The organism is Marinigracilibium pacificum (genome assembly GCF_012926615.1).
GTDB classification, from domain to species: domain Bacteria; phylum Bacteroidota; class Bacteroidia; order Cytophagales; family Cyclobacteriaceae; genus Mangrovivirga; species Mangrovivirga pacifica.
The window spans coordinates 1-57,671 of the sequence record NZ_JABBNU010000009.1; the positions used below are offsets into that span (position 1 = coordinate 1).

Genomic DNA, 57,671 nt, shown 5'->3' on the forward strand with positions numbered 1-57,671 from the left:
TTAAGCGGTTTGCTATCTTGCCTACATCTATTCAAAGAACTTTGTTTCTTCCACAACGCTTCTCGCTGTTTCCAAACTTGTGAACACTAATCTTTCTTAGCATCCTTCCCCGTTTTGGGAGTGCAAAATTGAAACATATTTTTTAATTCCGCACAACTTTTTTGAAGTTTATTTTTTCTTTTCTTTTTCAAGCGCTAAACCAAGCTCTTACACCCGGTCCCCAACCCAATAAACTCCTTCTCATTACCTCAATTTCTAGCTTTCTTTCACCGTCTGTTTCCGAAAGGGATTGCAAAGGTAAACACATTTTTCGTAAATGCAACACACCCAAAAAGAAAAAGTTACGCAACCGTTTTAACTACCTATTCCTCAACGGTATATTTTCTCAACTTCCATGAAAATAAAAAAACCGGCCCTTCCCGAGGCCGGTTTCAATATTATATTTGAAGAATTTATTCTTCTTGCTTCTCAATTTTTAAATTTAATTCTTCAAGTTGTGATTGGTCAATTGTTGCAGGACTATCAATCATAACATCTCTTCCAGAATTATTTTTAGGGAACGCAATAAAATCACGGATAGATTCTGCGCCTCCAAACAATGCACAAAGCCTGTCAAATCCAAAAGCAATCCCTCCATGTGGTGGTGCACCATATTCAAATGCCTCCATTAGGAATCCAAACTGCTTCTTAGCTTCCTCTTTTGTAAATCCTAAATGATCAAACATTAAAGACTGGGTTACCTGATCATGGATACGAATTGACCCACCTCCAATCTCAACACCATTTATTACAAGGTCATAGGCATTTGCTCTGACAGCCCCAGGGTCAGTATCAAGCTTTGATATATCCTCAGGTTTAGGCGATGTAAACGGATGGTGCATGGCATGATACCTTCCTGATTCTTCATCCCACTCTAACAAAGGAAAATCAACTACCCATAATGGGGCGAAAACTGAATTATCTCTTAAGCCTAAACGCTTACCCATCTCAAGCCTTAATTCACAAAGCTGTTTTCTTACCACATCTGTATCTCCTGAAAGAACCAACATCAAGTCACCTTTTTCAGCTCCCATTTTTTCAGCCCATGCTTGAAGTGCATCGTGGTCAAAGAATTTATCTACTGAAGATTTAAATGTTCCATCTTCATTATACTTAACATAGACTAATCCTTTAGCACCAATTTGCGGTCTTTGAACCCATTTGGTCAACTCATCGACCTGCTTTCTTGAATAATCACCACAACCAATAGCGACGATTCCAACTACTAGTTCAGCATCATCAAAAACTTTGAAGCCTTTATTCTGAGCAACATCATTTAATTCAATAAATTTCATGTCAAACCTGATATCCGGTTTGTCAGAACCATAAAATTTCATGGCTTCAGAATATGGCATTCTTTTAAAGTCTTCAACTTCTATTCCTTTAACCTCTTTAAAAAGGAATTTAGTCATTCCCTCGAAAGTATTTAGAATATCCTCCTGCTCAACAAAAGCCATTTCGCAGTCTATCTGTGTGAATTCTGGCTGTCTGTCAGCTCTAAGGTCTTCGTCTCTGAAACACTTAACAATCTGAAAGTATCTATCATACCCTGACACCATCAACAACTGCTTAAAAGTTTGAGGCGACTGTGGAAGGGCATAAAACTCTCCGGGATTCATCCTTGAAGGCACAACAAAGTCTCTAGCTCCTTCAGGAGTAGATTTTATCAAAACCGGGGTTTCAACCTCAATGAATTCTTGTGAGTCCAGATATCTTCTTACTGCCTGAGCCAGCTTATGTCTCAACACAAGATTATTACGAACAATATTTCTTCTTAGATCAAGGTATCTGTATTTCATTCTTAATTCTTCTCCTCCATCAGTATCGTCTTCGATAGTAAAAGGAGGGACTTTTGAAGAATTTAAAATTTCAATCTCATCTACAAACACTTCTACATCACCTGTTGGGATCTTGTCATTTTTAGAAAAACGTTCTTTTACTTCGCCTTTTGCTTTAATAACAAATTCTCTTCCCATTTCGCGAACCTTACTAATTACCTCTGTGTTAGTTTCACCTTCCTGAAAGATAAGCTGGGTAATTCCATAACGATCTCGAAGGTCTATCCAGATCATTCCTCCTTTATCACGAATTCTTTGTACCCATCCTGAAAGTTCAACACGTTGTCCGGTATTATCAATGCGCAATTCGCCGCAAGTATGTGTTCGTAACATTTGTACTTATATTTTAAATTGGCTACAAATTTATAAAAGGATTCGACAAAATCTTTAATGCTTTTCAAAATCAGGCTGAAACAATTAAAATAAATCATAGATTTGCATAGTATTTTTGCTTAATACAAGAAATTCCACAAAATTTCGTTAAATGCGAGACTAACTTTTACGAGAATGAATAAACTATTTTTAGCTATACTATTAATCACCCTGCCAGCAACAATTAGTTTTGCACAGGAAGGTCTAAGTCTTGAAAAGGCGACAGTAAGCAGTAACTTTGAAGTTAAGATTCCTGAAGGATTCACGAAAATGACAGATGAGGAACTTTATTCAAAGTACAGATCAGCAAACCCGGCTGAATTCTCATACATTAGTCCTGATAAGCAATCTGAATTTATTATTAATAAGGCTGAAACACCTTGGCCTGAAGAAGATCTTGAATTACTTTTTGGCTTTTATAAGGCCACCATTTACGATCTATTTGATGAAATTAATATTCTAAGAGAAGAAATCATTGAAATTGATGGCAAAAGAGTAGCTGTTTTGGAAATGGAAACCGTTATTTATCCTGCAGAAAATTCAATGATACCACGTCCAACAGTAAGAAAGTACAATTACATACAATATCTCATTCACGATGGCAAAGTCTGGATAATGAGTTTTACTTCTCCTCTTGGTGCAAAGCAAGACTGGAAAGAAATAATAGAGATAAGTATGGAAAGTATCCGATTAAAAACTCCAAAGCAAAAGTAATAATGGGCTTGAGTGTGCATTCTGATGAACATTTCATGAAAGAAGCCTTGAAACAGGCACAGATTGGATATGAAAATGGGGAAATTCCAGTTGGAGCAGTTGTCGTTTGCGAAAACAGAATTATTGCCAGAGCCTATAATCAGACGGAGTTACTTAATGATGTAACCGCACATGCAGAAATGATTGCCATAACCTCTGCTGCTGATTATCTAGGTGGAAAATACCTTGTAGATTGTAAATTATATGTAACACTTGAGCCTTGCTCTATGTGTGCCGGTGCGCTTGCATGGGCACAGATAAGTGAAATCATTTATGGCGCTCATGACCCGCAAAGAGGATTTAGAAGATTATCTCCTTCTCCTTTGCACCCTAAAACAGAAGTGAAATCCGGAATATTGGAAAATGAATGCAAATCATTAATCCAGGATTTTTTTAAAGATCTGAGAAAATAGGCCTTCCGAAACAAGATTGATTTATAAAAATCGGTTAATTTTATAAATAATGGTTGTCACGCAACTAATGCATTGAACTTGACTTCAAATCAATGTAACATTACATTAAATAAATAGTTATTATATATAAACACATTATTTGTTTAACCAAAAATAAATCTATTAATATGTCTTTTGAATTACCAAAGTTACCGTATGCATATGACGCATTAGAACCACACATTGATGCTCAAACAATGGAAATACACCATTCAAAGCACCATGCGGGATACACTGATAAATTAAACGCAGCCATTGCAGGAACTGACATGGCTGGAAAAAGCATTGAAGATCTACTTAAAAACAATGTAGATAATGGTGCTGTAAGAAATAATGGTGGTGGATTTTACAACCACTCTTTATTTTGGGAAATCATGAGTCCAAATGGTGGTGGTGAGCCTTCAGGTGAATTAGCTGATGCTATCAATGCTGCTTATGGTTCTTTTGATAAATTTAAAGAAGAGTTTTCAAATGCAGCTGCAACAAGATTTGGTTCAGGATGGGCTTGGCTTTGTGTACACCCAGGTGGTAAAGTAGAAGTTTGTTCTTCTCCTAACCAGGACAATCCATTGATGCCAGGTGTTGGTTGTGGTGGATTCCCAATTTTAGGGCTTGATGTTTGGGAGCACGCATACTACTTAAAATATCAGAACAAACGTCCGGATTACATTTCAGCATTCTTTAATGTAATCAACTGGGATAAAGTGGCAGAACTATACGCTGCTAATAAATAATATTATTTTAAACAGGTGAGCAAAGAAAAAGGTCGGGAGTTCCCGACCTTTTTCAATTCATAGCATTTTTATTTAGTCAATATCTACATCAAAATCAAAATCTGTATCTGTCATTTTGTCCATGATTTTCTTATATTTTTTGTGATGTTCAGGCTTAACCTTTTTACCATTGACTTTTATTTCATTATTCTTTTCTTTCTGAATTACTATTTGTTCGTCCTTGGAAGAAATATACCCATCTTTAAGCAATTCTGACTTAAGCATTTCATCCCTAAGCTCCATTTCCTTTTCAAATCTGGCCATATCAACCTTTAGTTTAGCCATCTCTCTTTCTAATTCAAGGTTTGCACGTTCCAATTCTCTTTTTACCTCCTCTTGAATTTTGACCTCATCGAATTCCCTTCTTGCCCTTTCTACCTCTCTTTCGATCTCGGCCTTAGCTCTTTCCATATCTCTCTTAGCTCTCTCTACCTCTCGTTCAATTCTTCTCTTTTCTTCAGGACTTAAAGTAGTATCACTTTTATATTTATAATTAAATCTAAAATCTTCCCTTTCCAGAGCCTCCAAAGCACTATTCAAACTTTCTTCAATTTGGAGACTTTCAATATTTACACTCTCCATGATTTCTTTAAAATCGATAGCCTGAATACTTTCCATTGCAGTTTGAACAGAATTTTGAACCTTCTCAGCAAGATTAGCACTCTCTATTACAATTACATCATCAGAATTATTAAATACATATTTGATGCCATTGTTTTTTTCAGGGACAGTATCCAAATTGATCACTCTATATTTTGAGCTTCCCGGAAACACGCGGTATTCAAAACCATTTGAGTTAGTTACATTGATTGGTTTTGGGGTCTCTTCCGGAGCTAATTCATCAAGAACAGGAACTGGGGCTTTAGGTAACTCTTCACGAACATTTTCGAGCAATTCCTCTGGCTCTGGCTGCAATTCATAAATCATTGGCTGGGCCTCTGCCTCGTGAGGTGGTTCTGGTACTTTCACCTTCTGATTTTCACTGTTAGTAGGCACTTCATTCTGGCTTGACTGGAAAAATTTCTTTTTTCCAACATCCATAAAGCTCATTGCTACAACTGCAACAATAAGGATTATCAAGGGTAATACTTTATCTTTCATCGTCTTCTTTTGCATTTTAGGTTGAACAATTCGTTGAATACGAAGTAGCAAACTGTGTTTCGACTGCCCACCTAACTGCATTGCAGGACTGTGACTATTTAAAGCATATTCTTCTAATTTGGTTAATAATTTAGCGTACTGTATTGAAGATGGCTGATAATTGAGAGCGACAGTATCACAACAAATCTCTCTTTCGTGACGAAGCACATCGCTCAAATACCAAACCATCGGGTGGTAAAAGAATAATATTTCTATGGTTGATTGAATAAAATTAATCAGGTAATCACTTCTCTTTATATGTGCCAACTCATGAGCAAGTATAGCTTCAATCTGATTGACAGGCAAACCTGTAACCAACCCAACGGGGATCAAAATAACAGGCTTAAAATGCCCCATTACCATCGGACCGTAAACCGCTGCTGATTTTAATATTTTAATATCTTTATCGATATTTAAGGAAACCTTTAACTTTTCAAGAAGTTCATTCCAATGAGAATCTACAATTTCAGTTGCTTTACTCCTTAACATGCGTAAATAAGCATATGACCCTAGTAGTTTTAATCCTAAAAGAATTGTCCCTATCATCCAAACAAACACCAACTCGGGTATATAAGGCTTGATTAATAAAGAGATTTTATCCAACAATCCTACAATACCCGAATCCTGAACTGTTAAAATCTGCTCTACCTGCTCATTAAGCATTGTAAAAGTGAACGCTCTTGCTGATTCAAGCTTATTCCAATGAACCCAGAACGTTTGAACACTCCATGTAAAACCACCTATCAATGCACCAAATGATAACCAATACATTACATTCGGTTTGTTTTTGACAAAGGGCTTAATCATTAAAAACAAGACCCCTACCAATAAAAATTGCCAAAAAGCATGAACCAAGGTCCATCCTAATGATTCAATAATTCGATTATAAATGTCGGGCATTATCATGGAATTCAGTTTTGAGAATCTTCTAGTTCATCTAAATATTTCTTAATCTTTTCAAGTTCTGATTTATTAGTATGTTTATTTCCTAACAAATGCATTACCAATTTTGAAGCCGATCCTTGAAAGGTCGTTTCGAGCAAACGGTCAATTAATCGGTCACTCGTTTGTTTGCGGTCTATTTCAGCTGTATATATATGTGTTTTACCGTGTTTCTCTCTAGAAAGATATTCTTTTTCATACATTAGTTGCATGATTTTTAAAGTAGTTGTGTACCCGGTATCTTTTTCTTTGGAAAGTTCATCATGTACTTCACGCACAGTGGATGGTCCTCGTTCCCATAGAACACGTAAAACATCTAATTCAGATTCGGTGGGCTTTGAAACACTCATAATTTTGCTACTACGATTATTTTCGTAATACAATTATATACGATTTTATTCGTAGTTAAAAATTATCTACGAAATAATTCGTAAAAAAGTGTTAAATGGCAAAGGTTATTGATGAATGGCTAATAGTAATCACCTCTTTTTCAAAAGTTTATTAATTCTAATTGCTTCATCAAAATAAAATGGTAGGTGTTCAAAAATATCAATTCCTTCATTAACTATGTAGTGTCTGATGTTTTTTTGGTCTCCTACAAGCATGTTAAAAGGATCTTCCATGTAAATCCCTTTAGTGAAACCGATGATCAAGTGATCTCTTTTTGGATTAAAATAAATCAATGGACCGAGATAGTCATAGAAAGGCACTTTATACTTTATAGCTTCTGAGACACCCGGTGTTTCTATTAACCATTGTCTTATCTGTTCTGACAATTGGTAAACAGTATCATTAAGGTTTTGGGAAAGGTAATCAGTGACCCTGGCATCCGGTTGATTAGGAATCGCCTTCATAATCGCTATCAGGTTGAATTATTGGTAGGCCTAACTGATACTTAATTGCAATGGTTCTCACAATAATCACGCTAGCAACACAGGCTACATCTGCCCAGTTTCTTGTCAGAGGAAAATAATCAAACAATGCAAACAAAGCTCCTCCAATAATACAAGCACCAGCATAAATCTCTTTTCTGAAAATCAATGGAATTTCATTTATTAATATGTCTCTGGTAATACCTCCTGCTATTCCGGTTATCATACCCAAAAACATAGCAACCCAATAAGGGTGCCCATATAAAATTGTTTTTTCTATTCCTACGAGAGTAAACATTCCTAAACCGATGGTATCGAAAATAAAGAATGTATTTTCAAGCCTTACTAACCTGTTTCTGAAAATCACAACAAATATCAGAGCTATAAATATTGTAATAAAAAACTTCGGATCTTGCATCCAGAAAGGAGTTGCATTTAATAACAAATCACGGATTGTTCCTCCTCCTACAGCTGTAACAATACCAATAACAAAAGATCCAAAAAGGTCAACTTTTGCAGCGGCTGCAAGTCGGATTCCACTAATTGCAAATACAAACGTCCCTGCGTAATCTATAAATTCAGGAAAAGTAAGCATCATCGAGATTATATTAATTCCACCACCAAAGTAACAAAAAAAAACCGCTGCCAAATGGCAGCGGTAACATTATTTAAAACTGAATATATTAATCTTCTATTTTGACATGATCGAGATTCTTAAATACAATGTGATCTCCTTCCACATCAATTCCTACCACGGAATCTTTATGAATATTGCCAGCGAGTATTTCCTTAGATAATTCATTAAGTACTTCTCTCTGAATTATTCTTTTCAATGGACGCGCACCAAATGTTGGATCGTATCCTGTTCGACCCAGATAATCAAGTGCCGCATCTGTTGCTTCAAGCTTGATGCCATTATGAGCCAGCCTGTCTTTTATTAGGTTAAACTGAATCCCAACAATCTTTCTGATATCTTCCCTGGAAAGAGGTCTGAACATTATCAGCTCATCGATTCTATTTAAGAATTCTGGTCTGACAGACTTCTTCATTAATTCGAAAACTTCATTTTTGGTTTTATCAATGACTTCATCATGATTAAATTCATCCATCATCTCAAAATTACTTTGAATGATATTTGAACCAATATTAGTTGTCATGATAATTATCGTATTCTTGAAGTTTGCAATACGACCCTTATTATCAGTTAATCGTCCATCATCTAGCACCTGAAGTAGAATGTTGAATACATCAGGATGCGCTTTCTCAATCTCATCCAATAAAACAACACTGTACGGCTTTCTTCTTACTGCTTCTGTCAGCTGGCCACCTTCATCATAACCTACATAACCCGGAGGCGCTCCAACCAGCCTACTTACTGCATGACGCTCTTGATATTCTGACATATCGATCCTTACCATGGCATTTTCATCATTGAACAGATAATCAGCCAATGCTTTTGCAAGTTCAGTCTTACCAACACCGGTTGTACCCATAAAAATGAAACTACCAATTGGCCTTTTAGGGTCTTGTAATCCTGCACGACTTCTTCTAACAGCATCCGAAAGTGCCTGTATTGCCTCTTGCTGACCGGCTACACGCTTACCTAATTCTTCTTCAAGATGAAGCAATTTCTCTCTTTCACTTTCGAGCATTTTACTTACCGGAATACCTGTCCATCTAGCAACTACTTCAGCAATATCTTCAGAATCTACTTCTTCCTTTAGCAGACTTTCTTCACCCTGCATATCGGCAACTTGTTTTTGTAATTCATCAAGTTTATTCTGAGTTTCAACAAGCTTACCGTATCTAATTTCCGCTACCTTTTCATACTCACCTGAACGCTCAGCTTTTTCAGCTTCAAGTTTCAGTTTGTCTATTTCTTCTTTAGTATGCTGGATACCCTGGATAACACTTTTTTCATTTTCCCATTTAGCCTTAAGACTGTCTCGTTGTTCACTTAGCTCAGCAATATCCTTATTTAAGATAGATTCTTTTTCCTTATCTTTTTCACGCCTGATCGCTTCACGCTCAATCTCAAGCTGCATAATTTTCCTGTTAAGTTCATCAAGTTCCTCAGGAAGAGAATCAATTTCGATTCTCAATTTAGATGCTGCTTCATCCATCAGGTCAATAGCCTTATCAGGAAGAAAACGATCTGAAATATATCTACTTGAAAGCTCAACAGCTGCAATCACGGCATCATCTTTTATTCTAACTCCGTGATGAAGTTCATATTTATCTTTGATACCTCGAAGTATTGAAATTGCATCTTCTTCACTTGGTTCGTCAACAATTACAGACTGAAACCTTCTTTCCAGAGCTTTATCCTTTTCAATATACTTCTGATATTCTTTTAAAGTTGTTGCTCCAATTGCATGCAGCTCACCTCTGGCCAGGGCCGGTTTTAATAAGTTAGCAGCATCCATGGCTCCTTCACCACCACCTCCGGCACCGATAAGAGTATGAATTTCATCAATAAATAAGATAATCTCTCCATCAGAATCTTTCACTTCTTTGATTACTGACTTCAAACGCTCCTCAAACTCACCTTTATATTTGGCTCCAGCAACCAAAAGCCCCATATCAAGCGATATTAAAGTTTTTGATTTCAAGTTTTCAGGTACATCACCATCAACAATACGCTGAGCCATACCTTCAACAATGGCCGTTTTACCTACACCAGGCTCACCGAGTAAAATCGGATTGTTCTTAGTTCTACGAGAAAGAATCTGCAAAACCCTTCTTATCTCTTCATCTCTACCAATTACAGGGTCAATCTTTCCTTGTCTTGCCAGCTCATTTAGATTTATAGAATACCTTGAAAGAGCCTGGTACTTATTTTCAGCATTTTGATCAGTTACTTTTGACCCACCTCTCAGCTCTTTAATCGCTTTAACAGCATCAGCCTCATTAAACCCATGATTTTTTAATAGTCCGGCAGTCTTATCCTTACCCTTTAATAAACCAAGAATAATATGTTCTACTGCTACAAACTCATCTCCAAAGGTCTTTAGCGATTTGTTAGCTTCAGAAAGAGTCTGATGTGCATCATTAGATAAATATGGTTTACCTCCAGTTACTTTTGGATAAGAACGAATTAAGTCATCTAATTCACCATTAAGTACCGGAGTATTTACATTCAGCTTTTTAGCCAGATACGAAAACACATTCTCGTCGGTCGATATAATCCCCTTTAGCAAATGACCAGTTTCAACAGCTTGCTGATCATTAGCCATTGCTATTTCAGTAGCCTTTTGAATGGCCTCCTGAGACTTTAATGTATAATTGTCAAATGTCATATTAGTATAATTTCTTGTTCCTTTTAGCTATGAGGGTTGAACAAGAACTCTACCAATTGATATTTTTATATTAAATGAAGAAAAAACGTCAGGTTTTTAAGTTTGAATAGCATTATTTAAAGACAAAATGGCTTATTACAGTTCTTTTTTAGAGAATTCAATGCCTTAATGACAGGTTTGAAATAAATAATTGTACAGAAAAAAGCTATTGCTAAGCATTAATATGATGTTTATCAATAAATATTAGCAAGAATTATCTTTATCATTCTAAATCATCTCAACACGATTCTTGGTAAAAGATTTTCATGTTTAATCTGACCATCTTCAGTAGTAACATAAAGATAGTAGCCGGCCAAATCATCATTTAAATTCAAGTCGATTTTTAATTCAACAAATTTAAACCCTTCATTTTCTACTGTCAACTTATATCGTAAAGAGCGCACAACGTGTGTTTGTTCAGCACCAAAAAGTCTATATGATTTAATATCACCTAATAGTGATTGAATCAGAAGATAAGATTCATTGAATGCATAACTATTTCTTATTCCCTGATAAATCTTTGGTGTGATATATTTTTTATCCAAAAGGTAATCTGGTCCTTCATCAGATTTAAACGAATACAAAATATCTTGAACAATATGAGAACCATATGATCTCTGCCCTTCATCTATATTCTCTAATGGTATTTTAACAGGACCATCATTCATACAGCCAGTTATGAAAAACAGAATTAGAAAAGCTATTTGAAAAATAATATTCTTAAAAGACTTCATTTAATACAGTTAAAAAAATCAGGAATTAATCTCTATATACCTGCAATAATCTTATCCCAGAAGGATTATTTGTTGAGGCAGAAAAAGAATTGTTTTTCCTAAACCTTATAATATTTTCATGAGAAACTCTTATTACGTTTTTAGAGAACATTTCTTCATTCTCATCAAACCCTTTAGCTTTAGAATACATATCTCTATCAAGGTTGGGATGTAAAGGCCAATATATTATAGGCTTATAAAAATAAATGTATTCCTCATCTATATCTTTGATTTTATAAAAGTTGCTGCCTGTTTGACCTTCATTTCTCATTAAATTTTCAAATACATAATAATCTCCAATTTGAGGTGACGCAAACTTTTCTTCAGTATCCTTTGTATTTACATGACGCATGAAGGTAGCAAAAAGAATAAATAACAAAAAACCTAACCCTATTTTAGCGTATTTCTTCATTGTTTCTCCAGTTAAAAAAAAATCCCTATATCATATATCTATGTACCTTTGATTTGGTAACCAAAAAAAATTATGTTTTATAAAAATTAGATAAAGCTCTATTTATTCTTTAAAAATGGGCTTTTCATAAATGACCTTGGTATGGGTGTCTCAAGCATATCATCAATTTCCTTCACACTTTTAACTCCCTCAATTGTCATAAAGGCTTTTGGATTGTTCTCTCTTATAAGGACTTCCAAATCGTGCAATTGTTTTCTACTCGCTATAACGAAAATAACACTCACTTCTCCTTTGCTTCCATGCGCCTCTACTTCTGTGAATTTATACCCTTCAGTTTTGAGAGCCTTCAATAATTTTGAAGCATTTCTTTGTGTAATAATTCTAACAACTGCATTACCAATCGCCAGCTTTTCTTCAATAGCCATCCCAATATAAATCCCGGTAGCAAACCCTCCTGCATAGGCGATATATGAAATTGGATTTGAAAGGTGCTGCATAATCTGACCAATTGCAATCAACCAGATCAGGGCCTCAAGAAACCCAAGAGCTGTTGACAAGGCACGTTTCCCTTGCAACATGTAAATCACTCTCAATGTATTCAGGGGTACATCAATTATTCTAGCAAGAAAGATAATTAACGGTAAAACTACATACTCAAATAATTCCTGACTGAGTCCAAATACAGTAGCAAAATCCATAAGATAAAAGTTTCAATTCTAGATATCAATTATTTTTGATTTAATCAAATTTCCCTTATTTCCTTTAGTATAAAAACAATTTTTTAAAACTCTATCAGCAATTCTACGTACATTTGCATCATGGCAGCAATAGTGAAGAAAAAGAATATCAGGAGTTTAAAACCTGAAGAGTTAAAGCAAATTTTTATAGAGAATGGTGAAAAAGCATTCAGAGCCAAGCAGGTTCAGGAATGGCTATGGAAAAAATCTGCCCGTTCTTTTGATGATATGACCAATCTCTCTAAAGAACTTCGTGAATGGTTAAAAGAGAATTTTGTAATAAATGCTGTTACTATTGCTGACCAACAAAAAAGTAGTGACGGCACAATTAAGCTGGGATTTAAACTCCATGATGGACATTTGGTTGAAGGAGTTCTAATACCTACATCTAAAAGAATTACAGCTTGTATTTCCTCACAAGTGGGCTGTTCTTTAACATGTGCTTTTTGTGCTACTGGCTTTCTTGATAGAAAGAGAAACATAGAAGCTGCCGAAATTTATGATCAGGTAGTTTTAATAAAAGAATTAGCTGAAGAATTATATGGACGCCCATTAACAAATATTGTTTATATGGGCATGGGGGAACCACTTTTAAATTATAGCCACGTTTTTAAATCTGCTGAACTTATTACGGGTGAAGACGGATTAAACATGGCTTCGAAAAGAATCACTGTTTCAACAGCCGGCATTTCAAAAATGATCAAAAAATTGGCTGATGATGACGCTAAGTTCAACCTTGCTCTTTCACTTCATGCTGCAAATGATGAAAAGCGGGATAAAATCATGCCTATTAATGAATCTAATACACTAGAGGCTCTTGCTGACTCATTGAAGTATTATTACGAAAAGACCAAAATGCAGGTCACTTACGAATATATTGTTTTCAATAATTTCAATGATGGTATTCAAGATGCTGAAGAATTATATCAATTCACAAAGCATGTTCCTTCCAAGGTTAACATCATTGAATACAATCCAATTGACCAGGCTGATTTTGTAAACACAGCAGAAGACAAATTAGAAAAATTTGCTGCCTACCTTGAGAATAAAGGAGTTGTTGTCAATGTAAGACGAAGCAGAGGTAAAGATATTGATGCTGCTTGCGGACAACTTGCAAATAAAGGGCATAAGGAAACTGCTTAACAGTTCCTTACCCCTTATAATTATCCAATAAGTATTTCAAACCAGTTTTGTAGCTATACCTTTCAGCAAAGCTAGCGCCGAATTGTGTGGCTATTTTCTTTGAAATCTTAGGGAACTTGGATGAATCTACCTGCTCCGGAAAAAACATCGGGTGTCTTTCAGGTTCATAATCAACCCAGTAAAAGTAATCTGCACCCTGCACAATATGGTTTTCACCACCAAGCTTGATTCCATGTTCGATATGCTCCAGATAATAATCCGGTTCTTCCTGATTCATGTAATCGCGCAGGTAGGTAATACCGATTATTCCATCATTGTGAATTACATACTTGGCATGCTCATCGGTTAAATTCCTGTCATGTTCATATACCTCCCTGAAATTTGAATGCGAGGCTATAACTTTCAACTTTAAGCCTTTCTTTTCCTTGTATTCAATTATATCATCAGCAAGTTTATAACTTGTATGTGAAAGATCTACTGCTATTCCATGCTTATCAAGTAGATCTAGCAAAATTTCACCATCTTCTTTGAGCCCTACCTCTTGAGCTTTATTACCTCCTCCAAACCTGTTTTCGCCATGATGAGTCATCGAAACATACAACGGCTTACCAATCCAACTACTCATTGCAAGCAAATTCATTTCTGTCTGCACTTCAGCATCACCTTCCTCAAGACATAGCCCGGATGCTCCTTCAATTGCCGGAATAAGAGTAATGTTCTTTTTTCTCATTTTTCCTTTCCATTTTTTGAAAGGAAAATCACGCTGATAAAGTTCGAAAAGAATTTTAGCCTGCCTAAATGCATTGATTACACTATTCTCCCCAGGTGCAGTAAAAATTGCACAAGTCTGAACCTTAACCTTTCCTGACTCAAGTGCTGGTAATGAACACCCAATATCATCAGTTTGCTCAAGGGCATCATAGGATAAAGCCGGTAGATTCTGAACATTAGAAAGGTAACTTAACAGATCACAATGGAAATCGACTACAGGTAATTTTTGCATATCAATAAGGTTTTCCTAAAAATAAAAAAAGCAGTCGAAATTTCGACTGCTTTGAATTTTATTTATGTAGGTTTTAAGATATCCACTTAATATCCTTAAAGTCAGGTTTTCTTTTTTCAAGAAATGCGTTACGCCCCTCTTTTGCTTCGTCAGTCATATATGCAAGTCTGGTAGCTTCTCCAGCAAATACTTGCTGCCCAACCATACCATCATCGGTCAGGTTAAATGCAAACTTCAACATTTTAATTGAAGTAGGAGATTTAGCCAGAATTTCCTGAGCCCATTCATAAGCTGTGTCTTCAAGTTCATCATGAGGAATCACAGCGTTAACCATACCCATTTCATATGCATCTTGAGCAGAATAATTTCTACCTAAAAAGAAAATTTCACGAGCACGCTTCTGTCCAACCATTTTAGCGAGATAAGCAGAACCATAACCACCATCAAAAGAAGTTACATCTGCATCTGTTTGCTTGAATATAGCATGTTCTTTACTTGCTAACGTCAAATCACAAGTTACATGAAGACTATGACCGCCTCCAACTGCCCAACCCGGAACAACAGCGATAACAACCTTAGGCATAAAGCGCATCAAACGCTGAACTTCAAGAATATTCAATCGAGGAACACCATCATCATCGACATAGCCCTGATGACCACGTGCATTTTGATCGCCCCCACTACAAAATGCCCAGCCACCATCTTTTGGTGATGGACCTTCTCCAGAAAGCAGAACAACTCCAATGGAAGGATCTTCTCTTGCATCAAGAAAAGCTTCAAATAATTCACCTACTGTCTTAGGACGGAATGCATTTCTTACTTCAGGACGGTTAAATGCGATACGTGCTACGCCACCACATTTTTTATAAGTTATATCTTCGTATTCCTTTACGGTTTTCCAGTTAATCTTACTCATTTGAATATATTTTCTATTATCAAATCGATTTAGTATTGTAAAAATACTTTTTGTAGGTGAAAATCAGATAAATATTTCAGAAACTATATTCCAAAAGCTGAATTTTATATTCTTACTGCATCAGTTAAAGAGAAATCATTAATTTAGCTGCGCAACATAAAACTCAAAAAATGAATTACGAATCTAGTCTGGAATTCGCTCAGAAAATGGATCGTGAAGATAGTCTTTCACGATTCAGAGATGAATACCACATTCCAAAAGTCAATGGAAAACCCTCCATTTATTTTTGCGGAAACAGCCTTGGACTCCAACCAAAAAGAACAGCTGAGTACCTTGAGCATGAAATGAAACAATGGCGAGAGATGGGAGTTGAAGGTCATTTTGACGGCGAAACCCCTTGGTATGAAAGTCACGCCCGTTCAAAACCAGCATTGAGCAAAATTCTCGGTGCCAAAGAACATGAAATCGTAGCCATGAATAATCTGACTACGAATCTTCATTTGATGATGGTTTCATTTTATAAGCCTGAAGGTAACAGAACAAAGATTATTATGGAAGGAGGAGCCTTTCCTTCAGATATGTATGCAGTCGAAAGTCAGGTTAAATTCCATGGATTAAACCCTGCAGATCATGTCATTGAGGTTAATCCCCGTGAAGGTGAATATTTGATCCATCATGAGGATATAATAAAAGCGATAGAAGATAATGCCGACAATATAGCTTTGGTACTGTTTCCGGGAATCCAATATTATACCGGTCAGGTATTTGACATGAAGTCTATATCAGAAGCAGGACATAAAGCAGGAGCTAAAGTTGGATTTGACCTTGCCCATGCTGCAGGAAACATCCCTATGCAACTACATGACTGGGGAGTTGACTGTGCTACCTGGTGCTCATATAAATACATCAACAGTGGTCCCGGAAATGTTTCAGGATTATATGTTCATGAAAAATATGCTAACGATAACGACTTACCGAGATTTGCCGGTTGGTGGGGGCATGATCAGGACGAGCGGTTCAAAATGCTTAAAGGTTTTAAACCTATGTATGGCGCTGACGGTTGGCAATTAGCAAACCAGAATGTTTTGGCACTTGCTGCTCATCAGGCTGCATTGAGTCTATTTGAAGAGGCAGGTATCGAAAACCTCAGAGAGAAAAGTATTAAGCTAACTGGGTTTCTTGAATTTATGCTTAATGGACTTAATTCTTCAACGGATGAAAAGATAGTGGAAATCATCACTTCTTCTAACCCTGAAGAAAGAGGCTGTCAGTTATCTTTATTTGTGCATAAAGGTGGTAAAGCATTATTTAAGAGGCTACAAGAAGGAGGACTAATTGCAGACTGGCGTGAGCCCAATGTAATCAGGCTCGCACCAACTCCAATGTATAATTCTTTTGAAGATGTTTACAGACTTGTAAAATTAATGGAAGACGTCTTTAAAGAGTTCTAATCAAGACGGGCTACTCTTTGCAGCTTACTTGAATCATTATAGATTAACTGATACTGTTCGTATAATTTCATGATTTCACGAACATAGGCTACTGTCTCAGTTCCGCGGCAGTAGCCATATTTCACTACTTTATCCTGATAATAATCTTGCTGAGACTTTAACAATAAGTATTTCTCGACATTATCTTCCCACTTTTGAGGATCTGCTCCATACTTTCTAGCCAACCTTCTGGCATCAAGAATATGCCCCTGACCAATATTATAGGAAGCTAAGACAAACTTTTTCCTTTCGGTACTATCAGAAACTCTTTCAGCCCAATATTCATCGAGCCATTTTAGATGTGAGGCGCCGGCTTTAATATTTTGTTCCGGATCAAAAGTATTTGTTACCCCATATTCCTTAGCCGTCTCAGGTAAAAGCTGAAACAAACCATGAGCCCCAGCCCATGAAGTTACATTGGGGTCAAACCTGGATTCCTGATATGCCACAGAAGCTAAGAGCAACCAATCCCATCCCATCTTAACAGCATTTTCTTTAAATGATTGATCAAAAGGAGATAATTTCTCACTAGAAAATGAAGCATAATCACTTTTAACCCATTTACGATTATACTTAGGGTTTTCGAAATACTTACGGTAAATAACATGATAGTCATTTGTCTTACGCATCTTTCGAACCCATTGATTTATTGAAGACTCTAATGAATCGGCATTTTTTCTAACAGCCCATGAAATTCTTTGAGGAAAACTAACTGCAGTTTCAACATCTATATCAGGGTAATAAGTAGCATTAACCTTTGCCATGTTTTCATCGGCTACAGTATAATCTATTTCTCCTTCGGCAACTTTCCTGATTAGATCTTCAGTAGTCATATCTTTATCAGCTTCAACAATAAAGATATCATCGCCCAGTTCCTCAGACAGGTTTTGCAATCTCGATAAATAGGCACTACTATTCCTGACATAAACTTCCTTACCAATCAGATCTAAAGGGTCTCTGACCAGGATATTTTCAGTCTGATGCCATTTTAGTTTGCGCCAGTTATCAGGTTTTCTCTGAACTAATACTTGACGCTCTATAGAGTGATATTCCGTAAAGGTGGCATACTTCTTTCTTTCCTTTGTAATAGAAAGGTTATATGCTATGATATCCACCTTTCCTGAATTAAGCATTTTAAACGCTTCTTCAATACTTGGAGAAATCTTTATTTCAAGATGAATATCAAGGTCATCAGCTAGTCTTTGAAGAAGTTCATACTCGTAACCCATAGGCTTTCCTCTATAAATAAAGTATCCAGTCGAACTATTATCTACAACAGCTCTAAGGACTCCTCGTCTTTTAATAGTTGGAAGGTCAAGGTTGACTACCTGAATAGTATTGGCGCTATCTTTAGCTACATCCTTCTGCTCTATTCCCGACTGTCGACAAGAGCTAAAGGTGATAAATAAAAATAATACTGGTAAAAATAGTACATACTTTCCCAAAACATTATTGGTTGGTGATAGGGTAAAGTACGTAATTTATTGCTCTTGGTTTAAAACTTTTTCGAGAAGAAAGTCATTTCCATCGATAAAATCATATTGTTTCAGGGATAAAATATTAACTAACAAAGAATAAATATGAATATTTTGAAATGAATTAATTTTAGCACCATGTTTGAAAGAAGGCCCATTTGCATAAAAAATACCATGCATTGACCTCATTTCAGGAGAAAAACCATGATTTCCACCTTCTTTAATTCCAGACTCATGTTTTTCGCGATGCTCTTCCCCTAAAATAATTTTTCCTTTTGGTGCAGAAAGTATCAAATCGGGAGTCCAGGGCTGTTTTACTCCTGAAAAAGACTTAAATCTCTCCGGAGAATTATAATTTACAGAGTTCCCCAATACTTTTTTAAAGTCTTCAACAGCTTTAAGAAACTCAGTATTCTTATTTCTGAAATAAACATATACAAAAGGTCCGGCATTAAACATAAGATACTTAGATCTTAATGCTCTATTATCATTGTCCAGGAATATGGGCTCATACCCTGCCATATCTTCCATCCCATGATCAGAAACAAGAATTAAGTTAACGGGGACTTCACTTTTCTTGATCTCGCTCAGGAAGTAACCCAATTCATCATCAATTATCTTTGCAGCTTCCTTTACTTCGTTTGAGTTTGGTCCGAATTTATGACCTAAGTCATCGAAAGTACTAAAGTATCCAAGTATTAGTGATGGTCTTTCCTCCTTAGGCAGATTAAGCCATTCGATCATTCCATCGATACGAGACCTATTAGAAATCTTTGCATTATAAGGAACTACATAATCAGGCTTACAACCATTTATTGAAGCTTCGGTTCCAACCCAAAAGTAAGAAGCTGTTTTCAACCCGTTTTGTTGAGCGTAACACCATATTGGAAGCCCATGATAAAACCGTCCATCTTGTACCGCTTCACGGTCTCTGATAACATATATTTTTTTTAGTTCGCGATTATAAAATGAATTGGCAGGTAAACCATGATGTCCTGGTTCCAGCCCGGTTACTATTGAATAGTGGTTGGCAAAAGTTTTAGATGGAAATGAGGGGATCAATCCATCTGCGGCTACTCCTTCAGAAAGAAAGTCCTTAAAATTCTTCATGTCAAATTTTTCGACATAGTCATGTCGAAAGCCATCATAAGATATAAGAATGGTGACAGTATCTAATTGCGCAAATATTCCCCCCGGAATAAGCAGCAATAAAAATATTAAGCGCATAAATGATTAAATGTTAGCCCTATAAAAATAAAAAAGGCTGTCAATATTGACAGCCTTTTCACTTATTTATTTTCTAAACAATTAAAATCTCATTTTTATACCAGTATTCCAAGAACGTCCCCAACCGAAAAACACTTCATTTGAAACATCGGCATTGTCTGTCCCAGGTATTATACTATTAGGATCATCAGTTAATTCGTTAGTAAATGCCTCAGAAATATATTCCTCGTCAAGTAAATTGTTAACATTCAATGTCCAAGTAAAATCTAGCTTATTAATATTAAAATTATATGAAAAACCAGCATCCATCAACCCGTATGAAGGTAGTTCCCAAACTTGATTTCCTGGAGTTTGGAAATTATCCAGATCAAATTGTGCATATACATTATCTGCATGGAAGTAATTAACATATATTTTACCTCCTCTAATCACTTCATAATTTGCGCCCAAAGAAAAAGTAACTTGAGCTGCATCAGCAACCTTTACACCATCTGTATATAGAACCACATCATTATCTAAAAGTTCATTGTTGTCATTAAAGACTTGGGAGGCATTAAAATCATTAGAGTAAACCCAGTCGCCAAATGATGCCATTCCATTTATTGACAGTCCTTTCATAGGAGTTAAAACAAAATCAAATTCAATACCTTGGTGTAATTGAGCAACATCATCAAAAATAGCTCTATCATTATTATCACCATTGTTATCAGCATCAATTCTTGATAAAGTAAATTGTCTATTACCCCAAGAAGTTCTGTAAAGATTTAAGTTTGCCGCAAGAATACCGCTTCTATATCCGTAACCAACTTCTATTGCATTTACTGTTTGATTCTCTGCATCTTCATTAATATCATTCACAAAATTGACGAAGACATTATCAAATATTGGCTGTCTACTAAAGTATCCTCCATTCACATAAACATTGTGATGATCATTAATCAAGTAATTAACTCCAGCTTTAATAGTCCCACCTAAGAAATTTTGCCAATCAGTTTCTTGCTCCGGATCACTATCCAGGTAATTGAAATAATCAATTCGTTTAAAACCTTGATTCGACCCAGAGAGGGAAACGAAAGCTGAAACCTTATCATTGGTATATTCTATTTGAGTATAAAGCCCTAACCAATTAACCAATCCATCATTATTGTAGGCAATAATATTATTATCATCTCTTCCTTCCTCAGTAACATAATGATTAACATTATTAACATCATTATCATCATATAACGCTGCTAAACCAAGAAGATCCTGTACTCTAGTATAGTGAAGCCCTTTGTAATACCTAAAATCAACCCCACCTACAAAACTCCAATTATCATTTATTTTCTTAGATAAGTTTGAAATAACTCCAAACCAGTTATGTTCATTCATTGAAGCTCTTTTAACTATACCTTGACCAGGGCCACTCCAACCTAATACATATTCACCAGCAAATTGTCCATCATAATTTGGATCTTCATTAGGCCCTAACCATGTTGTATTGTCAGCACCAAAATCTGCAACAGTTTGTCCAGAATTCCAGGCTTTTATGTCGTCAAATCTCAATAAACCATCTTGAGTTTTAGGTAAAGCTCTATATCTAGTTCTATTAATACTTCCTCTGTCTCCAGAACCTCCCCCACGACCAAATGAGGCATATACTGATGTCGATAATTCAGTATCATTATTAATATTCCAGTAATGGTTCAATGATATTTGTGGTTTGTGATAAAAATTATCCTCCATAGCAAACTCTTCTCCATCTAAATATCCCCAGTTTGCATTATACTTTATCCCATATTGCTCGAATGTAGTATATGATTGAGCATCTTGTCTTTGATTATGTCTCTGTGGTGCACCGAAAGCTGTAAAATGAATTGAATGTTGATCATTAAATACTTTGGCTAATGATAAAAAATAGGAATACCCTCTAAACATTGTTCCATCTACATATCCATTTCCTCTAGTATGAGTACCTTGTACTGTTAAGGCAAGACCATTGTCCATCAAACCAGTTGAATACATTAATCCGTATTTCTGATATCCATCATTACCAAAAGAAGCTGAAACACTACCTCCTTTATCCATCTCAGCTGCATTTGTAATTATATTGATTGACCCACCAACGGATGGAACTGCTAATTTTGAAGCTCCTAGTCCTCTTTGTACCTGCATAGATGAAGTTACATCTGCTAACCCAGCCCAATTGGACCAATAAACAGCCCCATTCTCCATATCATTAACAGGAATACCATTTATCATTACAGCTACATTCCGCTGATCAAAACCACGAACATTAATTCTTGAATCACCAAATCCACCACCCTGCTTGGTAACATAAATTGATGGTGTGTTTCTTAGCATTTCCGGAAACTCTTGATTTCCAACCTTCTCTTGAATCTCTTTTGATTTAATCGTAGATACTGCTACCGGGGTTTTTCTATCAATTGCCACCGAAGCAATAACCTGTACTTCACTTAATCCTACAGCAGCAGAATTTAATTTCAAAGTCCCTGTATTTACAGTACCTCCATTAGGAACATTCACTTCTACTTTTCTTGTTTCATATCCAATATAAGATATATCAAGAGTCTGATTTCCAGAAGGAGCTCCACTAATGGTGAATGCCCCATTTAAATCGACAATTGCACCAATTGTTGTTCCTTCGATAACAACATTAGCTCCTAACAAGCCTTCACCAGTCTCACTGTCAACCAGCTTTCCGGTGACTGTTCCGGTTTGTCCAAATGCTGTGATCGAGACAAACACGAGTGCTAAAACGAGTAAACGTTTAATCATAACAAGTTTATAGTTTGGTTTAAATATTTCGGCGACAAAGGTAACCTTTCGACAGAATCTGTCATGTAAGATGAGATTAACTTTATTTAAAAACTTCACTAGGTTTTTAACAATTATTTAACATTAATAATGACTCTTATTTTGCCTGCCTGAAGATGAGAGTTTAGAAAAATCTTCCAAAACCACATCATTATTAGTATTATGACAGCAAATATGAAAAAATTATTCTGGAAATCTTAGTTAATTTAAAATTGTTTTTAACAATTATTAACTAAAATAAGCCCAAAAACTTAAGCATTACATATGTTAGAGAATCAATAAATAATCAAACATTCATATTAATCCAAAAATTAGTTTCCAACTGAAACCTGTAATATAAAACGCTGGTTAAATTAGTATAAAGCCTTTAATCTATATACTTATGCCAACTAGCAATCTATCCACCTTATTTATACCTGATATTTCCGGCTTTACCAGATATATTAAAGAAACCGAAAAGCAACACAGCAATCATATCATTAGAGAACTGATCTCAATCATAATATCAGAAGGCAAACAACATTTTGAAATTGCTGAAGTTGAGGGTGACGCTGTATTCTTTTATGCTCAAAATAAACTATACTCTGATTCTCATTTAATAACAATTGCAAAAAACATTTACAAGCAATTCCATCATCATTTAGAAAATTATGAACACAAAAGAATTTGTAATTGCGGGGCATGCTCAAGTGCTAATAATTTGAAGCTTAAATTCATTGTTCATGCCGGAGAAATTGATTTTATTGAAATTGAAGGTCAAAAAAAACCTTTTGGCTCACCCGTTATTGAGATTCATCGGCTTTTAAAAAATAGTATCAAACAAGAAGAATACATTCTATTTTCCAATCAATTAGTATTATCACCGGAAACTGTAATTAATGGAGAGGATTCCTTTATTGATGATGTTTTAGGAAATATTGAATTCCGATATCAGTTAATTGATAACTGGTATTCTCCACAAGATGAAATTTCAATGGATCTTCACACCCACCATGACCTTAACATTTCTGGCATACACGACTATCCAATGAAAATTGAAGACCTCCACAACTTCCTAATCAATTTCGACCTTCGTAAATACTGGAATCAGGATGCAGATCAATTGATTTACAATCATGACGAAATAAATCATGTCGGCACTGAACATAGGTGTATTGTAAAAGGCAAAGATCTTTATTTCGACTCAATAAAGCCTGCAGACGGCGGGAATTACAGTTATGGCGAGGTATTAAAAAACCCCAAGCCATTTAAATATTTTGAATCTGACTTCTACCTTGAGCCAATTGATAAAGCAAATACCCGTTTGAGTTTAAATTTAAAGGTTGATTTAGACTCATGGTATCAAAAACTTTTTAAACCTGTATTCAAAATCGCAATCAAACAAAAGGTTGAAAGTATCTTAGACCAAATTGATAAAGGCATAATTGAATTTAATCAAGAGGAAGCAAGAGAAAGGATAAAAGATTAGGCTACTTATATAAGTATCATATTTTACCAAAATACTCTAAAAGTCAAGTTTGGAGTAATACCCAGACCATAAATACGGTTATCAATAAGCTCATTATTTACTCCTGGAGTGGTTCTAAATTCTCTGTTTAACAAATTCTGATGATCATAGACATTCAAAATAGACACTCCAAATCTATACCGAATATCTTTATCGGGATTAGGCTTAAAATCATATATAACAGATAAATCCATCCGGTGATAAACGGGTAGATTATTCGCATTTAATTCCCCATACTCAATTTTCAGAGGGCCATTAGTTGTATCAATTACTTTCACATTTGTGAAGGTTTTTCCTGTATGCCAGGTCCAGCCCAGCGAAAACTGCAACGACTTAAACTTATAGTATGCAATCCATTTTAATGTATGTTCAATATTCCAATTACCCGGAAATGGCTTGTTGTCATTTAAACCTTTGAATTTATTTTCACTAAATAAATATGAATAACTTGCCCAGGAACGAAAATTACCAACCTGTTTTTTCAATAAGAAATCTGCACCTTTCACAACGCTATTCCCGATCCTGAAATTATTATCAACAGGATTCAGAAAACCGAAAGTTAGGGTAGTAACATTTTTAATATCCCGATAATATCCTTCAACATCCAATAACCAACCATTATCATCATAAGCAAGTCCCAAAGAATATTGATACGATTCAATCACCGGAAAACCTTCATTTGAAGCCATCGACCATACCTTATTTTCCAGAGACAAATCGCTAACAACAGACTCTCTAATCTGACTTACGGTTTGAGTTCGGTATTCTGCTGTTCCGCTTAAAAATAGATCACCGATAAGATTATGTTCGGCTGATAGCCTGGGTTCAAAGTACGTTTTACCCATTTCAGAATAGTAATTAATTCTTAATCCTGCAGATAAAGTTGATTTATTTGCTTTAAGTTGGTAATCACTAAAAAGGGAATGGGTATTTAGTTTTTCATCTGACTGATCAAGAATCAAGGTATATCCCGGGCCAGAGTTTTTGAATTCATACTGTACTTGTTTATTTGAATACTGATAGCCAGTTTTAATTTGACTCCTTTTATTGATATCAAATAACACAAATGAGTTCAATCCAAAATCATCTACTGAATTGTCTTTAAATGAAGTTTCAGATGAAGATGCTAAAGTTCGTTCAAACTTGTAGTTTAATAAATACCCTGTATAATAGGCTTCTATTTCTAATTCAAGATCACTTCCCTTATAATTCCAGTTAATATTGTATCCTTCATTTTCAGTTTTTAACAGATCTGAATAATCTATATTTTGATTGGAAGAACGATACAAAAGATCATTTTTAGTGTAAAGAGAATTAAAATTGATTTTATTCCTATCATCTAACTGGTAATTAATTCCTGTTGTAAAGTCAGTAAAATAAAAATCATTATCGAAGTCCTGTACACCCTGTGAAGGGTCTTCATTTATCTTTGTATTTTGAAAAACCCTGTCGGAATAGCTTTTATAAGTAAAAGTCTCCAGTTGGTCATTAAAAGAGCGTCTTCCTGAAATATTTACCGAGATTTTATCCTTTATGATCGGTATTTTTAAATAGGCATCACCATATAACATATTAAATCCTGCTCCTCCATCAAATTCATTGTTTACTTCCTCTCCCGATCTTATATCCACAACTCCGGAAATTCTGTCACCATATTCCGGAGATACACCATTTTTAACAAATTCAACTCTGTCAATAACAAATGGATTAAAAGCTGAAAGCATTCCGAAAAAATGGCTTTGATTATAAGTTTTAATTCCATTCCAGGTAACGAGATTCATATCAGGGGAAGTTCCATGAACGTATACTCCGGAGGCTGTTTCAAAAGGACCCGATACACCCGGTAATTGTTGTATACCTTTCAAAATATCCGGTTCAATCAAACCAGGCAAAATCCCAAGTTCAGATGGCTTCAATTTTGTTTTGGTATTTACCTTTGACATCCCTCCGACTAAAAAATCACTCAAAACAACTTCGGGCAACTCCTTTATTTTTTCAGATAGTTTTACATTAGGACAAGACGTTCCTAATAATTCAGAGGCTAATATTTTCCTGGTTGCAAAACCTATATGACTAATTTCTAAATATTCCCCATAGCGGACTCTATTTATAAAATAACCTTGATTATCACTTTGGATAGCACTCTGTGAAGAATTAACACTTACAGTTGCATTTGAAACCGCCCTACCATGTTCATCAATGAGATATCCACACACATTAACCTTGTCATACGGTTTAAAATGCCTGATTATTACGTTCTCAGTGTTTATCAACACGAATTTCAGGTTAGTCATCCTTTCTAGATTTGACAAAACATCTGGCAATGATGACTCACTAATATCAAACCGTGATATTGATTTGTTAACCACTACTGAATCAATAAATGAAAAACGAACCTGATAATTTACTTCAAGTTCGGCAAGGAATTGCTTCAACTCTAAATCATGGGATATTTTAGAGTTTTCGGACTGACCAAAAACAAACCAAAATGAAAAAATAAAGGTAGTAATTGCAAAAACAGCCTTCATTAATTGGTTTTAAAGATGATCCTTTCCCCTTCTTGACTATAACTCAACCCAATAGACTCAGCTATAATTTGAAGAGCTGTATTAAGATCGTTATTAGGAAAACGACCAGTAAAAGTTAATTCTTCATTAATTAATTTATAATCCACAGCAACTCCATATTGATTTTCCAGAGTTAAAATCACTACTTTGATCGGAGCATTCACAAATTCACTATTATTTGACATCCAGGCAGGAGATCTCTCTGTTGTTTCAGAGTTTTCGACTTTATTATTATTAATCTGTAGCACCATTCCCGGCAATAATTCTTTTTTATAATCCCCAGACTTAACCAGTACCTTACCTTCATAACATGCTACTCTGAAATAATTATCTAACTGTGTAACGTTAAACTCTGTTCCTAAAACCGTGACACTCCCTATAATAGTATTAACTGTAAACTGATTCCCTTTTTCAACATCAAAAAAAGCCTCGCCGCTTAGTTCAATATTTCTGTTTTCATTCCAGTTTGATTTATTAAATACCACTTTGGATTTGGCATTAAGCTTAACAACAGACCCATCAGGCAATGAAACTTTAGATATCTGACCATACTCAGTCTCATAAATTGAAACAGGTTTATACAAGAACAAAAATGTTGTTATTAAAAGTACTATTGCTGCAGCTACACCAAACCAATATTTAGGTAAAGATTTTGATTGACTTGCAGTTTGTCCGTGAGTTTTTTGTTTAATATTTTGATAAACACTTTCGGCATCAAAGTCTTGATGCTCAATATTTTCAGTTGCAGCAATAATCTTTTGATATTTTTTAAATTCCTCACTAGCTTCAAATAGCGCCCTTTCCTCATCAGAGAGATCACCGTTTAGCCAGCGGCCTAAAAATGTATCATCATTACCTTCTTTCATTTCTTGATTGCTTAAATAAACAACGAACAACGTTTAATTTACCCTACCCCTTCGTCAATAATTTTTTGAATTTTAATTAGTGCCTTATGCATCAGTTTTTCAACTCCTTTTACTGATATCTCCATTACTTCTGCTATTTCCCTATAAGTTTTTTTATCTACTCTATTCAATAAATAAGCGGTACGTTGTCTTTCCGGAAGTTCATTAATTGCCTGAGTTAACCGTTCCATAAATTCTTTCTCTATAATAAGATATTCAGGAGACTCATTATTTGCCTTCCCTGAATTTATTTGAACGGCTCTTTCTGAATATTTCAATTTTACCTGTTCGTGTCTTTTTACACTCGTCATTAAATTTGTAGCAACCGTGTATAAAAAACCTTTAGCTTTTTCAAACTGAACTTCAGCACAATTCTGCCATAGTTTGACAAAGGCTTCCTGAACAGCATCATTTGCTTGCTCACTATTCCCAAACCGATAGCTCAAATAAGAAAATAGTGATTTCGCTTCCTTCTTAAAAAAGGAATCAAAATTCTGTTCTTCACAAATAGATTTTTTTTCGTCGGGCATAATTGATGCTTAAAGCTATGCCAATTTCCCTTTTTCTCAAATCATTTATTTTTTTTTAACCAGAGGGGGGTGGGGTAAAGTATACCTTCAGTCGTCTTACTATCAAACGGGGACACCCATGTTAATCAACCAATTTTTAAAAAAGAAAGAAGATGAAAACAACTTTTAAATTTCCGGCATTCTTCATAATCATAGCAGTAATTTTTGTTACTGCCTGTTTCGAAGATGGTAATCCTTTTGATAAAAATGATTCCAAAGGTACTGGCAAAGTAGGAAAAGATGATATAACAGAAAATGACTCATCATCAACAGATAGTTTAAGCTGCCCTATATTACACTTCTCTGTTGAAAACGACTCCTTTGGCGTGTATTATTTCACAGCTGATTTTGAAGGAAGAGATGAAACACCCTATTTCTGGCACGTTGATGGGGAACCCATTGGCCAGATTGCCGTGGAAGACTCAACTAATCACACACTTGTATGGCAGTTTAATCCCGGAGACCATCGGGTTTGCATCAAATCAAGCACTGATGAATGCGGCGAGTTATTTTACTGTGAATCAATTTCATACGACCCCTATCAAAGTCAATGCCCTGAACTTTCATTTACAACAAACATTCTCAGTGCCAGAAACTATGAGTTTTTTGCAGACACGAGTAAGCTTGATTCCGTTGAGTGGTATGGCTGGATGGTTAACGGACAAATTGTCGAAAATGAAGGTAATTACTATAACGGTGATGGATATCTCAATTATATTTTCGAATCTGAAGGATACTATGAAGTTTGTCTGGTCACTGAAACACCAAACTGTCCTCAGGGTAGTACTTTTTGTGCAGATTATTTTATTCAATTTGATAGTATTCCTGATGATTCAACGGGAACCATAGCAGAATGCAGAGAGTTAGGGTTTAATTATGCGCTAGACAATAATGATTCAACTTATACTTTTACTGCAGATTTTGAAGATATGGATTCGATAAGCTATTCATGGTCCGTATTTACAAATGGAGATTACCTGGGTGGAAAAACCAGACAGGCAGGTAGTAACAGCTCTCATAATTTTCAATGGTATTTTGAACCAAATCAGAATTATGTCATCTGTTTAAAACAAATTGATGGCGACTGCGAAAACTACCAGATATGTGAGGAAATTCGTTTATAGATCCCCTTCTTGTTCATAATTTGAAGGCCGTAAAAATTATGGCGGCCTTCTTTTTCTATCTCATGACATGATAGTATAAACAATAAATATTATCTTGGTGATTTGAAATTACATGTATAAATCTGTTCTAAATATTATCCTTTTAATTGCGTCTAGCACATTGATATGGTCGTGTGTGGATAATGACCTGGACATTCCTGACACAAATGACATACAAACATCTGAGAGTTCAGCTCTGATAAGTTTTTTAAATTCTTACGATGATCCATCAGGAAGTATTGCAACCAATTCTGTAAGTTTTATTTTCCCAATTTATATAGCATATACTAACGGGCTTATTGTTGAAGTCACAAATGAAGAAGGACTGAATTCCATCATTCAAAGTCAATCATCTAGCTTTTATATAAATGAAATTAAGTTTCCTGTCGAAGTATCTATATCAGGAAACATTGAAATAATAAATAATGAATCTGATTTCAACTTATTACTAGATGAGTTGAGTATAAACTCATTTGAAGATGATTTCATAGCAGGATTTCTAAGATGTTATGATTTTGACTATCCTTCTAAAGTTAATAATAACACATTCTCAAATTCAGATGACTTTTTAATCTACATTTCAAGCAAACCAGATAGCTCAGGATTTAAATTAACATATCCTCTCCAGCTTATAGTATACAATGCTGACTCAATTATTATCTATAATAATGAGTACGAAGTTTTAGAACTAGCAACAAGCTGTGAAGAATGTCCACAATTAGGATATACCATAAGATCTGATAGTACCTCAAACTATACGTTTATAGCCGACACTTCTTTATCAAATTTTGCTACCGCATATCAATGGTTCATCAATGGTGAATTTATTGAAAATGATGGGCCTGATTATCAAGGCGATGGACAGTTGAGTTGGGTATTTCAGCCAGGTCAACATGAAATTTGCATGATAGGAGTATCCGAAGCAAGCGAATGTAACGGCATTGATTTTTGTCAAACAATTTTCGTAGAAGATCTATGTCCGCAGTTACATTTCACTCGTGACTCAACCGAAAACAGTTTTACCTTTAGAGCTGACTTTTTTGAAATGGATAGTATTTCCTACAATTGGGAGTTATATCAAAATGGTGATTTAATAGCTTCTGAACTAGAAGATGAAAATGGAGACAACCAGTTTTTCTATCAATTTTCAAGAGGTAATTATAGTATTTGCCTAACTGCTGAAACCCCTGAATGTCCACAGGGAAGTTCATACTGTGAGGAAGTAATCATTCAATAGGCTATTAGATTAGGCATAAAAAAAGCCCCGAATAACTATATCCGGGACCCAATTACTTAAATATAATAAATTTTATTCAATTTTCCCATATTTTTCTGCCCACATTCCTTCAAGTTCTTCCAAAGATCTTCCTTTTGTTTCAATTATATATTTTTTAGTAAATAATATCAAGAGAAAAATACATACACCGAAAATGAAATATGGCAGTGATTTGTTCCACACTCCATCAACATTGGTTTCACTGTTAGCAATTATCGGGAATGATTGAGATACCAAGTAATTGCCCGCCCATTGTACCGCTACTGCTATTGACATAGCAATACTTCGAATTTTGTTAGGAAACATCTCAGATAATAGCACCCAGGTTACAGGCCCCATACTCATAGCAAAAGACCCAATAAACATTAATACCCCGATTAAAGAGACCATACCAACCTTGTCAAGGTATAGAGAGCCTCCAAGTAGAATAAACCCTAAAAGCATTCCAAAACTACCAATAATGATTAGTGGCTTACGTCCGAGTTTATCAACAGTAAACATTGCAATAAATGTAAATACAAAATTAACTGCAGCTAATAATATCTGCTGAGCTAACACATCTTCTTGTTTGAAGCCTAAAGCCTTTTCAAAAATATCACTACCATAATATAATACAGCATTGATTCCAGTCAGCTGTTGAAATAATGACAATAATGAACCAATTATGATTATCGCTAATGCAGACTTCTGAAATACAGATACTTCAGATTTTTGCATTGAATTCTCCTGTTCAAGTGAACTTTTAATTTCATTAATTTCTTTTTGAGCAGCTGCAGGTTCATGTAACTTATTTAATACTTTAAGAGCGTCTTTTTCACGACCAACAAGAACTAACCATCTTGGACTCTGCGGAATAAAAAAAGTAAGACCTAAAAATAGAAGACAAGGAACTAGCTCAGACCAGAACATCCATCTCCATCCTTCGCTGATATTTTGTTCAGGAGTAAAGTTTTGCCCAATAAAATAGGTCACCAAAAACACCACGAAAAAACCAGTAACAATTGCTAGTTGATAAAATGTCACCAGAATTCCCCTTCTGTCTTTTGGAGCAATCTCAGCAATATAAGTAGGTGCTGCCATCGAGGCCAGACCTATACCCAATCCCCCAAGTATTCTAAAGGTAACAAGTAACGAGATCGATTCTGGAAGCATGGAAGGCAAACCAGAACCCCATGCAGATATAGTAAATAAAAAGGCAGAAATTATTAAGCTGTATTTTCTTCCGATAACTCTGGTTGCGACCCCGGCAGAAAGAGCTCCAATAAAACAACCAATTAATGCACTCGAAACTACCCAACCCTGCATTGCGTCAGATAATTCAAAATACTTTGTAAAGTAAAACTGTGATCCGTTAATCACCCCGGTATCGTAACCAAAAAGCAGCCCACCTAATGCAGCGACTGAGGTTACCAGTATTAGTAATCCGTTTTTTGACATGTTTATTTGTAGTTCGTTGTATTTGGTTTTTTTATTACAATGCTGAATATAAGAAATAAAACATTAAAGAATAAAACTATCTTAAATGGCACTCCCCTCTTAATTTAATTCTTTTAAGGATTTGATACATATACCATTTCGAAATGAAATAAATATCCACTAAAAAAAATCATATCTAATAAACATTAATCCAAACAAGGATATTTTTATTACATCGCAATACTTAGATAAATATTCAAACCTTTCAATATTCGTTTTTTTCATATATATTGACCCTGTTTTAGTGTGTGTTTGTATGATTTTTTCAAGATATGATGGATGCTAATCCTTCATATTTATTTTTTTATGTTAAATAATAAGCTTATATACTTCTTATTCAAGATTACATTTCTGTTTTCTTTAACAACTATTCCTTTAATAGTTAATGGGAATTGTATTGTTGACTTTCCTGGAAATAGCAATTTAAATTATTCATCAGTATGCAATTCAACAAATGGAAATGTTGAAATAGGAAGAAACATACCCCTTAGCGATGGAGATTCATTTACATTTGATTCACCCTCAACTATTAGCATTGGAGGAATTATTAAAATATTTGCAGCAGGAAATGGTAAAATAATAATCCCGGAAGGAGTCACAGTTGTTGTACAGGGCAATTTACAAATAGAAACAGCTGGTGGGGGATGTGAAAGTGGCGCTGCATGCAATTTTGAATTTATAGTGGATGGTTTTCTAATTGTTGATGGAAACCTACAGAATAAAGCTACTTCTTTAATTTGGACAGGCACCGGCATAGTGGATATCCTGTCAAATTTTGACAATACCAACAGTGGTTGTATGGAATGTGGTGCTACCTGTCCAGAATTTATTAACCATAATAGATGTAATGACATTAATAGTACTTGTTCAAATAACTTTTGCGAGTTACAATATGGCAAATCAGCTTTTAAAGGAGTTGACAACCTAGCTCCAAAATTCGATTATTGTCCTTCTGATTTAATTTTTTATACCGACGACAACAGTTGTACTGCTTTAGCAACATGGCCTGACCCACAAGCTTCAGACAATAGCGGAACAGTTACAATTTCTGACCCAAGTATTCCGAAAGGTCAAAATCTGGCTCCGGGCACATATACAGTTAATTACACAGCTACTGATGGTTCCGGAAATAAAGCCACTTGCTCATTCAACTTTGAAGTAATTGACAATGTATCTCCATCAACCACCTTTTGTCCGGAAGATATTATAAGATATGGAGCTCAAACAGTCCAATGGACGGAGCCTAAATTTTCTGATAATTGTGAAATTACAACAATCCAAAAATCACATACTCCCGGATCATTATTTGATATTGGCAGTACAACGGTCACTTATACAGCTAAAGATAAAAATGGAAATCAGACAACTTGCTCTTTTAAGGTTGTAGTACAAGAAGAAAATGGGCCAGAAATAACTTTCTGTCCTGATAATATAATATTAGATGCTGATCAAAATTGTGAATCATTCGCATCTTGGGATTTACCTACCGCTAATATGATTGAAGGTATTCCTCCCAAATCAAACTATACACCCGGTCAGTTATTTCAACTTGGGTCAACTAATGTTGTGTATGAATTCATTGATATAACAGGAAAAAGCTACTGCAGTTTTGATGTTATCATAATTGATAACGATCCTCCTGTTTATTCAAATATCCCTAAAGACACACTTATTAAAACAACAAAATCAACGTTAGCCTATAGTTGGGAAGAACCAATTGCTACAGACAACTGTGAATTCAATGAGTACTCTACACATAAGCCTGGTGATATATTTCCAGAAGGAATTACAACAGTATCTTATACAGCAACAGATAATTCGGGTAATGAAACTACTGTCTCATTTAATGTAACAATTAAAACCAATCATCCTCCTGTAATTAAAAAAGACACCATTGAGTTAGAGTATTCAGAAAGGCTTGAAGTTTGTCCTACTATTAATGATCCTGATGGAGATATTATTAATATTAAATCTTCTAAAATTTTATTAGGAGAAGGCTCTTTGGGAGATTTACTACAGGATGGTACCTGTTTAGAGTTCTACCCTAATTCAGATGCTGCTGCATTATACGAAATTCTAATTGAGGTGTGTGATAACGGAACACCTCAAACATGTTCTCAAGGTGTATTTTTTGTAAAAATACCTGAACAAGTTAAGTTTAAAGAAGCAGTTATACCCTATAAAATATTTACTCCTGATAATGATTCATATAATGATGTATGGGTCATTGAAAACATAGAATCTTATCCAAATAACCATGTGACTATTTATGATAGATGGGGACGAGTAATTTATGATGCCAACGGTTATAATAATGTAGATGTTGTTTTCGATGGTTCGAATATCAACTCTTCACTTGGAGGAAGTGAAATTCCTACGGGCACATATTTTTTCAATATAGTATTAAACGGAAACCAAAAATTACAAGGTTATGTTGAACTACTTAGGTAATATTTTTGTGTCCGTCGTATTCTGTATAACTCTTGTATTTCTATCAGGAAAGGTATCAATGTGTATTGCTCAAAATGGGCCATTCACTCAATATCTCAATAATGAGTTTATATTAAATCCTGCTTATGCAGGTGCTGATGACGCACTTAGTTTGACAGCAATTTACAGAAGTCAATGGTCTAATATTGAAGGCATGCCAGTTACTCAAACTTTAAGCGGGCATTCCTTAATTAAAAATAATAACAGTGGTGTAGGTGCAACTATTACGCATGACCAAATAGGAATTCATAGAAACATAACTGCTGTTGGGGCCTATTCTTACAGAATCAATTTATCTAATGATAGATATTTAGCTCTTGGTTTTCAGGCTGGAATTAAAAACATCCAATCAAATTATACTCAATTAAGCCAGTATGCTCAAAATCCATTAGACCCTAAAATTGCAAATGCTGATTTTAACTATACTCGTTTTGACTTAGGTCTTGGTCTTTTATATACCAGTGAAAAATTCAAACTTGGAATATCACTACCATCATATAACACATCAAAAGATAAAGAGTCTGATAGCCTTACTTACAACTTTGACGAATCAAAATATTTCCTTTTGACAAGTTATAAAATCGAAATGTCAAGTAGCCTGAATATCTACCCCGGAATATTAATTAATTATACGGCAGGGCTACCAATAACCTATGACGTTAATATTCAGGGCGAACTAAGAGAAGTTTTAACTATTGGGTTTTCATACCGGCACCAAACTTCTCTCAACTTTTTGTTACAAGCAGTAATATTGCCTCAGTTGCGAATAGGATATGCATATGACTATCCGTCGGGTAAAAATGCATTATTTGACAAAGAATCTAATGAATTAATGCTTAATTATATATTTAAACATAAAAAATCCAAGGTAATAAACCCAAGATAATGAATATCCGATCTTTAACATATTGCCTTTTACTTTTTACTACTTTCCAAAGTGTTTCCTCACAGACACTATTTAGTGAGTTAAAAAATGGCGAAAAAAGAGCTGACATGCATTATGCCAACCAAGAATACATGTTGGCGCTTGAACTCTACCTTAACAAATTTGAAAAAAAGAAAAAGGGTGAATTAGCATTAAAAATCGGCAAAACATTTTTGGAATTAAATAATCCCAAACAAGCTGTAAAGTATCTTTCTGTTTACACAGAAAACAACAACAACCTTAATAAAACAGACTACAAATTTCTTGCAGAGTCATTTGAAAACGCAGGAAATTATGAAGAAGCAATTCATTGGTATAATCAGTATCTGAAGACCGACCCTAACAATGAAGCAATTGCCGAAATAGTATGGCAATTGAATAATAGACATACTCTTTATGAAGACTCAACTCTTTTTGAAGTCAGTTCTATTAATATTAATACCGAATACAATGAATTCGCACCTTGCCTTTATAAAGATGGAATAATATATATTTCTGATGCTCCTTCTCATGGAGGCATAAAACTGATAGATAACTATTCTTCAAGATCATTCACCAGATGGTTAAAAACTGAAAAAAAGTATGACTCATTAATAGGATATACTTTTCACAGCAAACCAAAAGAATTTGGAAATAATATTGAATCTCGTTTTAATAAAGGAACATTATATATTTCCGGGGACAGCCTGATTTTTTATTCTTCTAACGGGTCCCCTTCAAAAATAACAGGCAAATCAAATCTTCAGTTATTTATCTCACATAAGGTAAATGGAAATTGGACTGATCCGGAAAGCTTTCCATACAATAATTTAGAGTATTCTATATCACAACCAACTTATAACGAAGAAACTCAAACATTATATTTTGCTTCCGACATGCCGGGAGGACATGGTGGCTTAGATCTATATCTTTCGAAATCAATAAATGGCACATGGACTAAACCCATAAACCTCGGGGCAGACATTAATACAGAAAAAGATGAATGCTACCCATTTATCATTGGTACAACCTTGTACTTTGCTTCTAATGGGCACCCAGGTCTAGGTGGTCTGGATATTTTCAGATCTTATTTTATCAATGAGAAACCAGGTCAAATAAAAAATATTGGATTTCCAATAAATACAAACTTCGATGACTTCGGATTGGTAATATCTTCAAAAAATGACGAAGGCTATTTCACTTCTAATAGAAATGGAGGCACACTCAATGACGATATATTCTCTGTAAAAATTGGCCTTCAGACTTATCCGATAAAGATTTCAGGATCAATACAAGCTAAAGAACTTCATGATGAGGTAGAAAGCATTTCAACACTTAAAAACTCTACCCTTGCATTGATTGATAAACATAGAGGTGAAGCAGTTAGTCATGCCTTAAGTAACGAATACGGTGAATTTAGCATTACAATTCCATATGATGGCGAATTCTATATCAAAATAAATGATGATAATTTGGGTGAGGCCTTGGTTAACCTTGACATTCCAAAAGAAAAAGAAAAGCAATCAACTTATAAGATAGTAATTGTAAAAGAATTATTTAATACAAACAACAAGGCTAATTAGGATGGGTAGTGTAGATAAAAAATTCTTTTCAAGTAAATTGTACTTACAATGGATGGCAATCTGTGTAGTCTATTTCTTATTTAATACAAATGCATTTTGCCAATCTACCAGTGTTCAAATTAGAACCTTGGACACTAACCTAAAACCTGTCTCGAATATTTCTCTTTCATTAGAAGGTAAAGAATATATTGAAACTAATAGCAATGGTAAAGCATTTTTAAATACTGATGCTAAAAACCTGCCTCCAAATAAAATCTGGATTGATCATGAATCTTATGAAGCTGAATCTTGGAATTATTCTAAGGGTATATTAGAAATAATTTTAAGGGAAAAAAATTATGAAGAACTAACTTTCAGACTAGTAAACGTAGATCAATCCCCTTTAAAAAACAACCCTGTTATATTAGAAGGGCCTCAAACTATAAAAAGGCGAACTAACAGTGATGGCTACGTAACAATTCCATACCCTAAAAATGAAGAACTACAACAGCAATACAAATTAATTATTCCTGGATTTGAAATTAAAATCAATAAGATTAAAGCAAATCCTCCTGTAGTTGTAGTTAATTCCTTAGATGAAAACTTACTGAGCAACACTTTAGAGATAGAAGAAAAAGTAAGTATAATTAACACAAGGCTTTCTTTTCTAGATACAGTCACTTCAATCGAAGGATTATATCTTGCTTTGCATTATTTTGATCTTACGGGCTTTACAAATGAAGAAAGATCATTAATTGACAATAAGTTCTATGAACTATATATTTTACCCGATTCTTCAGTTATTAATAATACTCCAATTACTGTAAATCTTGATGGAGTAGAAGCAATAGAAAAAGATCTGGCAATCTTAAGAGATCAGGCAGAAAACAATCAGCAATCAATAATTGAAAATAGGCAGGCATTTGAAGATCGATTAAATAGAGTAAACCAACAGCTTACAGAACAAAAAGAGAATCTTTCTGAAGAACAAAAGAAACAAATAACTGCTGATGTAAATGCGATTGAGATTGCAATATTAGCTAATAAGGACATTATTGGAGATTATCAGGCTGAATACCTTCAACTTATCACTGAACTAAGACGTAAATTAGAAAACCTTCAGGGAATTGAATCTGAGCTTAAGAAAACTCAAGCAGAAAGAGAAAGAGAGCAAAAGCTATTCAGGCAAAAAATAATCCGTATTACTCTTATTATAGTAGCCCTGATTGTTTTTATTTTCATCTTAGTTATGCTTGTAAGAATATTCTTCAAGCAAAAGAAAGAACTTAAAGAGGCTAATAATAAAATTGCTAAAATTAATACCCATTTAGAAAAACTTGTCGATCAGAAAACGGAGTCATTAGTAAAAATCAACAATGAGTTAGATCAATTTCTCTATCGCTCTGCTCATAATTTAAGAAGACCACTGTCATCAATTTTAGGTTTGCATAATATTGCCAAGCTTACTTTACAAGGAGATTCATTAGTGCTATTTGAAAAAGCTGCTGATACTGCTTATGAAATGGATGAGCTTTTACAAAAGCTACAAATGATAAGTCACATTAATCTTCCTGCAGAACCAAAAATCATAAATTTTAATAGCGAGATAGAGTCAGTTCTAGAATCAAACAAAGCTATTATTCAAAACGAAAACATCTCAATATCAAAAGAAATTCAACAAGGACTTGAATTCACCATTTCACCAATTCTTGTTTCTATCATCATTTCAAACTTGATTGAAAATGCTATTAGATTTTGTGTTTATAGCAAAAAGCCTGATAAGAAAATAGAAATCACTGTTTCTGAATTAAACAAGCAAGTAAAATTATCCATTAAAGATAATGGCATAGGAATTTCTGAGGAGGTTAGAGATAAAATCTGGGATATGTTTTTTGTGGGATTTGAATTTGGAACCGGCAATGGGTTAGGTTTATATATTACAAAAAAGGCAATTGAAGTTCTGGGTGGAAGCATATCTTTAGAAACTGAAGAATATAAATTTACAGAATTCACTGTACTACTACCTAATGCTGATCGAAATAGTAAATTTGGAAATAACCAAGTTGAGGTAGAAAGCCAAAACAACAATTAAGCCGGGGATTATTTTCCCCAAACCATTCATTTATTCAACATTCTCTATCACACTTCAATTAAATTTTATCATTAAAAAATGTGATTATTTCTGCACAAAAAATTAATTATCTGCTTATTGACAGATAATTCACTCTTTTATCATAACTGGCAAGTTTGTTGTTGTTTATTAGCTAAACAACAAATAATCATATGTTACTAAGAAAGATTTCCAGTTATCTAATAGTTACTTCTCTATTAATATTTTCAGGTTGTAAAGCAAACAAAACTCAGAAAGGCGCAGTAATTGGTGCTGGTGGAGGAGCCGTTATAGGAGGAGTTATTGGGAAGCAATCTGATAACACTGCGATAGGAGCAATAATAGGAGCGACTGTCGGTGGGGCAGCTGGTGCTTTAATTGGACGTCAAATGGACAAACAAGCTGAAGAATTGCGTAAAGATTTAGAAGGCGCAGAAGTTGAAAGGGTTGGTGAAGGAATAAAAATCACTTTTGATTCCGGTCTAATGTTCCCTTTGGATTCATACCAGTTAACAAGTGAGACTAAAGATAATTTAAACGAGTTATCGGAAACATTAAATAAGTACGACGACACGAATATTCTAATAGAGGGACATACTGATGCCACTGGATCAGATGAGTATAATGAAGAACTATCTGAAAAGAGAGCTAATAGTGTAGCCAACTACCTTGTTGCTAACAATGTAGATCTATCAAGACTTAAAACAATGGGGTATGGAGAAGATCAACCTATAGCTTCTAATGACACTAAAACAGGAAGACAACAAAACCGTCGAGTTGAAGTAGCAATATATGCGAATGAAAAAATGAAAAAGGCAGCCGAAAACGGTACTCTATAATAACGATTATCAACATATTTTTAGAAAACTAAATTTCAATAATTATGAATTATAAAATCATTTTATCTACAATATTTTTAATAGGTTCAATATCATTTTCAAATGCACAGATAATTGGTGTTAAAGGAGGTTTAAATGCATCAAACTTTTATTCCGATGAAGTTGATGATAAAAATGCCCGATATGGATTTCATGCAGGTCTTTTTAGCCAATGGGAAATTTCTGAAGGCCTTGGGTTACAAACTGAGATTTTATATAGTGGAAAAGGGAACAGATCAATGTATGATGGAATAATAGATCAGGAAGTGAAATTTAATATGCATTATATTGATGTTCCGGTAATGGCAGTTTTTAAATTAGGTGATGCAGCAGAAATCCACACCGGTGTTTATGGAGGTTATCTGCTTAGTACAGATATAACATCAGATGGAGACCTTGGAGAATATTCAGATTCTGTAGATAAAGATAATTTCAAATCATTTGATTGGGGATTTTTAGGTGGTATTGGAATTAACTTTGGTAACCTTCAAGTTGGAGCACGTTATAACTTGGGGATGATGAAAATAGCGGATAGCGATGGAGCCAAGTCATTAATTGGAGATGCAAAAAATAGTTACGGTCAGATTTATGGGGCACTACGAATTAAATAAATGGAGTAAGCATATAAAAGGGACATATTAATTTATGTCCCTTTTTTTATTCTTTTAACAGTTTTTAGGAGGAAAAACTAAAAGCTGGAATTTATATTGCGGTCATAAAAAAAGTCCTGACGAAATGGTATTTCATCAGGACAATTTATAAGTGAACTCGGAGGGAGTCGAACCCCCAACCTCCTGGGCCGTAACCAGGTGCTCTATCCAATTAAGCTACGAGTCCGTTGGTTATTAGTCAACATCTAAAATAGTGTTGAACTAAATGGGAGTGCAAATGTAATTAAATATTTCACTTATTTAAAAATAATGCTCAAGAATTTTACAATTATACTATCTTTGTGACCGTTTAAAAGCAAAAAAATACAGCAATATGCGATTTAATATTTTTACTTTCATTTTTATCTTCATCAGTACAGTAGCCTTCGGACAGGATGACAACGAAAAGACTTCACCATGGAATGATATACCAGGAAATTTATGGGGTGAAGTTGGTTTTACTTTTGTATTAGATAAACCTGATTCAGTTGATTCGAATTGGTGGGCATCAAAAAGAGCACAATTCAACTATCAAATTGAGTTACCATTAGGCAAAAACAGTGGAATAACTTTCCACCCAGGTATTGGTGTTGCTGTTGAAAAACATTCATATAAAAACAATCAGGTATTTTTAGATACCGGAGACGAAACAATCTTCACCTCTGCTGCAGACTATGTAGGTGGGGGAGTAAAAAAATCAGGGTTTTACACAACCTACATTGATGTTCCTCTTGAGTTTATGTGGCATTTAAATAAGTCAGATTACAGAAGAAGCTTTAAAGTAGGTCTTGGTGGGTACTTTGGTTACGCTCTTGAAAGTAAAACTAAAATCAAGTATGAAACTGCTGGTGACACTAGAAAATTCCAGGAAAAATCTGATTACGGCATTGAATCATTTAGATATGGTGGAGTAGTAAAAATTGGATTTGGCGGAGTGATGGCTTATTACAGACATAACTTCTCTAAAATTTTCAAAGAAAGCGAAGCTCCTGAACAATTTATTAATGCAACACAATCATCTGCAGGAGTAGCATTTAGAATTTTCTAACAAGGATATAAGCATTGATAATATTAAACCGGTATGATAAACTTCATTCCGGTTTTTTTTATTAATGAAAGACCATTGCCAAAAATCCGGTTACATAACCTAGAGCTAGCCCCAGAGTAACTTCAGATAGCTTATGAGATTTTAATGCCAGCCTTGCTGAAGATGTCACCCCACATATAACAACAAGCCCTACAATGTACCAGAAATAATTAGTGGCAACCGGATAATAAATACCATAACCAAAGGCAATACCTACCGCTGCAGACAGAGTGGTAGAATGAACTGAAATTTTAAAAAAGGAAGTGATAGCAGTTACCACAACAACCAAAATTGTCATGGCAATAAAAATTGAATTTAAAACTGAATTAATACTAAACCTATAAACAAACAAATAGGTGGACATCATATAAATGATACTTATCATTACAAAAGGAAAAACCCTTTCATTTCTTTCCGGAATAGTAAAAGCCTCCCCTTTTCGATTTTTCTTCAAATAAAATAATAGAGGCTTATTTTGAAGTAAAAATGAAGTAACAGATTGATTTTTCACGACCTTGTGAAAAAATAATCTGGACATAGAGACGATATAGGTAATCCTCAACAACAATAGAAGAATTAAAGGGAATAACCCTGTCATTAAGAATACAACCTTCAAATACACATAAAAACTCTCTCCTGTTAATGGAGTCACAATCATCGGACTCATTAAATAAAGGCTCCAGATTAACAAACCAGGAACCAAAAGAGGATGAAATACAGTTGAAAAAATTAAGGCTAATCTACTATTCAAATCAAACAATCTCCTTTCTTAATCGGGCTACCGGAATATTCATTTGTTCTCTATATTTAGCTACGGTACGTCTAGCAATATTATACCCTTTAGCTTTCAAAAGCTTTTCTAACTTATCGTCAGACAAAGGCTTTCGCTTATCTTCTTTTTCAATAAGCTCTTTAAGATCATGTTTAACCTGTCTGCTTGACACATCCTCACCACTTTCTGTAGAAATACCCTCTGAGAAAAAATATTTAAGAGGAAAAATCCCAAACTCAGTTTGTACAGCTTTACTATTAGCAACCCTTGATACTGTAGAAATATCCATCCCTATTCTATCAGCGATATCTTTAAGAATCATTGGTCTCAACTTTGATTCATCTCCTTCCAGAAAATAATCATATTGATATTTTAGAATAGCATTCATTGTAGAAAGCAAGGTGTTTTGCCTTTGCTTAATAGCATCTATAAACCATTTTGCTGAATCTAACTTCTGCTTTACAAAAGTTACAGTTTCTTTAAGCTTCTTATCCTTTTTATTACTCTTATCATAAGCATCAAGCATATCAGAGTATGATCTGCTAATCCTTAAATCTGGTGCATTCTTACTGTTAAGTGTAAGCTCAAGATTACCATTGTTATTTGTAACAATAAAGTCAGGCATAAGATACTGCGTACGAGCAATTCCAGACGAGGCTCCACCCGGCTTAGGATTAAGCTTAGTAATTAAGTTTACAGATTCCTTAAAAACCTCTTCATCCTCAACATTAAGCTTCTTCATAATCTTGCTATAATGCTTCTTGGTAAACTCATCAAAGCAAACAAGTATGATTTTCTTAGCTAATTTCACTTCAGGCAGATCTTCGTTTCTCCTTTCCAACTGGATCATCAAGCATTCCTGTAGGTCACGGGCAGCTATTCCCGGAGGATCAAACTCCTGAACTATCTTTAATATCGCTTCAAGCTCCTCAACAGTAGTTTCTATATTTTGACTAAAAGCAAGATCATTTCGAATAGCTTCAAGTTCTCTTCTTATATATCCATCGCTCTCGATACTACCAATTAGCTGCAATCCAATTTGATACTCTTTATCATCAAGATCTGCAAACCCAAGTTGACTAATAAGTTGTTCTGACAAAGAGGTCTGGCCCACTACAGGAACTGACTTATCTTCCTCATCAGGATTACGCCCATCACCTTGCATTTTATAGCCGGCAAAATCGTCATCCCTTAAATAATCATCTATATCCGGACCATCATCATATTGATCATCATCATACTGATCGTCCTCAAAACTATCCTCAGTATTTTCTTCTTTCCCCTCTTCTAGTGCCGGGTTTATCTCGAGTTCTTCTTCAATCCTTGATTCAAGCTCAGCAGTAGGCACCTGCAACAGTTTAATAAATTGAATCTGCTGGGGTGATAATTTTTGTTGTAGCGCCTGAGTTAAGCCTAACTTCTGCATATTGTCTGTTTAAAAGTAAAATCTACCACAATTATGTTGCGATAAATCCTTATTTCATTGAAAATAAATCGAATTTATACTTTTTTTGCGAAGTTTAAATTACTAACTCACCTCTTTCTTATAAAAAAACTTACCTGAGGCGAGTAAAAGATATTTAGCTAAAAATACACATTTCATTTATAATTGTGTATCCTTTTGAAAAGAACCCGGTTATACGGAATTCATAATTTATTAAAGTAAAGAACGTGGATTATATTCGAATCAAAGATTTACTGGATGCCCCGAAAACAGGAGATACTGTTACGATTAAGGCGTGGGTCAAAACGAAACGTGGAAGTAAACAAGTGAACTTCATTGCATTAAATGATGGTTCTACTATCCACAATCTTCAAATTGTTGCTGAGAGCGAAAAGTTTGATGAAGAGATCATCAAAAAGATAACAACAGGAGCCTGTATTTCTGTTACCGGAAATGTTGTTGAATCAAAAGGTTCGGGCCAGGCTATTGAAATTCAGGCTGAAAACATTGAAATACTTGGTGAGTCTGATGCCGATAAATTCCCTTTGCAACCTAAAAAGCACTCTCTTGAATTTTTAAGAGAAAAAGCTCACTTAAGAGTTAGAACAACAACTTTTGGAGCAATTTATAGAATCAGACATGCAATGATTTTTGCTGTCCATAACTTCTTCAATGATAAAGGCTTTTATAACGTTCATACACCAATTTTGACTTCTTCAGATGCTGAAGGTGCAGGTGAAATGTTTAGAGTAACTACTCTTGACCCTAAAAACCCACCGCTAAATGAAGAGGGTGAAGTTGACTGGAAGGAAGATTTCTTTGAAAGGCAATCAAACCTGACTGTAAGTGGACAGTTGGAAGGAGAGCTTTCTGCATTAGCATTGGGTAATATTTATACTTTCGGACCAACATTCAGAGCTGAAAACTCAAATACAACCAGACACCTGGCTGAATTCTGGATGATTGAGCCTGAAATGGCATTTTATGACCTAAAAGCAAATGCTGAATTAGCTGAAGAATTCCTTAAATATCTTGTTACTTATGCACTTGACCACTGCGAGGATGATTTGAACTTCCTTGCTAAAAGAGAAGAGGAAGAGAACAAGAATAAGCCAGCAGCTGAAAAACCTGCATTAAGTCTGCTTGAAAGACTTAAAATGGTTAGAGATAACGATTTCGCATATTGTACATATACTGAAGCAATTGAAATTCTTAAAAATTCTAAACCGAATAAAAAGAAAAAATTTGCTTATCCTGTTGATGAATGGGGAATTGACATGCAATCAGAACATGAGAAATATCTTGTTGAGAAGCATTTCAAAAAGCCGGTTATCGTAACTGACTATCCTAAAGACATTAAGGCTTTCTATATGCGTGTCAATGAAGACAACAAGACTGTTGCTGCGATGGACATCCTTTTCCCTGGAATTGGAGAAATCGTAGGAGGTAGCCAAAGAGAAGAAAGACTGGAAGTATTAACTGCCCGAATGAAAGACTTCGGAATTGAAGAGGAACACATGTGGTGGTACCTTGATACAAGACGATTTGGAACATGTGTACACAGTGGTTTTGGTCTTGGATTTGAAAGGTTAATGCTATTTGTAACCGGCATGACTAACATTCGTGACGTTATACCATTTCCTAGAACTCCGGGAAACTGCGAATTCTAAGAATGGTTATCAAATAAAAATCAAAAAGGCTAAGAAAATTTTCTTAGCCTTTTTTTTATCTTATCTCAATATGCCTGAAAGCATCAGGCAGATAATCAACTATATCAGAGGCAATCATAGATATTATCCCCAGATCTTCTGCAGCTTCATCTCCGGCAAGACCATGTACAAATACAGCTAATATGGCAGCTTTCTTTGGTTCATATCCCTGACCAAGCAATGCTGTTATTATACCGGTCAGGACATCACCACTTCCTCCAGTAGCCATTCCGGGATTTCCGGTAGAGTTAAAATAAACACTACCATCAGCATCACAAACTGCAGTATGTGCTCCCTTCAAAACAATCACAACCTTATGGTCAATTGCAAATTGTCTGGCTTTTTCAATACGTTCAAACGAATTTTTTGAATCTCCTGCAAGACGAGAAAACTCTTTAGGGTGTGGCGTTAGAATAGTTCCTGTTGGTAAATCTTTTAATAAACTTAAATCTGAAGACAAAATATTTAATCCATCCGCATCAATTACAGCTGGAACAGTCAATTGTTTGATCCATTTTCTAAATGCCAATGCAGTTTGCTCTTCAGTCCCTAATCCCGGACCTATCCCAACAGCATCCAATCCATCAAATGAAACTTCTTCAACATGGTAATCAAGAAACGAAGAAACCAAAGCCATAGACTCTGGTACTGCTGTTTGAATAATACTTAGTCCACCTGCAGGCACATAACATGTTAACAACCCTGCACCTGATCTTAGTGCAGCTTTGGCTGACAAAACTGCAGCCCCCATTTTTCCTTGTGCCCCCCCCACAATCATTATTCGCCCCATGTTTCCTTTATGAGCAAACTTTGAAGGCTTTTTTAAACAATGTCTGACATCTTCAAGGGTGACCAGGTGATAAAAAGACTTTGAATGATCAATAAATGATTTATTTAATCCTATATCAACATAATGCCACTCACCAACATATGTTTCATTTTCTGCCATGAAAAAAGATAGCTTAGGCAACTGAAACGAAACTGTATGAGATGCTTTAACTACATTTTCACTATCTACCGGTTTATCTGCATATACACCAGAAGGCATATCAACAGAAACCACTAATCCCTCATAATTATTTATTGCTTGAACTATTTCAGCATATTGGCCTTCAATTGGCCTGTCAAGACCAGAACCAAACAATGCATCAATCAATATCCCTCCTGACTCAAATTCAGGGTTTCCATCCCAAATATGAACATTCAACTTCCCGGCAATACGATCATAGTTTTTATTGAAGTCTTCACTTCCTTTCTCAGATATCAAATATAGACTGACTCTATACCCATGTTCATTAAGCATTCTGGCTATTGCAAGGCCATCACCGCCGTTATTCCCTTTACCAGTAACAATATGAATATTACTTTTCCCGGGGAACTCTCCCATAAACCATTCGCAAAAAGCTGTAGAAGCTCTTTCCATTAAATCAATGGAGTTGATAGGCTCATTTTTAATAGTGTATTGGTCGGCCTCTCTGGTTTGTTCAGCTGATAGAATTTTGATCATGTAGCAGGTGTTTATAGAAAGTTAATCAAAAAGATCAACCTATAAAACTACCCGTTAGACTGAAAGCGAATAATAAATTTAGTTCCTTTACCCTTTTGACTATCAACCTCAACTCTACCATTCATAGATTCAGCTTGTAACTTTACCATGTATAGCCCCATACCTTTCCCCTCTACATTAGATGTAAATCGCTGATAAAGCCCGAATATTTTTGTGCTTATCAAATCAAGGTCCATCCCGATTGCAGTATCATCAACTGAAATAACAAGCTCACCACCTTCGATATTTACGTTAATATTTACGATAAGCTTTCGGTTTGAATCTTTATATTTTATAGCATTGCTAATCAAGTTTTGAAAAATACTTTTGAAGTATGCAGGAATCAAATGCCAGTATATTTTCTCTGGGCATGAAAGATGAATCTCCCCATCTATTTCTTCAAACTGTTTAACAAACGGATCAATAATCTCCTTTAAAGATTCCTTTACATTTATTTCATGATAAGCTTTTCCTGCACCTTTTCTGATAGAAAGAATCTGATTAAGGTCTTTAACAATCTGATCAAGACTATTTGCTTCAGTTCGAATATGTTTTAGGATAGTTTCCTTTTCTTCTTCCGATTGGTTATCAAGGATCTGTATAAGACCAATCATTCTTGCAATTGGTGATCTTAAATTATGAGCAGTAATAAAAGCATATTGTTCCAACTGATCATTTTGAGTTCGCAACTCATTATTCGCACCGGATAGTGCTCTAGTCCTTGCCTCAACCTTCTCTTCCAGCTGCTTATTCTGACTTTCAATCTTGGTATTTTGATTGATTATAAGTTGACGTGACTTAACTAGCTTATTGTTGGCTGCTCTCAATTCTTGTCGAATTTTATATGATCGATATAAAATAATCGCCAATATTAAAGACAACCCAATAAAAACCCAGGTATAAAATGTTTGTCGTCTGGCGGCAGCATCTTTAACTCTTGCCAACTCAAACAACCTTTGATTCTCCTCAGCCTGATTTGCCAACTCAAACCCCATTTGAAGTGCTTGAATTTCTCGTTCCCTATTAATCCTGGAATTTTCAGTTAACAGATTCACATATAACTTATAATATTCATCAGCCTTATCAGATAAACCTTTAACTTCATAAAACTCAGCCAGGAGCTTATAAATTTCTTCTGTGTACGAATTAAGTTTCATCTTCTCTGACTCACCTGCACTTGAATGTAGCAATACAAACATACTATCAAGTTCTCCTACATTTCGATAGGCTTTTGCAGCTGATAGTTTAATCATAACTTTAGCCAGAATCTCATTTGATGAATTCATCTTTTTTCTATAATGAGAATAAAGATTTAGAACATCATCATTTCTTCCTAATTTCAAATAGGCATTCATGAGATAGCTGGCGGTAAACAATTCACCTATCTCATTACCAGATTTTATGTTAAAATCATTAGCCTTTAAAATATAATCCAACCCTTTTTCGACCTCACCCAATTCTACATAACAGTCTCCGATATGACCATATGGCAGAGCTTTCATTCTCTCATTATTATCTTCAATATGATCTAGTGAATTTTGATAATATTCGATTGCTTTGGAATAATACCCAAGACTTTTATAAACAAGTCCCGAATTGGAATAAGCAGCTCTTTTTACATGATTATTAGTTATGCCATCCAACATCCCCAGCGATTGATGAACTAGCAATACAGCTGTTTTATAATTACCTGTTTCTATCGCAGCAACTGCCATATAGCTTTTTACGATAATTTCTTCATCTTTATCTTCTATCTTCTTTAGATAAGTTATTAAGACCTTACCTAGATTATATGCGCTATCCGGGTCACTATGCAAGTAATCACTAACAAGATCTTTATACATCAAATAATTATCCTCATTAATTTCCAGGTCATTAGTTTGACTAAAGACATCATTACTGAAAATGCATAGTAAAAAAACAGTAAGATATTTCAGAAGGGTCTTCAATTGTTACTGGTTGATTATTTTGGTTATAATTTTTAGATCCACAAAAATCAATAATATGTAATTATTGTGTATTAAGTGCAAAGATATCAATAAACATTATTTATATATAAAAAAACCGGGACAGTTAATACCATCCCGGTTGTAATCAAGAATTATAACAAAACTTATATTGTTTCTCTTTGAAGAATAAAATCAGAAATAAAATAACCAACTTCTGTGGTCGAATGAGGATTATCAGAAAACAGATCTTCCGTTCCAACTTTCTTATTTAATGAATCATTAACAGCTTCTCTGATTGTATTTGCTTCTTCAATCATATCAAATGATGTCTCCAAAAGCATTGCTGCTGATAATATCGTCGCTACAGGGTTTGCAATATCTTTACCTGTAGCCTGTGGATATGATCCATGAACTGGCTCATACAATGCAGATTTATCACCTATAGAAGCGCTCGGCAACAATCCCAGTGAACCTCCTATAACTGAGGCCTCGTCTGACAGAATGTCTCCGAACATATTCTCAGTTAACACAACATCAAACCCTGACGGATTAAGGATTAATTGCATTGCTGCGTTATCAACAAATAAAAATTCCAACTGCACATCTGAATAATCAGATTTATGTAATTCAGTTACCTCATCTCGCCACAATCTTGAAGTTGCCAATACATTTGCCTTATCTACAAGAGTAACTTTATTTCTTCGCTTCCTTGCAGCTTCAAATGCCTTTACTGCTATCCTCCTGATTTCTTCTCTGGAATATAAACTTGCGTCAAATGCTTCCTGGTCATTTTCTGAACGCCCACTAGGTTTGCCGAAATATATCCCACCTGTAAGCTCTCTGAAAATAACCAGGTCTGTGCCTGATATTCTTTCATGTTTAAGAGGTGAAGACGACAACAATGCTTCATAGGCTGTCACAGGACGAATGTTTGCATATAAACCTAATGATTTACGCATCCTTAGCAATCCTTGTTCCGGACGTACCTTTGCATTTGGATTATTATCATATTTCGGATCTCCAATGGCTCCGAATAAAATAGCATCAGACTGTGTACATAATTCATGCGTTTTTATCGGATAAGGATCACCCGTTTCATCGATTGCCGCTGCTCCAACAAGACCATATTCATATTCAAACTTATGTCCGAATCTTTCACATACTGCATTCATTACCTTAACGGCCTCACGACATACTTCAGGTCCAATTCCATCACCAGGTAATACAGCAATTTTCTTTATATCACTCATGAATATTTAACTCTCTCTTTTTCAAAATTTATTATTTCATTCTTTAGGGTCAGAATATAATCTATATCATCAAACCCATTGATAAGGCATTTCTTTTTATAGTCGCTGATCTCAAATTGTTCTTCTGTACCCGTTGATTCTAATTTTACTGTCTGATTTGGCAAATCAACTGTAATTAAAACTGACGGATCTTTTTCAATCTCATTAAAGATTTCATTAAGAAATTCAGGCGATACCTGTACAGGTAAAAGACCATTGTTTAATGCATTATTTTTAAAAATATCTGCAAAGAATGATGAAACTACTACTCTGAAGCCATAATCATAAATAGCCCAGGCAGCGTGCTCCCTACTTGAGCCACTACCAAAATTCTTACCGGCAACTAAAACTTCTCCGGTATATGTATCACTATTTAATACGAAATCTGATTTTGGAGACCCATCGCTATTATAACGCCAGTCTCTAAATAAATTTTCACCAAACCCCTCTCTGGAGGTGGCTTTAAGGAATCGTGCCGGAATAATTTGATCAGTATCGACATTGTCAACCGGCATTGGCACTGCCGTAGAACTGATTATTGATATTTTTTGCATGTTAGTTGAGTTATTTATTCTGCAATAGAAATATATCCTTTAATTGCTGTTGCAGCAGCGGTTAATGGGCTTGCCAAAAGCGTTCTGGCGCCCGGACCTTGTCTGCCTTCAAAATTTCTATTACTGGTTGAAACACAATATTCTCCTTGTGGAATTTTATCTTCATTCATCCCAAGACAGGCCGAACAACCCGGTTCACGAAGTTCAAACCCTGCTTCAGCAAATATCTTATCTAACCCTTCTTCTATAGCTTGCTTCTCAACTTGCTTTGAGCCTGGAATAAATAACGCATTAATATTTTCTGCTTTTTTCTTCCCTTTCACATAATCTGCTACCAAACGAAGATCTTCAATGCGGCTATTTGTACAACTTCCAATAAACACATAATTCACCTTCTTACCAAGTAATTGTTCACCAGACTTCAGCCCCATATACTCCAAAGACTTCTGAAAACTCTTTTTTTCATTAATATCATCTATGGCATTCTCATCAGGCACAATAGAACTTAATTTCATTCCCATACCAGGGTTAGTTCCATAGGTGATCATTGGCTCGATATCAGCAGCATCAAACACATATTCAACATCAAATTTCGCATCATCATCTGTTCGCAACTCAGACCAATCGGCTACTGCTTTATCAAAAGCTTCACCTTTTGGAGCAAACTCTCTTCCTTTGATGTAATCAAAAGTTGTTTGATCAGGAGCAATTATACCTCCACGAGCACCCATTTCAATACTCATGTTACATATTGTCATTCTCGCCTCCATACTCAGACTTTCAATTGCTGAGCCTGCATATTCCACGAAATAACCGGTTCCTCCTGATGAAGATATTTTACTTATTATATATAGAATTATGTCTTTTGATAGAACACCTTTCTTTAATTCACCATCAACTTTGATTCTCATTGTTTTTGGCTTCTTCTGCAATAGACATTGAGTAGCAAAAACTTGCTCAACTTCAGAAGTTCCAATCCCAAAAGCTATCGAACCAAAAGCACCATGCGTACTTGTATGGCTATCACCACAAACCATAGTCATGCCTGGTTGTGTTATCCCTAACTCAGGACCTATCACATGAACAATGCCCTGATACCTATGCCCCAAACCATAAAGCTCAATCCCATGTTTTTCACAGTTTTCTGTTAGCTTTTCTACTTGCTTGCGACTTAGCGCTTCACGAATAGGTAAATGCTGATCTTTAGTCGGCACATTATGGTCTGCTGTTGCAACTGTATTTTCAGGACGGAATACTTTAAGACCCCTTGCTTCAAGTCCGGCAAATGCTTGTGGACTTGTCACTTCATGAATAAGGTGTTTGTCAATATATAGTAGATCTGTTGATGGGGAAACCTTGTGCACAACATGACGTTCCCATACTTTATCAAAAAGGGTTTTTCCCATTGGTATTAATCTTATTTATTTGGTTATTGTTGTTTCGATTTTTGCTAATACATGAAGATCTTCATCATCGATCTGCTTTTTCTTGTCTGCCATGTTCAAAAATTCAACATAAAGCACTTCAAGCTCATCTTTTTCGAACAAATATCCAAGTTTTTGAAGTCTATGCTTCAGCGCATGACGACCACTTCTAGCTGTCAATACAATGTTAGAATCTCCTGCACCTACATCTGAAGGATCAATAATTTCATAGTTTTCTTTATTCTTCAAAAACCCATCCTGGTGAATTCCCGAAGAGTGAGCAAATGCATTAGCCCCGACGATTGCCTTGTTTGGCTGAACAGGCATGTTCATCATTCGGGAAACCATATTACTTAAAGGGGTAATTAATTTCGGATTTACATTTGTTTCAAAATTCAAATGTGGGTGACTCTTAAGAATCATAACTACTTCCTCAAGAGAAGTATTTCCGGCACGTTCGCCGATTCCGTTCATTGTAACCTCTACCTGGCGAGCACCATTCTGGATACCTGCGACTGTGTTAGCAGTTGCTAATCCGAGATCATTATGACAGTGAACAGAAATTATAGCTTTATGAATATTGGATACATTTTCAAACAGGAATCTGATTTTTTGTCCGAAGACATCCGGAAGGTTATAACCTGTGGTATCAGGAATATTGACAACTGTTGCTCCTGCAGCAATCACTGCTTCTACCATTTGGGCAAGATATTGAAGATTTGCCCTACCTGCATCTTCACAATAAAACTCAACATCCTCCACAAACTTCTTAGCATACTTAACTGCTGATACACCCTGCTCAAGAACTTTTTCTCTTGAAGATTTAAACTTATGTTCAATATGAATGTCTGAAGCCCCTATCCCGGTATGAATTCTTGGACGTTTTGCAAACTTCAAAGCCTGTGCAGCAAGATTTATATCCATTACTTTGGCACGAGTCAGAGCACAAACTACCGGCTCTGTTACCGCCCTTGAAATTTCAACTACCGAGTTAAAATCTCCAGGACTACTTACAGGAAACCCCGCCTCGATGATATCAACTCCCAACTTCTCAAGTCCTTTAGCGACTTCTACCTTTTCTGCTGTATTTAACTGACAACCCGGGACCTGTTCTCCATCCCTTAAGGTTGTGTCAAAAATTTGAATTTTTTCACTCATGATTATCCGATTTGCCTAATAATATCACACTAAAAAATAAACTGAAACATCGTTTCAATCTCAATTAGGAAACCACAAATAATACAATTTCACCCTCCTTTGCAAGACACCTGAAAAAATTGAATTTTAGTTATATAAAAGGAGCATAAAATGAAAAAAAACTAAATTTTTGAAATATTTTTGAAATATTTTCACTTACAAGCGTTAGCTAGTGAAGCTAACAAACGTAAGTATTCTACCTATCAACTTCACCCAGTACAAAATCTAATGATCCAACAATCGCAATTAAATCAGCTATGTAAGATCCTTTTGCTATCTCAGGCAAAACCGATAAGTTAGAAAAGCAGCATGAGCGGACTTTACATCTGAAAGGCACATCACTCTTACCATCAGCCCTAAAATAAAAGCCTAATTCGCCTTTTGGATTTTCAGCTCTGACATATAAATCCTGAGCTTTTGGCCTTATCTTTTTAGGAACCATTTCCCATGGGTCAAAATCTCTGGTGCGACGGTGATCTTTTTTTAATTTATCAAGACATTGTGTGATGATCTCCAAAGATTGTTTACACTCTTGTAATCTAACCCACATTCTATCCCAACAGTCACCTACTGTACCCATTTTCCCTTCTCCTACCGGAATCTCAAAGTCAATTTCAGGGTACACAGAATATCCATCAACCCTTCGAAGGTCATGTTTCAATCCTGAAGCTCTTAAAAGTGGACCAGTAACACCATAATTTATTGCCGTATCGATAGACATCACACCTACTTTGGCGGTACGTTCAATAAATATCTTATTATTGATAATCAGGTTTTCAAGTTCAGTCAGTTTAGGCTTTAAATATCCTACCAACTCGAAACACCGTTCTTCAAAACCTAAAGGTAAATCGTAGTAAACTCCACCTATCCACTGGTAATTATATAGCAACCTGGCGCCACTAAGCCATTCAAACATTCTTAGAATAATCTCTCTATCTCTCATCAACCAGAAAAACGCCGTCATAGCTCCTATATCCATGCCATAGGTCCCCATAGCCACAAAGTGACTAGCTAGCCGGTTTAACTCTGCAGTCAATACTCTAATGTATTCAATGCGTTTAGGTAGTTGCCCTTCTAACCCAAGCATTTTTTCAACTCCCATAACATAAGCATGCTCATTATTCATCGCTGCTACATAATCGAGCCTGTCTACGTATGGAATAATCTGATTATAAGCTAATGCTTCAGCATGCTTCTCAAAACAACGATGCAAAAAACCTAAGTGAGGAACCACATCTTTGACTATCTCACCATCTGTTAAAACTTCTAGACGAAGTACACCATGGGTACTCGGGTGATGAGGCCCAATATTAATAATCATCTCCTCTCTCCTAAGGTCTTCTTCCTTGTATTTACCCGGAGATGATTTTCTTAAGTTTTCAGGATCAAATTTATACTGCAGGGTTTTCTCTGTCATCATAAGGCACTTTTACACCATGATAGGTTTCCAAATTTTGATAATCTTTTCTCAGCGGGTGACCTTCCCAGTCTTCAGGCATAAGTATTCTTCTAAGATCCTCATGGTCATTAAAATGTATTCCATATAGGTCAAATACTTCTCTTTCATGCCAGTCTGCTGTTTTCCAGATCTTTGACACAGAGCTTAATGAAGGCATTGACTCACCTTCTGAATTACGCTTGAGTACAGCCTTTAACATCAATTGCCTCCCAAATGGAATAGAGTATAAGTTATAAATAACCTCCATTGTGCCAGCATCCGGGCCGTTATCAATACCTGTCAGGCAAGACAATGAATCAAAATACAATTCCGAATTTATATAACACTCACGACAAACATCAAAAATATGATCCTTGTGAATAACTAAACCCTCGGGAGTAGAATTTTCTACCTTTTCAAGAATTACCTCCTCACCGAATTTATTCAGTAGCAATAAATATATCTGATGAAAGTCCATTAAACAGCTTTTTCTTTTTTCAACAACTTATGAATTTTCTTTGGGGCAAGAATACTTTCCGTCCTTATCTTCTCCTGAAGTTTTATAAATCCTCCGATTAACGCTTCCGGTCTAGGTGGACAACCTGGAACATACACATCTACAGGAATAACTCTATCAACTCCTTTAACCACATGATAACCATGCTCCCAATATGGACCCCCACAATTTGCACAAGACCCCATCGAAATCACATATCTAGGCTCTGGCATTTGTTCATAAAGCCTCCTAACCCTGTCAGCCATTTTAAAAGTTACCGTCCCTGCAACAATCATAACATCAGACTGGCGCGGAGATGCTCTCGGAACGATACCCAGTCTATCAAGATCATAAGGAGTAGCTCCGGCAGACATAAATTCTATGGCGCAACAAGCCAGCCCAAAACTCATAGGCCACATACTAGACAACCTTGCCCAGTTTATCAGGTCATCAAGCTTAGCAATGATAACCCCACCTTGTCCATAACCATCATTTTTTGTTGCCATGTTCTTTATCCTTCATTCGTTCATTAAACTCTTCATACAACCTACCAGGAACAGGAGATTTGAAGAGGTAAATAGATTTTTTTGGCTTTTCCCAGGTAATAAACCCCTTTCTCCAGGCATACGCCAAACCCAACGCCAATATTAAAATAAATATCACCATCTCAAGCCATACCAACCACCCCCAACGTCCGCCGGTCTGAGCGATTAACTGCTCATCTCCAAAAACTGTTGCCCAGGGAAATAAGAATATGAGTTCAACCTCAAAAAGCAAAAACATCAATGCTACAAGATAAAACCTAAGGTTAAATTGTCCCCATGCATTACCAACAGGATCTTCACCACTTTCATAGGAAGTGTTTTTTTCGGGGTTGGGTCTATCAGTTCGGATAATCTTACTTGTAATTACACCTCCAAGGGTAAATACAGCTCCTCCAACGATAAACAATAACAGTATTGACAGGTTTGACAGATCTATATTTTCAGCCATACTAATATTGGGCGCTTATTTTTAAAGCAATATAGTGAAAACTGAATTACCTTAAAACCTGGGAGGCTTAAGGTGTTTAAAATGACCATTCATTTTTATTACAGTTCTTGAGCGTTCATACTCCTTTATCACAGGCAAAGTATGCTCAAGGTGGTCTACAATAAACATTTTTCTTTCGCTTTCTCTGGTAAGTTTTAACAATTCATATTCCTGACTTATTGATAGCCCAACCTTATGTGCAAGATCGTAACTACTAATCTGTTCGAGTGCCGGATCAATGGTTTTTAGATTTAATAATTCAAAAAGTTCATTTATCAATGAATAATACCTGTCTTTAACTATCGAATCAACACTATCATAAACATTATCAAGATAGACTACCTCTCCTCCCGCATAAAGTTTTCCAGGCCATGGATTTTTATAATTCTCAACTTTAAAAACTCTTTCCCCTCTTGTCTTTATATCCATTCTACCATCTGAATAGGTATGCGATAGTTCTTCAATTCGTACTTCGATACCATATTCGATCACCCCAGTTACATATCCGGGAATACCAAAAGGTTGATCAGTTTGAATACATTCATTAACCAGCTGTTTATATCTGGATTCAAATACATGAAGATTTATCGGTTCGCCAGGAAAAGCTACCATTTTCAATGGAAATAGAGGTAGAAAATTTTTCATATAAAATAAACTTAGCTAACCAGACTTTGTTCAATAAAAAAAGCACTACCAACAGGCAGTGCTTTTTAGAATTTTATTTGCTAAATATTATTAATTCAGCTTTGCTTTTAGACCTTCATCAAGTACTGCAAGGAATTCCTCAGTAGTAAGATAATGATCTTGAGTCATTTTATCACCATGAATTAACAAAGCAAGGTCCTTTGTCATTTTGCCATTCTCTACTGCTTCGATACAAACAGCTTCTAAGCTATGAGCAAAATCAACCAGCTTCTGGTTATCATCAAGTTTACCTCTGAAAGCTAAACCTCTTGTCCACGCAAATATTGAAGCAATTGGATTAGTTGATGTAGGCTTACCTTGCTGATGCTGACGGTAGTGACGAGTTACAGTACCGTGAGCTGCTTCAGCTTCCATTGTTTTTCCATCAGGAGTAATCAATGTTGAAGTCATCAAACCTAAAGATCCGAAACCTTGAGCTACTGTATCAGACTGTACATCACCATCATAGTTTTTACAAGCC

General features: G+C 35.3%; 48 protein-coding genes and 1 tRNA gene (1 of these 49 running past the window's edge). 16 read left to right on the top strand and 33 right to left on the bottom strand.

Annotation, left to right across the window (positions count from 1 at the left end):
- Positions 1–452: 452 nt before the first annotated feature.
- A complete protein-coding gene (gene aspS, locus HH304_RS14320) occupies positions 453–2,210 on the bottom strand; it encodes an aspartate--tRNA ligase (RefSeq protein ID WP_169682831.1) in 1,758 nt (585 codons plus the stop codon).
- Between the two features lie 174 nt (positions 2,211–2,384).
- On the opposite strand from aspS, the gene HH304_RS14325 reads away from it, so the two are divergent.
- The 3 genes from HH304_RS14325 (at position 2,385) to HH304_RS14335 (ending at position 4,188) form a co-directional block, all read left to right on the top strand.
- Positions 2,385–2,963, top strand: coding sequence for a hypothetical protein (locus HH304_RS14325; protein ID WP_169682833.1), 579 nt, complete (start codon positions 2,385–2,387; stop codon positions 2,961–2,963).
- 2 nt (positions 2,964–2,965) lie between these two features.
- The gene (locus tag HH304_RS14330; RefSeq protein ID WP_169682835.1) at positions 2,966–3,415 is read left to right on the top strand and encodes a nucleoside deaminase; all 450 of its coding nucleotides are present in this window, start codon (positions 2,966–2,968) and stop codon (positions 3,413–3,415) included.
- 167 nt (positions 3,416–3,582) lie between these two features.
- Positions 3,583–4,188, top strand: a complete 606-nt coding sequence (locus tag HH304_RS14335; RefSeq protein WP_169682837.1) for a superoxide dismutase — start codon at positions 3,583–3,585, stop codon at positions 4,186–4,188.
- Between the two features lie 72 nt (positions 4,189–4,260).
- Here the strand turns inward: HH304_RS14335 and HH304_RS14340 are convergent, their stop codons facing one another.
- From HH304_RS14340 to HH304_RS14375, 8 genes are all read right to left on the bottom strand, one after another.
- Complete coding sequence (locus HH304_RS14340; protein WP_169682839.1) at positions 4,261–6,138, bottom strand: M56 family metallopeptidase; 1,878 nt, start codon at positions 6,136–6,138, stop codon at positions 4,261–4,263.
- Positions 6,139–6,278: 140 nt separating this feature from the next.
- Positions 6,279–6,659, bottom strand: coding sequence for a BlaI/MecI/CopY family transcriptional regulator (locus HH304_RS14345; protein WP_169682841.1), 381 nt, complete (start codon positions 6,657–6,659; stop codon positions 6,279–6,281).
- Positions 6,660–6,788: 129 nt separating this feature from the next.
- Entirely contained in the window at positions 6,789–7,163 is a 375-nt protein-coding gene (locus tag HH304_RS14350) for a DUF1801 domain-containing protein (protein WP_169682843.1), read from the bottom strand.
- Positions 7,147–7,779, bottom strand: a complete 633-nt coding sequence (locus HH304_RS14355) for a trimeric intracellular cation channel family protein (RefSeq protein WP_271711633.1) — start codon at positions 7,777–7,779, stop codon at positions 7,147–7,149. The genes HH304_RS14350 and HH304_RS14355 overlap by 17 nt, the downstream gene beginning before the upstream one ends.
- 85 nt (positions 7,780–7,864) lie before the next feature.
- Positions 7,865–10,480 (bottom strand): ATP-dependent chaperone ClpB, encoded by a 2,616-nt coding sequence (gene clpB / locus HH304_RS14360; RefSeq protein WP_169682845.1) that lies wholly within the window; start codon positions 10,478–10,480, stop codon positions 7,865–7,867.
- Positions 10,481–10,752: 272 nt separating this feature from the next.
- The gene (locus HH304_RS14365) at positions 10,753–11,253 is read right to left on the bottom strand and encodes a hypothetical protein (RefSeq protein WP_169682847.1); all 501 of its coding nucleotides are present in this window, start codon (positions 11,251–11,253) and stop codon (positions 10,753–10,755) included.
- A gap of 25 nt (positions 11,254–11,278) precedes the next feature.
- Complete coding sequence (locus HH304_RS14370) at positions 11,279–11,704, bottom strand: hypothetical protein (protein WP_169682849.1); 426 nt, start codon at positions 11,702–11,704, stop codon at positions 11,279–11,281.
- Between the two features lie 98 nt (positions 11,705–11,802).
- A complete protein-coding gene (locus tag HH304_RS14375) occupies positions 11,803–12,402 on the bottom strand; it encodes a DUF2179 domain-containing protein (protein WP_169682850.1) in 600 nt (199 codons plus the stop codon).
- Positions 12,403–12,522: 120 nt separating this feature from the next.
- On the opposite strand from HH304_RS14375, the gene rlmN reads away from it, so the two are divergent.
- A complete protein-coding gene (rlmN, locus tag HH304_RS14380) occupies positions 12,523–13,584 on the top strand; it encodes a 23S rRNA (adenine(2503)-C(2))-methyltransferase RlmN (RefSeq protein WP_169682852.1) in 1,062 nt (353 codons plus the stop codon).
- A gap of 7 nt (positions 13,585–13,591) precedes the next feature.
- On the opposite strand, the gene HH304_RS14385 is transcribed toward rlmN, so the two are convergent.
- Both HH304_RS14385 and HH304_RS14390 read right to left on the bottom strand, forming a co-directional pair.
- Entirely contained in the window at positions 13,592–14,587 is a 996-nt protein-coding gene (locus HH304_RS14385) for a dipeptidase (protein ID WP_169682855.1), read from the bottom strand.
- 73 nt (positions 14,588–14,660) lie between these two features.
- Positions 14,661–15,503: a 1,4-dihydroxy-2-naphthoyl-CoA synthase gene (locus HH304_RS14390; protein ID WP_169682857.1), complete on the bottom strand. Its 843-nt coding sequence runs from the start codon at positions 15,501–15,503 to the stop codon at positions 14,661–14,663.
- Positions 15,504–15,673: 170 nt separating this feature from the next.
- On the opposite strand from HH304_RS14390, the gene kynU reads away from it, so the two are divergent.
- Positions 15,674–16,954, top strand: coding sequence for a kynureninase (gene kynU / locus HH304_RS14395; protein WP_169682859.1), 1,281 nt, complete (start codon positions 15,674–15,676; stop codon positions 16,952–16,954).
- On the opposite strand, the gene HH304_RS14400 is transcribed toward kynU, so the two are convergent.
- The 3 genes from HH304_RS14400 to HH304_RS14410 form a co-directional block, all read right to left on the bottom strand.
- Complete coding sequence (locus HH304_RS14400) at positions 16,951–18,438, bottom strand: MltF family protein (RefSeq protein ID WP_169682861.1); 1,488 nt, start codon at positions 18,436–18,438, stop codon at positions 16,951–16,953. The genes kynU and HH304_RS14400 overlap by 4 nt on opposite strands.
- A 36-nt stretch (positions 18,439–18,474) precedes the next feature.
- Positions 18,475–19,695 (bottom strand): alkaline phosphatase family protein, encoded by a 1,221-nt coding sequence (locus HH304_RS14405; RefSeq protein ID WP_169682863.1) that lies wholly within the window; start codon positions 19,693–19,695, stop codon positions 18,475–18,477.
- 81 nt (positions 19,696–19,776) lie between these two features.
- On the bottom strand, positions 19,777–22,473 hold the full coding sequence (locus HH304_RS14410; RefSeq protein ID WP_169682864.1) for a TonB-dependent receptor: 2,697 nt from the start codon (positions 22,471–22,473) through the stop codon (positions 19,777–19,779).
- 421 nt (positions 22,474–22,894) lie between these two features.
- Here HH304_RS14410 and HH304_RS14415 point away from each other — a divergent pair, with 421 nt between their 5' ends.
- The gene (locus HH304_RS14415; protein WP_169682866.1) at positions 22,895–23,980 is read left to right on the top strand and encodes a DUF2652 domain-containing protein; all 1,086 of its coding nucleotides are present in this window, start codon (positions 22,895–22,897) and stop codon (positions 23,978–23,980) included.
- A gap of 23 nt (positions 23,981–24,003) precedes the next feature.
- Here HH304_RS14415 and HH304_RS14420 read toward each other — a convergent pair whose 3' ends face one another.
- Genes HH304_RS14420 through HH304_RS14430 form a run of 3 tightly spaced genes read right to left on the bottom strand, consistent with a single transcriptional unit; the run spans position 24,004 to position 28,021 of the window.
- Positions 24,004–26,547, bottom strand: coding sequence for a TonB-dependent receptor (locus tag HH304_RS14420; RefSeq protein ID WP_169682868.1), 2,544 nt, complete (start codon positions 26,545–26,547; stop codon positions 24,004–24,006).
- On the bottom strand, positions 26,547–27,452 hold the full coding sequence (locus HH304_RS14425) for a FecR family protein (RefSeq protein ID WP_169682870.1): 906 nt from the start codon (positions 27,450–27,452) through the stop codon (positions 26,547–26,549). Before HH304_RS14425 ends, HH304_RS14420 begins: the two co-directional genes overlap by 1 nt.
- A gap of 38 nt (positions 27,453–27,490) precedes the next feature.
- Positions 27,491–28,021, bottom strand: coding sequence for an RNA polymerase sigma factor (locus HH304_RS14430; protein ID WP_169682872.1), 531 nt, complete (start codon positions 28,019–28,021; stop codon positions 27,491–27,493).
- Between the two features lie 152 nt (positions 28,022–28,173).
- Here HH304_RS14430 and HH304_RS14435 point away from each other — a divergent pair, with 152 nt between their 5' ends.
- Both HH304_RS14435 and HH304_RS14440 read left to right on the top strand, forming a co-directional pair.
- Positions 28,174–29,184, top strand: coding sequence for a hypothetical protein (locus HH304_RS14435; RefSeq protein ID WP_169682874.1), 1,011 nt, complete (start codon positions 28,174–28,176; stop codon positions 29,182–29,184).
- A gap of 112 nt (positions 29,185–29,296) precedes the next feature.
- Positions 29,297–30,460: a hypothetical protein gene (locus HH304_RS14440; RefSeq protein ID WP_169682876.1), complete on the top strand. Its 1,164-nt coding sequence runs from the start codon at positions 29,297–29,299 to the stop codon at positions 30,458–30,460.
- Between the two features lie 72 nt (positions 30,461–30,532).
- On the opposite strand, the gene HH304_RS14445 is transcribed toward HH304_RS14440, so the two are convergent.
- Entirely contained in the window at positions 30,533–31,936 is a 1,404-nt protein-coding gene (locus HH304_RS14445; protein ID WP_169682878.1) for a sugar porter family MFS transporter, read from the bottom strand.
- A gap of 345 nt (positions 31,937–32,281) precedes the next feature.
- On the opposite strand from HH304_RS14445, the gene HH304_RS14450 reads away from it, so the two are divergent.
- The 6 genes from HH304_RS14450 to HH304_RS14475 all read left to right on the top strand — a co-directional run bounded on the left by HH304_RS14450 (position 32,282) and on the right by HH304_RS14475 (position 40,530).
- Positions 32,282–34,426, top strand: a complete 2,145-nt coding sequence (locus HH304_RS14450) for an HYR domain-containing protein (RefSeq protein ID WP_169682880.1) — start codon at positions 32,282–32,284, stop codon at positions 34,424–34,426.
- Complete coding sequence (locus HH304_RS14455; protein WP_169682882.1) at positions 34,407–35,351, top strand: PorP/SprF family type IX secretion system membrane protein; 945 nt, start codon at positions 34,407–34,409, stop codon at positions 35,349–35,351. Before HH304_RS14450 ends, HH304_RS14455 begins: the two co-directional genes overlap by 20 nt.
- Positions 35,351–36,952: a tetratricopeptide repeat protein gene (locus HH304_RS14460; protein WP_169682884.1), complete on the top strand. Its 1,602-nt coding sequence runs from the start codon at positions 35,351–35,353 to the stop codon at positions 36,950–36,952. Before HH304_RS14455 ends, HH304_RS14460 begins: the two co-directional genes overlap by 1 nt.
- 127 nt (positions 36,953–37,079) lie before the next feature.
- Positions 37,080–39,023 (top strand): sensor histidine kinase, encoded by a 1,944-nt coding sequence (locus HH304_RS14465; protein ID WP_169682886.1) that lies wholly within the window; start codon positions 37,080–37,082, stop codon positions 39,021–39,023.
- A gap of 191 nt (positions 39,024–39,214) precedes the next feature.
- The gene (locus tag HH304_RS14470; protein WP_169682888.1) at positions 39,215–39,880 is read left to right on the top strand and encodes an OmpA family protein; all 666 of its coding nucleotides are present in this window, start codon (positions 39,215–39,217) and stop codon (positions 39,878–39,880) included.
- Between the two features lie 44 nt (positions 39,881–39,924).
- Complete coding sequence (locus tag HH304_RS14475) at positions 39,925–40,530, top strand: porin family protein (protein WP_169682890.1); 606 nt, start codon at positions 39,925–39,927, stop codon at positions 40,528–40,530.
- Positions 40,531–40,682: 152 nt separating this feature from the next.
- On the opposite strand, the gene HH304_RS14480 is transcribed toward HH304_RS14475, so the two are convergent.
- Positions 40,683–40,756: transfer RNA gene (locus HH304_RS14480), tRNA-Arg, on the bottom strand.
- A gap of 147 nt (positions 40,757–40,903) precedes the next feature.
- Between HH304_RS14480 and HH304_RS14485 the strand changes: the two genes are divergently transcribed.
- Positions 40,904–41,617, top strand: a complete 714-nt coding sequence (locus tag HH304_RS14485; protein ID WP_169682892.1) for an outer membrane beta-barrel protein — start codon at positions 40,904–40,906, stop codon at positions 41,615–41,617.
- Between the two features lie 61 nt (positions 41,618–41,678).
- Here HH304_RS14485 and HH304_RS14490 read toward each other — a convergent pair whose 3' ends face one another.
- Together HH304_RS14490 and rpoN are read right to left on the bottom strand one after the other, a co-directional pair.
- The gene (locus HH304_RS14490; protein WP_169682894.1) at positions 41,679–42,407 is read right to left on the bottom strand and encodes a hypothetical protein; all 729 of its coding nucleotides are present in this window, start codon (positions 42,405–42,407) and stop codon (positions 41,679–41,681) included.
- 1 nt (position 42,408) lies between these two features.
- Positions 42,409–43,854, bottom strand: coding sequence for an RNA polymerase factor sigma-54 (rpoN, locus tag HH304_RS14495; protein WP_169682897.1), 1,446 nt, complete (start codon positions 43,852–43,854; stop codon positions 42,409–42,411).
- A gap of 245 nt (positions 43,855–44,099) precedes the next feature.
- Here rpoN and asnS point away from each other — a divergent pair, with 245 nt between their 5' ends.
- Positions 44,100–45,542: an asparagine--tRNA ligase gene (gene asnS, locus HH304_RS14500; protein WP_169682899.1), complete on the top strand. Its 1,443-nt coding sequence runs from the start codon at positions 44,100–44,102 to the stop codon at positions 45,540–45,542.
- Between the two features lie 55 nt (positions 45,543–45,597).
- On the opposite strand, the gene HH304_RS14505 is transcribed toward asnS, so the two are convergent.
- The 12 genes from HH304_RS14505 to HH304_RS14560 all read right to left on the bottom strand — a co-directional run.
- Positions 45,598–47,088 carry an NAD(P)H-hydrate dehydratase gene (locus HH304_RS14505; protein WP_169682902.1) on the bottom strand — a complete coding sequence of 497 codons (1,491 nt, stop codon included), beginning with the start codon at positions 47,086–47,088 and terminating at the stop codon, positions 45,598–45,600.
- Positions 47,089–47,135: 47 nt separating this feature from the next.
- Positions 47,136–49,076, bottom strand: a complete 1,941-nt coding sequence (locus HH304_RS14510) for an ATP-binding protein (RefSeq protein WP_169682904.1) — start codon at positions 49,074–49,076, stop codon at positions 47,136–47,138.
- Between the two features lie 164 nt (positions 49,077–49,240).
- Complete coding sequence (gene leuB, locus HH304_RS14515; protein WP_169682906.1) at positions 49,241–50,326, bottom strand: 3-isopropylmalate dehydrogenase; 1,086 nt, start codon at positions 50,324–50,326, stop codon at positions 49,241–49,243.
- On the bottom strand, positions 50,323–50,919 hold the full coding sequence (gene leuD, locus HH304_RS14520; protein WP_169682908.1) for a 3-isopropylmalate dehydratase small subunit: 597 nt from the start codon (positions 50,917–50,919) through the stop codon (positions 50,323–50,325). Before leuD ends, leuB begins: the two co-directional genes overlap by 4 nt.
- 14 nt (positions 50,920–50,933) lie before the next feature.
- Positions 50,934–52,325: a 3-isopropylmalate dehydratase large subunit gene (gene leuC, locus HH304_RS14525; protein ID WP_169682910.1), complete on the bottom strand. Its 1,392-nt coding sequence runs from the start codon at positions 52,323–52,325 to the stop codon at positions 50,934–50,936.
- 15 nt (positions 52,326–52,340) lie between these two features.
- The gene (locus HH304_RS14530) at positions 52,341–53,501 is read right to left on the bottom strand and encodes a 2-isopropylmalate synthase (RefSeq protein WP_169682912.1); all 1,161 of its coding nucleotides are present in this window, start codon (positions 53,499–53,501) and stop codon (positions 52,341–52,343) included.
- 235 nt (positions 53,502–53,736) lie between these two features.
- Entirely contained in the window at positions 53,737–54,957 is a 1,221-nt protein-coding gene (locus HH304_RS14535) for an NADH-quinone oxidoreductase subunit D (RefSeq protein ID WP_169683286.1), read from the bottom strand.
- A complete protein-coding gene (locus tag HH304_RS14540) occupies positions 54,932–55,456 on the bottom strand; it encodes an NADH-quinone oxidoreductase subunit C (RefSeq protein ID WP_169682915.1) in 525 nt (174 codons plus the stop codon). The genes HH304_RS14535 and HH304_RS14540 overlap by 26 nt, the downstream gene beginning before the upstream one ends.
- Positions 55,456–55,980 carry an NADH-quinone oxidoreductase subunit B gene (locus HH304_RS14545; protein ID WP_169682917.1) on the bottom strand — a complete coding sequence of 175 codons (525 nt, stop codon included), beginning with the start codon at positions 55,978–55,980 and terminating at the stop codon, positions 55,456–55,458. The genes HH304_RS14540 and HH304_RS14545 overlap by 1 nt, the downstream gene beginning before the upstream one ends.
- Positions 55,964–56,467 carry an NADH-quinone oxidoreductase subunit A gene (locus HH304_RS14550; RefSeq protein WP_169682919.1) on the bottom strand — a complete coding sequence of 168 codons (504 nt, stop codon included), beginning with the start codon at positions 56,465–56,467 and terminating at the stop codon, positions 55,964–55,966. Before HH304_RS14550 ends, HH304_RS14545 begins: the two co-directional genes overlap by 17 nt.
- A gap of 51 nt (positions 56,468–56,518) precedes the next feature.
- On the bottom strand, positions 56,519–57,151 hold the full coding sequence (locus HH304_RS14555; protein WP_169682921.1) for an LON peptidase substrate-binding domain-containing protein: 633 nt from the start codon (positions 57,149–57,151) through the stop codon (positions 56,519–56,521).
- Between the two features lie 90 nt (positions 57,152–57,241).
- A protein-coding gene (locus tag HH304_RS14560; RefSeq protein ID WP_169682923.1) for an isocitrate dehydrogenase (NADP(+)) crosses the window boundary here: on the bottom strand, positions 57,242–57,671 show its final stretch. 794 nt of this gene lie beyond the right edge of the window; 430 of the gene's 1,224 nt are visible here — the last part of the coding sequence; its start codon lies off the right edge, out of view; it ends in the stop codon at positions 57,242–57,244.

Coding starts and splice junctions, on each gene's coding strand:
- HH304_RS14335 (WP_169682837.1), top strand. CDS start 3,583: ATGTCTTTTGAATTACCAAAGTTACCGTATGCATATGACGCATTAGAA.
- aspS (WP_169682831.1), bottom strand. CDS start 2,210: ATGTTACGAACACATACTTGCGGCGAATTGCGCATTGATAATACCGGA.
- HH304_RS14425 (WP_169682870.1), bottom strand. CDS start 27,452: ATGAAAGAAGGTAATGATGATACATTTTTAGGCCGCTGGCTAAACGGT.
- HH304_RS14390 (WP_169682857.1), bottom strand. CDS start 15,503: ATGAGTAAGATTAACTGGAAAACCGTAAAGGAATACGAAGATATAACT.
- HH304_RS14370 (WP_169682849.1), bottom strand. CDS start 11,704: ATGAAGAAATACGCTAAAATAGGGTTAGGTTTTTTGTTATTTATTCTT.
- HH304_RS14385 (WP_169682855.1), bottom strand. CDS start 14,587: ATGCAAAAATTACCTGTAGTCGATTTCCATTGTGATCTGTTAAGTTAC.
- HH304_RS14555 (WP_169682921.1), bottom strand. CDS start 57,151: ATGAAAAATTTTCTACCTCTATTTCCATTGAAAATGGTAGCTTTTCCT.
- HH304_RS14330 (WP_169682835.1), top strand. CDS start 2,966: ATGGGCTTGAGTGTGCATTCTGATGAACATTTCATGAAAGAAGCCTTG.
- HH304_RS14475 (WP_169682890.1), top strand. CDS start 39,925: ATGAATTATAAAATCATTTTATCTACAATATTTTTAATAGGTTCAATA.
- HH304_RS14470 (WP_169682888.1), top strand. CDS start 39,215: ATGTTACTAAGAAAGATTTCCAGTTATCTAATAGTTACTTCTCTATTA.
- HH304_RS14435 (WP_169682874.1), top strand. CDS start 28,174: ATGAAAACAACTTTTAAATTTCCGGCATTCTTCATAATCATAGCAGTA.
- HH304_RS14450 (WP_169682880.1), top strand. CDS start 32,282: ATGTTAAATAATAAGCTTATATACTTCTTATTCAAGATTACATTTCTG.
- HH304_RS14325 (WP_169682833.1), top strand. CDS start 2,385: ATGAATAAACTATTTTTAGCTATACTATTAATCACCCTGCCAGCAACA.
- HH304_RS14545 (WP_169682917.1), bottom strand. CDS start 55,980: ATGGCAACAAAAAATGATGGTTATGGACAAGGTGGGGTTATCATTGCT.
- kynU (WP_169682859.1), top strand. CDS start 15,674: ATGAATTACGAATCTAGTCTGGAATTCGCTCAGAAAATGGATCGTGAA.
- HH304_RS14365 (WP_169682847.1), bottom strand. CDS start 11,253: ATGAAGTCTTTTAAGAATATTATTTTTCAAATAGCTTTTCTAATTCTG.
- leuD (WP_169682908.1), bottom strand. CDS start 50,919: ATGCAAAAAATATCAATAATCAGTTCTACGGCAGTGCCAATGCCGGTT.
- HH304_RS14440 (WP_169682876.1), top strand. CDS start 29,297: ATGTATAAATCTGTTCTAAATATTATCCTTTTAATTGCGTCTAGCACA.
- rlmN (WP_169682852.1), top strand. CDS start 12,523: ATGGCAGCAATAGTGAAGAAAAAGAATATCAGGAGTTTAAAACCTGAA.
- HH304_RS14405 (WP_169682863.1), bottom strand. CDS start 19,695: ATGCGCTTAATATTTTTATTGCTGCTTATTCCGGGGGGAATATTTGCG.
- HH304_RS14345 (WP_169682841.1), bottom strand. CDS start 6,659: ATGAGTGTTTCAAAGCCCACCGAATCTGAATTAGATGTTTTACGTGTT.
- HH304_RS14375 (WP_169682850.1), bottom strand. CDS start 12,402: ATGGATTTTGCTACTGTATTTGGACTCAGTCAGGAATTATTTGAGTAT.
- HH304_RS14350 (WP_169682843.1), bottom strand. CDS start 7,163: ATGAAGGCGATTCCTAATCAACCGGATGCCAGGGTCACTGATTACCTT.
- HH304_RS14550 (WP_169682919.1), bottom strand. CDS start 56,467: ATGGCTGAAAATATAGATCTGTCAAACCTGTCAATACTGTTATTGTTT.
- HH304_RS14485 (WP_169682892.1), top strand. CDS start 40,904: ATGCGATTTAATATTTTTACTTTCATTTTTATCTTCATCAGTACAGTA.
- HH304_RS14455 (WP_169682882.1), top strand. CDS start 34,407: ATGTTGAACTACTTAGGTAATATTTTTGTGTCCGTCGTATTCTGTATA.
- HH304_RS14505 (WP_169682902.1), bottom strand. CDS start 47,088: ATGATCAAAATTCTATCAGCTGAACAAACCAGAGAGGCCGACCAATAC.
- rpoN (WP_169682897.1), bottom strand. CDS start 43,854: ATGCAGAAGTTAGGCTTAACTCAGGCGCTACAACAAAAATTATCACCC.
- clpB (WP_169682845.1), bottom strand. CDS start 10,480: ATGACATTTGACAATTATACATTAAAGTCTCAGGAGGCCATTCAAAAG.
- HH304_RS14415 (WP_169682866.1), top strand. CDS start 22,895: ATGCCAACTAGCAATCTATCCACCTTATTTATACCTGATATTTCCGGC.
- HH304_RS14535 (WP_169683286.1), bottom strand. CDS start 54,957: ATGACAGAGAAAACCCTGCAGTATAAATTTGATCCTGAAAACTTAAGA.
- HH304_RS14445 (WP_169682878.1), bottom strand. CDS start 31,936: ATGTCAAAAAACGGATTACTAATACTGGTAACCTCAGTCGCTGCATTA.
- HH304_RS14410 (WP_169682864.1), bottom strand. CDS start 22,473: ATGATTAAACGTTTACTCGTTTTAGCACTCGTGTTTGTCTCGATCACA.
- HH304_RS14540 (WP_169682915.1), bottom strand. CDS start 55,456: ATGGACTTTCATCAGATATATTTATTGCTACTGAATAAATTCGGTGAG.
- HH304_RS14340 (WP_169682839.1), bottom strand. CDS start 6,138: ATGTATTGGTTATCATTTGGTGCATTGATAGGTGGTTTTACATGGAGT.
- HH304_RS14430 (WP_169682872.1), bottom strand. CDS start 28,021: ATGCCCGACGAAAAAAAATCTATTTGTGAAGAACAGAATTTTGATTCC.
- HH304_RS14530 (WP_169682912.1), bottom strand. CDS start 53,501: ATGAGTGAAAAAATTCAAATTTTTGACACAACCTTAAGGGATGGAGAA.
- leuB (WP_169682906.1), bottom strand. CDS start 50,326: ATGAGTGATATAAAGAAAATTGCTGTATTACCTGGTGATGGAATTGGA.
- HH304_RS14460 (WP_169682884.1), top strand. CDS start 35,351: ATGAATATCCGATCTTTAACATATTGCCTTTTACTTTTTACTACTTTC.
- leuC (WP_169682910.1), bottom strand. CDS start 52,325: ATGGGAAAAACCCTTTTTGATAAAGTATGGGAACGTCATGTTGTGCAC.
- HH304_RS14355 (WP_271711633.1), bottom strand. CDS start 7,779: ATGATGCTTACTTTTCCTGAATTTATAGATTACGCAGGGACGTTTGTA.
- HH304_RS14420 (WP_169682868.1), bottom strand. CDS start 26,547: ATGAAGGCTGTTTTTGCAATTACTACCTTTATTTTTTCATTTTGGTTT.